49 protein-coding genes, 5 tRNA genes and 5 pseudogenes (2 of these 59 only partly in view) are annotated in these 56,008 nt (G+C 70.5%); 20 read left to right on the plus strand and 39 right to left on the minus strand.

Annotated features, from left to right (window positions below; translation table 11 throughout):
• Positions 1 to 349: the 5' portion of a thiamine-phosphate kinase gene (locus IG90_RS0126230; protein WP_030589423.1), read on the minus strand. Its footprint begins 632 nt before the window's first position; 349 of the gene's 981 nt are visible here — the first part of the coding sequence; it begins with the start codon at positions 347 to 349; its stop codon lies beyond the left edge, outside the window.
• A 217-nt stretch (positions 350 to 566) separates the two neighbouring features.
• Here IG90_RS0126230 and IG90_RS0126235 point away from each other — a divergent pair, with 217 nt between their 5' ends.
• On the plus strand, positions 567 to 800 hold the full coding sequence (locus tag IG90_RS0126235; protein WP_030589426.1) for an Lrp/AsnC family transcriptional regulator: 234 nt from the start codon (positions 567 to 569) through the stop codon (positions 798 to 800).
• A gap of 20 nt (positions 801 to 820) precedes the next feature.
• Positions 821 to 1,309 (plus strand): DUF3515 domain-containing protein, encoded by a 489-nt coding sequence (locus tag IG90_RS0126240; protein WP_030589429.1) that lies wholly within the window; start codon positions 821 to 823, stop codon positions 1,307 to 1,309.
• Between the two features lie 31 nt (positions 1,310 to 1,340).
• Here the strand turns inward: IG90_RS0126240 and IG90_RS0126245 are convergent, their stop codons facing one another.
• From IG90_RS0126245 to IG90_RS0126255, 3 genes are read right to left on the minus strand one after another with little or no spacing between them, the layout of a single operon-like run.
• Positions 1,341 to 2,516: a D-alanine--D-alanine ligase family protein gene (locus tag IG90_RS0126245; RefSeq protein ID WP_030589431.1), complete on the minus strand. Its 1,176-nt coding sequence runs from the start codon at positions 2,514 to 2,516 to the stop codon at positions 1,341 to 1,343.
• 34 nt (positions 2,517 to 2,550) lie between these two features.
• Positions 2,551 to 3,561, minus strand: a complete 1,011-nt coding sequence (locus IG90_RS0126250) for an NAD(P)H-dependent glycerol-3-phosphate dehydrogenase (protein WP_030589433.1) — start codon at positions 3,559 to 3,561, stop codon at positions 2,551 to 2,553.
• Complete coding sequence (locus IG90_RS0126255) at positions 3,558 to 4,310, minus strand: lysophospholipid acyltransferase family protein (protein ID WP_030589435.1); 753 nt, start codon at positions 4,308 to 4,310, stop codon at positions 3,558 to 3,560. Before IG90_RS0126255 ends, IG90_RS0126250 begins: the two co-directional genes overlap by 4 nt.
• A 150-nt stretch (positions 4,311 to 4,460) precedes the next feature.
• On the opposite strand from IG90_RS0126255, the gene cofC reads away from it, so the two are divergent.
• A complete protein-coding gene (gene cofC / locus IG90_RS0126260) occupies positions 4,461 to 5,144 on the plus strand; it encodes a 2-phospho-L-lactate guanylyltransferase (RefSeq protein ID WP_030589437.1) in 684 nt (227 codons plus the stop codon).
• Between the two features lie 10 nt (positions 5,145 to 5,154).
• Positions 5,155 to 5,358 (plus strand): hypothetical protein, encoded by a 204-nt coding sequence (locus IG90_RS0126265; protein WP_030589440.1) that lies wholly within the window; start codon positions 5,155 to 5,157, stop codon positions 5,356 to 5,358.
• Between the two features lie 99 nt (positions 5,359 to 5,457).
• On the opposite strand, the gene IG90_RS0126270 is transcribed toward IG90_RS0126265, so the two are convergent.
• The 4 genes from IG90_RS0126270 to leuC form a co-directional block, all read right to left on the minus strand.
• Positions 5,458 to 6,132, minus strand: a complete 675-nt coding sequence (locus IG90_RS0126270; protein ID WP_030589442.1) for an HU family DNA-binding protein — start codon at positions 6,130 to 6,132, stop codon at positions 5,458 to 5,460.
• A gap of 142 nt (positions 6,133 to 6,274) precedes the next feature.
• The gene (locus IG90_RS0126275) at positions 6,275 to 6,502 is read right to left on the minus strand and encodes an SCO5555 family protein (protein ID WP_030589444.1); all 228 of its coding nucleotides are present in this window, start codon (positions 6,500 to 6,502) and stop codon (positions 6,275 to 6,277) included.
• Positions 6,503 to 6,606: 104 nt separating this feature from the next.
• On the minus strand, positions 6,607 to 7,200 hold the full coding sequence (leuD, locus tag IG90_RS0126280; protein ID WP_030589446.1) for a 3-isopropylmalate dehydratase small subunit: 594 nt from the start codon (positions 7,198 to 7,200) through the stop codon (positions 6,607 to 6,609).
• Positions 7,201 to 7,202: 2 nt separating this feature from the next.
• Entirely contained in the window at positions 7,203 to 8,630 is a 1,428-nt protein-coding gene (gene leuC / locus IG90_RS0126285) for a 3-isopropylmalate dehydratase large subunit (protein WP_030589449.1), read from the minus strand.
• Between the two features lie 173 nt (positions 8,631 to 8,803).
• On the opposite strand from leuC, the gene ndgR reads away from it, so the two are divergent.
• Both ndgR and IG90_RS39775 read left to right on the plus strand, forming a co-directional pair.
• Positions 8,804 to 9,520, plus strand: coding sequence for an IclR family transcriptional regulator NdgR (gene ndgR / locus IG90_RS0126290; protein ID WP_003966003.1), 717 nt, complete (start codon positions 8,804 to 8,806; stop codon positions 9,518 to 9,520).
• A 93-nt stretch (positions 9,521 to 9,613) separates the two neighbouring features.
• A pseudogene (locus tag IG90_RS39775) lies at positions 9,614 to 10,045 on the plus strand (MerR family transcriptional regulator); the annotation flags it as partial.
• A 25-nt stretch (positions 10,046 to 10,070) separates the two neighbouring features.
• Here IG90_RS39775 and IG90_RS0126300 read toward each other — a convergent pair.
• The 9 genes from IG90_RS0126300 to IG90_RS0126340 all read right to left on the minus strand — a co-directional run bounded on the left by IG90_RS0126300 (position 10,071) and on the right by IG90_RS0126340 (position 14,044).
• A tRNA-Glu gene (locus IG90_RS0126300) sits at positions 10,071 to 10,143 on the minus strand.
• A 19-nt stretch (positions 10,144 to 10,162) separates the two neighbouring features.
• Positions 10,163 to 10,234: transfer RNA gene (locus tag IG90_RS0126305), tRNA-Gln, on the minus strand.
• A gap of 12 nt (positions 10,235 to 10,246) precedes the next feature.
• Positions 10,247 to 10,319 (minus strand) — tRNA-Glu (locus IG90_RS0126310).
• Between the two features lie 86 nt (positions 10,320 to 10,405).
• A tRNA-Glu gene (locus IG90_RS0126315) sits at positions 10,406 to 10,478 on the minus strand.
• Positions 10,479 to 10,516: 38 nt separating this feature from the next.
• Positions 10,517 to 10,588, minus strand: a tRNA-Gln gene (locus IG90_RS0126320).
• Between the two features lie 88 nt (positions 10,589 to 10,676).
• Positions 10,677 to 11,396 carry an HAD family hydrolase gene (locus IG90_RS0126325; protein WP_030589452.1) on the minus strand — a complete coding sequence of 240 codons (720 nt, stop codon included), beginning with the start codon at positions 11,394 to 11,396 and terminating at the stop codon, positions 10,677 to 10,679.
• A gap of 97 nt (positions 11,397 to 11,493) precedes the next feature.
• Positions 11,494 to 12,963: a glutamate--tRNA ligase gene (gene gltX, locus IG90_RS0126330; protein ID WP_051860257.1), complete on the minus strand. Its 1,470-nt coding sequence runs from the start codon at positions 12,961 to 12,963 to the stop codon at positions 11,494 to 11,496.
• Positions 12,964 to 12,970: 7 nt separating this feature from the next.
• Positions 12,971 to 13,756 (minus strand): fumarylacetoacetate hydrolase family protein, encoded by a 786-nt coding sequence (locus IG90_RS0126335; RefSeq protein WP_030589458.1) that lies wholly within the window; start codon positions 13,754 to 13,756, stop codon positions 12,971 to 12,973.
• 105 nt (positions 13,757 to 13,861) lie between these two features.
• Positions 13,862 to 14,044, minus strand: coding sequence for a hypothetical protein (locus IG90_RS0126340; protein WP_030589460.1), 183 nt, complete (start codon positions 14,042 to 14,044; stop codon positions 13,862 to 13,864).
• Positions 14,045 to 14,629: 585 nt separating this feature from the next.
• On the opposite strand from IG90_RS0126340, the gene IG90_RS0126345 reads away from it, so the two are divergent.
• The 8 genes and pseudogenes from IG90_RS0126345 to IG90_RS42460 form a co-directional block, all read left to right on the plus strand.
• Positions 14,630 to 18,364 (plus strand): sensor histidine kinase, encoded by a 3,735-nt coding sequence (locus IG90_RS0126345; RefSeq protein ID WP_030589462.1) that lies wholly within the window; start codon positions 14,630 to 14,632, stop codon positions 18,362 to 18,364.
• Between the two features lie 9 nt (positions 18,365 to 18,373).
• Positions 18,374 to 18,787 carry a roadblock/LC7 domain-containing protein gene (locus IG90_RS0126350; RefSeq protein ID WP_006127850.1) on the plus strand — a complete coding sequence of 138 codons (414 nt, stop codon included), beginning with the start codon at positions 18,374 to 18,376 and terminating at the stop codon, positions 18,785 to 18,787.
• Positions 18,788 to 18,922: 135 nt separating this feature from the next.
• The gene (locus IG90_RS0126355; protein WP_003966010.1) at positions 18,923 to 19,330 is read left to right on the plus strand and encodes a DUF742 domain-containing protein; all 408 of its coding nucleotides are present in this window, start codon (positions 18,923 to 18,925) and stop codon (positions 19,328 to 19,330) included.
• Positions 19,311 to 19,697: pseudogene (locus IG90_RS0126360) on the plus strand (GTP-binding protein); the annotation flags it as partial. The gene IG90_RS0126355 and the pseudogene IG90_RS0126360, both read left to right, overlap by 20 nt.
• 349 nt (positions 19,698 to 20,046) lie before the next feature.
• Positions 20,047 to 23,292, plus strand: coding sequence for a sensor histidine kinase (locus IG90_RS0126365; RefSeq protein ID WP_030589468.1), 3,246 nt, complete (start codon positions 20,047 to 20,049; stop codon positions 23,290 to 23,292).
• Between the two features lie 10 nt (positions 23,293 to 23,302).
• On the plus strand, positions 23,303 to 23,716 hold the full coding sequence (locus IG90_RS0126370; RefSeq protein WP_006127847.1) for a roadblock/LC7 domain-containing protein: 414 nt from the start codon (positions 23,303 to 23,305) through the stop codon (positions 23,714 to 23,716).
• Between the two features lie 90 nt (positions 23,717 to 23,806).
• Entirely contained in the window at positions 23,807 to 24,445 is a 639-nt protein-coding gene (locus tag IG90_RS42455) for a DUF742 domain-containing protein (protein ID WP_078585410.1), read from the plus strand.
• Positions 24,426 to 24,810 (plus strand): annotated as a pseudogene (locus tag IG90_RS42460) (GTP-binding protein); the annotation flags it as partial. The gene IG90_RS42455 and the pseudogene IG90_RS42460, both read left to right, overlap by 20 nt.
• Positions 24,811 to 24,875: 65 nt before the next feature.
• On the opposite strand, the gene IG90_RS0126380 reads toward IG90_RS42460, so the two are convergent.
• The 3 genes from IG90_RS0126380 to IG90_RS0126390 all read right to left on the minus strand — a co-directional run bounded on the left by IG90_RS0126380 (position 24,876) and on the right by IG90_RS0126390 (position 30,867).
• Positions 24,876 to 25,079, minus strand: a complete 204-nt coding sequence (locus tag IG90_RS0126380) for an acyl-CoA carboxylase subunit epsilon (RefSeq protein ID WP_030589474.1) — start codon at positions 25,077 to 25,079, stop codon at positions 24,876 to 24,878.
• 71 nt (positions 25,080 to 25,150) lie between these two features.
• On the minus strand, positions 25,151 to 26,734 hold the full coding sequence (locus IG90_RS0126385; protein ID WP_030589479.1) for an acyl-CoA carboxylase subunit beta: 1,584 nt from the start codon (positions 26,732 to 26,734) through the stop codon (positions 25,151 to 25,153).
• Positions 26,735 to 26,997: 263 nt separating this feature from the next.
• On the minus strand, positions 26,998 to 30,867 hold the full coding sequence (locus tag IG90_RS0126390) for an endo-alpha-N-acetylgalactosaminidase family protein (RefSeq protein WP_030589482.1): 3,870 nt from the start codon (positions 30,865 to 30,867) through the stop codon (positions 26,998 to 27,000).
• Positions 30,868 to 31,254: 387 nt separating this feature from the next.
• Here IG90_RS0126390 and IG90_RS0126395 point away from each other — a divergent pair, with 387 nt between their 5' ends.
• The 3 genes from IG90_RS0126395 (at position 31,255) to IG90_RS0126405 (ending at position 33,815) form a co-directional block, all read left to right on the plus strand.
• Entirely contained in the window at positions 31,255 to 32,466 is a 1,212-nt protein-coding gene (locus IG90_RS0126395; RefSeq protein ID WP_030589484.1) for a glycoside hydrolase family 64 protein, read from the plus strand.
• A 156-nt stretch (positions 32,467 to 32,622) separates the two neighbouring features.
• Positions 32,623 to 33,294: a peptidoglycan-binding protein gene (locus IG90_RS0126400; protein WP_425338031.1), complete on the plus strand. Its 672-nt coding sequence runs from the start codon at positions 32,623 to 32,625 to the stop codon at positions 33,292 to 33,294.
• A 161-nt stretch (positions 33,295 to 33,455) separates the two neighbouring features.
• Entirely contained in the window at positions 33,456 to 33,815 is a 360-nt protein-coding gene (locus IG90_RS0126405) for a hypothetical protein (RefSeq protein WP_030589490.1), read from the plus strand.
• 104 nt (positions 33,816 to 33,919) lie between these two features.
• On the opposite strand, the gene IG90_RS0126410 is transcribed toward IG90_RS0126405, so the two are convergent.
• Positions 33,920 to 34,444: a hypothetical protein gene (locus IG90_RS0126410; RefSeq protein WP_030589493.1), complete on the minus strand. Its 525-nt coding sequence runs from the start codon at positions 34,442 to 34,444 to the stop codon at positions 33,920 to 33,922.
• A 281-nt stretch (positions 34,445 to 34,725) separates the two neighbouring features.
• On the opposite strand from IG90_RS0126410, the gene IG90_RS0126415 reads away from it, so the two are divergent.
• The gene (locus IG90_RS0126415) at positions 34,726 to 35,346 is read left to right on the plus strand and encodes a YceI family protein (RefSeq protein ID WP_030589496.1); all 621 of its coding nucleotides are present in this window, start codon (positions 34,726 to 34,728) and stop codon (positions 35,344 to 35,346) included.
• An 87-nt stretch (positions 35,347 to 35,433) separates the two neighbouring features.
• On the opposite strand, the pseudogene IG90_RS0126420 reads toward IG90_RS0126415, so the two are convergent.
• The 3 genes and pseudogenes from IG90_RS0126420 to IG90_RS0126435 all read right to left on the minus strand — a co-directional run.
• A pseudogene (locus IG90_RS0126420) lies at positions 35,434 to 35,883 on the minus strand (TroA family protein); the annotation flags it as partial.
• A gap of 65 nt (positions 35,884 to 35,948) precedes the next feature.
• Positions 35,949 to 36,353, minus strand: coding sequence for a VOC family protein (locus IG90_RS0126430; protein WP_030589501.1), 405 nt, complete (start codon positions 36,351 to 36,353; stop codon positions 35,949 to 35,951).
• Between the two features lie 641 nt (positions 36,354 to 36,994).
• Entirely contained in the window at positions 36,995 to 37,612 is a 618-nt protein-coding gene (locus tag IG90_RS0126435) for a GNAT family N-acetyltransferase (protein WP_030589504.1), read from the minus strand.
• Positions 37,613 to 37,694: 82 nt separating this feature from the next.
• Here IG90_RS0126435 and IG90_RS0126440 point away from each other — a divergent pair, with 82 nt between their 5' ends.
• On the plus strand, positions 37,695 to 38,168 hold the full coding sequence (locus IG90_RS0126440) for an NUDIX hydrolase (protein WP_030589507.1): 474 nt from the start codon (positions 37,695 to 37,697) through the stop codon (positions 38,166 to 38,168).
• A 51-nt stretch (positions 38,169 to 38,219) separates the two neighbouring features.
• On the opposite strand, the gene IG90_RS0126445 is transcribed toward IG90_RS0126440, so the two are convergent.
• The 7 genes and pseudogenes from IG90_RS0126445 to IG90_RS0126475 form a co-directional block, all read right to left on the minus strand.
• Positions 38,220 to 38,459, minus strand: coding sequence for a hypothetical protein (locus IG90_RS0126445; RefSeq protein ID WP_030589510.1), 240 nt, complete (start codon positions 38,457 to 38,459; stop codon positions 38,220 to 38,222).
• 125 nt (positions 38,460 to 38,584) lie between these two features.
• A complete protein-coding gene (locus tag IG90_RS0126450) occupies positions 38,585 to 40,108 on the minus strand; it encodes a catalase (RefSeq protein ID WP_030589513.1) in 1,524 nt (507 codons plus the stop codon).
• A 168-nt stretch (positions 40,109 to 40,276) separates the two neighbouring features.
• Positions 40,277 to 40,543 carry a GlsB/YeaQ/YmgE family stress response membrane protein gene (locus IG90_RS0126455; RefSeq protein ID WP_030589516.1) on the minus strand — a complete coding sequence of 89 codons (267 nt, stop codon included), beginning with the start codon at positions 40,541 to 40,543 and terminating at the stop codon, positions 40,277 to 40,279.
• 411 nt (positions 40,544 to 40,954) lie between these two features.
• On the minus strand, positions 40,955 to 41,560 hold the full coding sequence (locus IG90_RS0126460; RefSeq protein ID WP_030589519.1) for a dihydrofolate reductase family protein: 606 nt from the start codon (positions 41,558 to 41,560) through the stop codon (positions 40,955 to 40,957).
• A 22-nt stretch (positions 41,561 to 41,582) separates the two neighbouring features.
• Positions 41,583 to 42,656, minus strand: a complete 1,074-nt coding sequence (locus tag IG90_RS0126465; protein ID WP_233436081.1) for an NAD(P)/FAD-dependent oxidoreductase — start codon at positions 42,654 to 42,656, stop codon at positions 41,583 to 41,585.
• 97 nt (positions 42,657 to 42,753) lie between these two features.
• A pseudogene (locus IG90_RS39780) lies at positions 42,754 to 43,102 on the minus strand (ATP-binding protein).
• A 246-nt stretch (positions 43,103 to 43,348) separates the two neighbouring features.
• Positions 43,349 to 43,582, minus strand: coding sequence for a hypothetical protein (locus tag IG90_RS0126475; RefSeq protein ID WP_030589525.1), 234 nt, complete (start codon positions 43,580 to 43,582; stop codon positions 43,349 to 43,351).
• 79 nt (positions 43,583 to 43,661) lie between these two features.
• Here IG90_RS0126475 and IG90_RS0126480 point away from each other — a divergent pair, with 79 nt between their 5' ends.
• Positions 43,662 to 44,672 carry a YdcF family protein gene (locus IG90_RS0126480; protein ID WP_030589528.1) on the plus strand — a complete coding sequence of 337 codons (1,011 nt, stop codon included), beginning with the start codon at positions 43,662 to 43,664 and terminating at the stop codon, positions 44,670 to 44,672.
• Positions 44,673 to 44,724: 52 nt separating this feature from the next.
• On the opposite strand, the gene IG90_RS0126485 is transcribed toward IG90_RS0126480, so the two are convergent.
• From IG90_RS0126485 to IG90_RS0126520, 8 genes are all read right to left on the minus strand, one after another.
• On the minus strand, positions 44,725 to 46,023 hold the full coding sequence (locus tag IG90_RS0126485; protein ID WP_030589530.1) for a hypothetical protein: 1,299 nt from the start codon (positions 46,021 to 46,023) through the stop codon (positions 44,725 to 44,727).
• Positions 46,024 to 46,226: 203 nt separating this feature from the next.
• The gene (locus IG90_RS0126490) at positions 46,227 to 47,609 is read right to left on the minus strand and encodes a hypothetical protein (RefSeq protein ID WP_030589533.1); all 1,383 of its coding nucleotides are present in this window, start codon (positions 47,607 to 47,609) and stop codon (positions 46,227 to 46,229) included.
• Positions 47,610 to 47,668: 59 nt separating this feature from the next.
• Complete coding sequence (locus IG90_RS0126495; RefSeq protein WP_030589536.1) at positions 47,669 to 50,794, minus strand: glycoside hydrolase family 3 protein; 3,126 nt, start codon at positions 50,792 to 50,794, stop codon at positions 47,669 to 47,671.
• Positions 50,795 to 50,888: 94 nt separating this feature from the next.
• A complete protein-coding gene (locus tag IG90_RS0126500) occupies positions 50,889 to 52,301 on the minus strand; it encodes a GH1 family beta-glucosidase (RefSeq protein WP_030589540.1) in 1,413 nt (470 codons plus the stop codon).
• 49 nt (positions 52,302 to 52,350) lie between these two features.
• Positions 52,351 to 53,406 (minus strand): ABC transporter ATP-binding protein, encoded by a 1,056-nt coding sequence (locus tag IG90_RS0126505; RefSeq protein ID WP_233436082.1) that lies wholly within the window; start codon positions 53,404 to 53,406, stop codon positions 52,351 to 52,353.
• Positions 53,403 to 54,407, minus strand: coding sequence for an ABC transporter permease (locus IG90_RS0126510; protein WP_030589546.1), 1,005 nt, complete (start codon positions 54,405 to 54,407; stop codon positions 53,403 to 53,405). Before IG90_RS0126510 ends, IG90_RS0126505 begins: the two co-directional genes overlap by 4 nt.
• Positions 54,408 to 54,465: 58 nt before the next feature.
• Positions 54,466 to 55,446 carry an ABC transporter permease gene (locus IG90_RS0126515; RefSeq protein WP_030589549.1) on the minus strand — a complete coding sequence of 327 codons (981 nt, stop codon included), beginning with the start codon at positions 55,444 to 55,446 and terminating at the stop codon, positions 54,466 to 54,468.
• Positions 55,443 to 56,008 carry the end of an ABC transporter ATP-binding protein gene (locus IG90_RS0126520; protein WP_030589551.1) on the minus strand. Its footprint extends 619 nt past the window's final position, so only the last 566 of its 1,185 coding nucleotides appear in the window; the start codon falls outside the window, past its right edge — the gene reads right to left on this strand; the stop codon is at positions 55,443 to 55,445. Before IG90_RS0126520 ends, IG90_RS0126515 begins: the two co-directional genes overlap by 4 nt.

Below are 56,008 nucleotides of genomic sequence, written 5' to 3' on the forward strand. Positions count from 1 at the left end.
GGCACTCGTCGCGCAGCCCGTCCATCAGCTCGGCGGCCCAGGTGACGGGGAGGTCGGCGGGGACGACGAGGCCGAGGAGCAGCGCGGTGGGCACGGCACCCATCGCCGCGATGTCGGCGAGGTTCTGGGCGGCGGCCTTGCGGCCGACGTCGTACGCAGTCGACCAGTCACGGCGGAAGTGCCGCCCTTCCAGCAGGATGTCCGTACTGGCCACGACCCTGCGGTCGGGGGCGGCCACGACCGCGGCGTCGTCGCCGGGCCCCAGCCGTACCGCCGGAGTGGTGGTGAGCCGGGACGTGAGCTCTCTGATGAGCCCGAACTCCCCCAACTCGCCCACGGTTCCCTTCACCGAGTCTCCTCTCCTTCATCGCCCCGGACACCCGTCCGGGCCCCCGGTCGCGAGCCGTCTGTGCTGTCGGTACCGTCAAGAGATACGTCAACTTCTGCGCTCTGTACGCCACGCTGTGGACGCCATCCGGCCCGTAGGTCTCCCCGTGGCCCGCGGCAACGCGATAACGTGGCGTCCCTTTCCCCCACATGATCCTCGTGGCCGCCCTGGAGGTTCCGTGGTACAGGCGTACATCCTCATCCAGACCGAGGTGGGCAAGGCGTCGATCGTCGCCGAGACCATTTCCGAGATTCCGGGAGTCATCCAGGCAGAGGACGTCACCGGTCCGTACGACGTGATCGTGCGGGCCCAGGCAGACACGGTCGATGAACTCGGCCGCATGGTGGTCGCCAAAGTGCAGCAGGTGGACGGCATCACACGAACTCTGACCTGCCCGGTCGTCCACCTCTGACCCCCGTCTAGGCTGGGCCGGTGACGTCATCCGCCCGCCGTTCCCCCCGCTCCGTATTCCTCGGTCCGTCCGCTGCCGTGCTCGTGCTGGCCGCGGCGGGCTGTTCTCTCAGCGCCGCGCAGCCCTCGATCACGGTTCCCACACCGTCCTCGGAGGCCGCCGCGTACTGCAAGGCCCTGTACGAGGAACTGCCGAAAACCGTCCTCGAACTGGAACGCAGCGACCCCTCCCCGGATTCGGAGCTGACCGCCGGCTGGGGGGACGGGGCGATAGTACTGCGCTGCGGGGTCCCCCGGCCCGCGAAGATGGACGACCCCCAGTCACAGGGCGTCGAGGCGGACGGGGTGACGTGGATGCTGGAGGAGCCCGAGGGCTCCGGTCCGCGGTTCACCACCACGTACCGCAAGGCGTACGTCGAGGTCACGCTCTCCTCGGCGTACGCCCACGACATCACGCCGCTGGCCTCGTTCGCGGGCCCGGTCTCGAAGACGGTCCCGAGCCGGTTCTGATGCGGTCGCGGGACCTGCCGGCGCCTGTCCGTCAGCGCAGTCCGGTGGAGCGGTTCAACGCGGCCTGGATCAGCCGGTCGACCAGCTCCGGGTAGTCGACGCCGCTCTCCTGCCACATGCGCGGGTACATCGAGATCGGGGTGAAGCCCGGCAGGGTGTTGATCTCGTTGATGACGAAGCCGCCGTCCTCGGTGAGGAAGAAGTCGGCGCGCACCAGGCCCTCGCAGGAGACGGCGTCGAAGGCGGCGACGGCGAGCCGCTGCACCTCGGCGGTCTGCTCCTCGGTGAGCGGTGCGGGCACGAGACCGGCGGCCGAGTCGATGTACTTGGCCTCGAAGTCGTAGAAGTCGTGCGCGGTGACCGGCGGGATCTCGGCGGGCACGCTGGCGCGCGGGCCGTCCTCGAACTCCAGCACCCCGCACTCGATCTCACGGCCGCGCAGCAGCGACTCGACGAGGAACTTCGGGTCGTGGCGGCGGGCTTCCTCGATCGCCGCGTCGAGGCCTTCGATGCCGTCGACCTTGGTGATGCCCATCGAGGAGCCGCCGCGGGCGGGCTTGATGAACAGCGGCCAGCCGTGCTCGCCGGCGAAGTCCACGATCCGCTTGCGGGCGGCGGCGGGGTCGTTGTCCCACTCCCGGGGGCGGACGACCTCGTACGGTCCGACGGGCAGGCCGAAGGAGATGAAGACGCGCTTCATGTACTCCTTGTCCTGGCCGACGGCGGAGGCGAGAACACCCGCGCCGACGTAGGGCACCCCGGAGAGTTCGAGGAGTCCCTGGAGGGTGCCGTCCTCCCCGTACGGGCCGTGCAGCACGGGGAAGACGACGTCGACCTCGCCCAGCGCCTTGGGCACCGAGCCGGGTTCGCTGTAGAGGACCTCGCGACTGCCGGGGTCGACGGAGAGCACGACGCTGCCCTCGGCGGACTCGGCGAGGGCGTCCACCTCGGGGACCTTGCGGTCGGTGATGGCCATGCGTTCGGGCTCGTCCGCGGTGAGCGCCCAGCGGCCGTCCGTCGTGATGCCGATCGGCAGGACGTCGTACTTGGTCCGGTCGATGGCCCTCATGACGGCGCCGGCCGTGACGACCGAGATGCCGTGTTCGGAGCTGCGGCCGCCGAACACGACCGCCACGCGGGGCTTGCGGCGCTGCTGCTCAGGGCTCTCGCGGCGCTCGGGGCTCTGGGTGAGGTTCTCGCTGCTCATATCGCGATGAGCGTACCTGCTGGTAAGGGAGACGTCAGCGCCGCTCGGCCTTGGCGCTCCGCGACATCAGCTCCTTGACCGCGACGACCGGCGACTTGCCCTCGTGGACGATGGAGACGACGGTCTCGGTGATGGGCATGTCGACGCCGTGCCTGCGGGCCAGGTCGAGGACCGATTCGCAGGACTTGACGCCCTCGGCGGTCTGCTTGGTGACGGCGATCGTCTCCTGGAGCGTCATGCCGCGGCCGAGGTTGGTGCCGAAGGTGTGGTTGCGCGAGAGCGGCGAGGAGCAGGTCGCCACCAGGTCGCCCAGGCCCGCGAGTCCGGAGAACGTCAACGGGTCCGCGCCCATGGCCAGGCCCAGACGGGTGGTCTCGGCGAGACCCCGGGTGATGAGGGAGCCCTTGGTGTTGTCGCCGAGGCCCATGCCGTCCGCGATGCCGACGGCGAGGCCGATGACGTTCTTCACGGCGCCGCCGAGCTCGCAGCCGACCACGTCGGTGTTGGTGTACGGCCGGAAGTACGAGGTGTGGCAGGCGGCCTGGAGGCGCTGGGCGACGGACTCGTCGGCGCAGGCGACGACGGCAGCGGCGGGGCGGCGCTCGGCGATCTCCTTGGCCAGGTTGGGTCCGGAGACGACGGCGATGCGGTCGGCGGAGACCTTGGTGACGTCCGCGATCACCTCGCTCATCAGGTCGGCGGTGCCCAGCTCGACGCCCTTCATCAGGGAGACCAGGACGGTGTCCGGCTCCAGGTGCGGGGCCCAGTCGGCGAGGTTGGCCCGCAGCGTCTGGGAGGGCACGACGAGGAAGGCGAACTCCGCGCCGCGCAGGGCCTCGGCGGCGTCGGTGGTGGCGCGGATGGAGTCGGGGAGCGCGATGCCCGGGAGGTAGTCCGGGTTGGTGCGGGTGGTGTTGATGGCCTCGGCGACCTCGGCGCGGCGGCCCCAGAGGGTGACCTCGCAGCCCGCGTCGGCGAGGATCACGGCGAAGGCCGTACCCCATGAGCCGGTTCCGAAGACGGCTGCTTTTACGGGGTGCGTCACGTGGGTCCCTTTCCCTGGGCCCTGCGCCGTTGTTCAGCACGGGCTTCACGGTGATCGTAGAGCTCGGCGGGCGCCTTCTCGCCGCGCAGGTCCTCCAGCTCGCGGGTGACCGCCGCCATGATGGCCTCGGTCGCCTCGCGCAGCACCTCGGGGGTCGGCTCCAGACCGTAGAAGCGGCTGAGGTCGACGGGCGGTCCGGCCTGCGCCTGAAGCGTCTTGCGGGGGAACAGCCGGAACCTGTTCTCCTTGGCGTAGGGCGGCATCGCGAGGTTGGCACCCCACTGGGCGACGGGGATGACGGGCGCCTTGGTCATCAGGGCGACCCGGGCGGCCCCGGTCTTGCCGGCCATCGGCCACATGTCGGGGTCCCGCGTGAGGGTGCCCTCGGGGTAGAAGGCGACGCACTCGCCGCGCTCGATGGCGGCCACGGCGGCCCGGAAGGCGTCCATGGCGTTGGTGGTCTCACGGTAGACGGGGATCTGACCGGTGCCGCGCAGCATCATCCCGATGAACGGGGTGCGGAAGAGACCGGCCTTCGCCAGGAACCGCGGCACCCGCCCGGTGTTGTACTGGAAGTGGCCGTAGGAGAGCGGGTCCAGATAGGAGTTGTGATTGACGGCGGTGATGAACCCGCCGACAGCCGGAATGTGTTCCATCCCCCGCCAGTCGCGCTTGAACAGAACCACCAGTGGCGGTTTGGCGATGACCGCCGCCAGGCGGTACCAAAAGCCGATTCTGCGGCGGGACACTCGGACACCTTCCTCAAGGATTTCAACCTGCGGCCTGGCCACCGACGGTCAAGTCTCGCCCCAGGCCCCTGCTCTGTCGAGAACACCGTACGCCTCACGTTGCGTAGCGGGCCTCCGGGTTGTCGTACCGGCAGGCGAGAATAAGTGCTGATGCGTACGGAGGGGGAGATCGCCACGAACACCGATCCGGCCGGGCCCTGGTCCCTGGTCGTTCCGCTGAAGCCGCTCGCACGGGCCAAGAGCCGCCTGGTGCGGGCGGCGGGTGAGGCCGCGCGGCCCCGGCTGGCCCTGGCGTTCGCCCAGGACACGGTGGCCGTGGCGCTGGCCTGTGCCCGGGTGCGGGATGTGGTGGTCGTCACGGACGACGCCGTGGCCGCGGCGGCCCTTTCCGCGCTCGGGGCGCGGATCGTGCCGGACGCTCCGGGGGCCGGGCTCAACGCGGCGCTCGCGCACGGCGCCCGCTCCGTGCGGGCCGTGCGGCCCGCCGCCGCGGTGGCCGCGCTCAACGCGGATCTGCCCGCGCTGCGCACCGGCGAATTGGCCCGGGTGCTCGATTTTGCTTCCGCTTTTCCCAGCGCATTTCTGCGGGACGCGGCGGGAATCGGGACGACATTTCTGGCCGCCGCGAGCGGTGCGGAATTCCGTCCGGCTTTCGGTGGACCGTCCGGGGCCCGGCATCTGGCATCGGGGGCCGTGGAAATAGCGCTGTCCGGTGTCGACTCGGTGCGCCGGGACGTGGATACGGGCGAGGATCTGCGGGTCGCGCTTGCCCTGGGGGTGGGGCCGCACACGGCGCGGATCGCGGCCGTGCCCGCCCCGGTGCCCGACCGATAGGCTGCCGCCCATGCAGGCGACCTCGTACACGTACGACCCCGAGACCCGGTGCGGCAGCGTGCTGCTGGACGACGGCACCCCGGTGGAGTTCGACGCCCCGGCCTTCGACGCGGGCGGTCTGCTGCTGCTGCGTCCGGGGCAGCGGGTGCGGATCGAGGGCGAGGGCGAGGGGGCGGCCCTGCGGATCACGCTGGTGACGCTGCAGACGTTCTAGTGCCGCTGGGCCGGACAGGGCCCGGACAGCCCGCGGGCCGGGCTCCCCCGGAGGGGAGCCCGGCCCGGCGCGTTGTGAGGAGCGAGTGGGTGCCCGGTCTCACTTCTTGCGTGCGGTGGCCTTCTTGGCCGTGGTGGTGCGCGCCGTGGTCTTCTTCGCGGGCGCCTTCTTCGCCGTGGTCTTCTTGGCGGGCGCGGTCTTGCTGGGAGAGGCCTTCTTGGCCGTCGTCGCGGCCTTCTTCGCCGGGGTCGCCTTCTTCGCGGCCGCGGAGGCCTTCTTGGCCGTCGCGGTGGTCTTCTTCGCGGTGACCTTCGTGGCTGCGGCGGTGGTCTTCTTCGCCGGAGTCGCCTTCTTGGCGGTGGCCTTCTTCGCGGCGGCCTTCTTGGCGGCCGACTTCTTGGCAGCGGCGGCCTTCACCGTCGTACGGGCGGCGGAAGATCCGCCCGAGAGGCTGCCCTTGGGGGCCTTCTTGACGGCCACGTCGTTCTTGGGGAGCTTCTTCGAGCCGCTCACCAGGTCCTTGAAGCCCTGACCCGCGCGGAAGCGGGGCACCGAGGTCTTCTTGACCCGGACGCGCTCACCCGTCTGCGGGTTGCGGGCGTACCGGGCGGGGCGGTCGACCTTCTCGAACGAGCCGAAGCCGGTGACCGAGACACGGTCCCCGGCGACAACGGCACGGACGATCGCGTCGAGTACCGCGTCGACGGCGTCTGCGGCCTGCTGACGGCCGCCGACCTTGTCGGCAATCGCTTCTACGAGCTGCGCCTTGTTCACGTCTTCCCCTTCGGAGACATTGCCAGAACGAAAGTGTTCAAGCCTTTTCGCACGTTAGGCAGATATATACCGCAAATCAAACACGAAACGGGCTAATCACCCTAGTGCCGCAACGAAGTCGACCGATGCGCAGTTCCACGTGTCAGTCACCTTCGGGGAATCGGCCCTCATCGAGGTCCTTCATCATCCGGTCCAGACGCCTTGCCGCGTCCGGGAGATCGTGCTTCGCCGCGGCCGTGACGACCAGCAGCTTCCGGGTCAGCGCCATCCGTACGCCCTCCGGGACTTGCAGTGCACGCACCTTCGCGTGCGCTTCCTTCAATCGGTCGGCGACTTGGCCATAGAGCTTGAGTTGGCTGTCGCGTTCCATGCACCGATTGTGCCATCTGGGGCGAGTTGTCGCCCGACGGGGTCTCAACAAGCGACTGCGCCCCCTGCCTGGAGGCAGGGGGCGCAGTCCTGGAAAAGCGCTGCTCAGGCGGCAATGGTACGCGGCTTGAAGACGGGCCTTGCCGCCTCGTACGCGGCGATGTCCGCTTCGTTCTGAAGGGTGAGGCTGATGTCGTCAAGGCCGTTGAGCAGTCGCCAGCGGGCGTTCTCGTCGAGCTCGAAGTCGGCGGTGATGCCCCCGGCGCGGACCTGGCGTGCCTCCAGGTCGACGGTCACCTCGACGGTCGGGTCGGCCTCCGTCAGCGCCCACAGCGCGTCGACGACCTGCTGCTCCAGGACCACGGTGAGCAGCCCGTTCTTCAGCGAGTTGCCGCGGAAGATGTCGGCGAAGCGGGAGGAGACGACGGCCTTGAAGCCGTAGTTCTGCAGGGCCCAGACCGCGTGTTCACGGGAGGAGCCCGTACCGAAGTCGGGACCGGCGACCAGGACCGAGGCGCCCTGGCGTTCGGGGCGGTTGAGGACGAAGTTCCCGTCCTTGCGCCAGGCTTCGAAGAGGCCGTCCTCGAACCCGTCGCGGGTGACCTTCTTCAGCCAGTGCGCGGGGATGATCTGGTCGGTGTCGACGTTGCTGCGGCGCAGCGGAACGGCCCGGCCGGTGTGGGTGGTGAATGCTTCCATGGCTATCGGACTCCGGTGGGGGTACGGGCGTCGGACAGGTCGGCGGGCGAGGCGAGATGACCCAGCACCGCGGTGGCGGCGGCGACCTGGGGCGAGACCAGGTGGGTGCGGCCGCCCTTGCCCTGCCGGCCCTCGAAGTTGCGGTTCGAGGTGGAGGCGGAGCGCTCGCCGGGGGCCAGCTGGTCGGGGTTCATGCCGAGGCACATCGAACAACCCGCGTGCCGCCATTCGGCGCCGGCCTCGGTGAAGACCTTGTCCAGGCCCTCGGAGACGGCCTGGAGCGCGACCCGGACCGAGCCGGGGACGACCAGCATCCGTACGCCTCTCGCGACTTTGCGGCCGTCCAGGATCGAGGCCGCGTTGCGCAGGTCCTCGATGCGGCCGTTGGTGCACGAACCTACGAAGACGGTGTCGACGTTGATGTCGCGCAGCGGCTGCCCGGCGGTCAACCCCATGTACTCCAGGGCCTTTTCCGCGGCGTGGCGCTCCGAGGCGTCCTCGTACGAAGCCGGGTCGGGGACGCTGGCCGACAGGGGCGCGCCCTGACCGGGGTTGGTGCCCCAGGTGACGAACGGGGCGAGTTCGGTGGCGTCGATGACGACCTCGGCGTCGAACACCGCGTCGTCGTCGGAGCGCAGCGTCTTCCAGTACGCGACGGCGGCGTCCCAGTCCTCGCCCTCGGGGGCGTGGTCGCGGCCCTTGAGGTAGTCGAAGGTGGTGGCGTCCGGGGCGATCATGCCCGCGCGGGCGCCGGCCTCGATCGACATGTTGCAGATGGTCATCCGGGCCTCCATCGAGAGCTTCTCGATGGCGGAACCGCGGTATTCGAGGATGTAGCCCTGGCCTCCGCCGGTGCCGATCCGGGCGATGATCGCCAGGATCAGGTCCTTCGCGGTGACCTCGTCGGGCAGTTCGCCCTCGACCGTGATGGCCATGGTCTTCGGGCGGGCCAGCGGCAGCGTCTGGGTGGCCAGGACGTGCTCCACCTGACTGGTGCCGATGCCGAACGCCAGCGCGCCGAACGCGCCGTGCGTGGAGGTGTGGGAGTCACCGCAGACCACGGTGGTGCCCGGCTGGGTCAGCCCCAGCTGCGGGCCCACCACGTGGACGACGCCCTGCTCGACGTCGCCCAGCGGGTGCAGCCGCACGCCGAAGTCCGCGCAGTTCTTGCGCAGGGTCTCCAGCTGGGCGCGCGAGACGGGGTCCGCGATCGGCTTGTCGATGTCGAGGGTCGGGGTGTTGTGGTCCTCGGTGGCGATGGTGAGGTCGAGGCGCCGTACCGGACGTCCGGCCTGGCGCAGACCGTCGAAGGCCTGCGGGCTGGTCACCTCGTGCAGCAGGTGCAGATCGATGAAGAGAAGGTCGGGCTCGCCCTCCGCGCGCCGGACAACATGGTCGTCCCAGACCTTCTCCGCGAGTGTCCTACCCATCGCTTTCCCTCCGGCCGGCGTCTTCGCCGGCCCAACTAGAGATCGGTGTGCCTCCGTCCGGACCCCCGTGCGGGGCGGTGGCTACGAGCCGTTGTGCGGCCGCCCGTACAGGTTCGCAACTTCCGCCGGAAATTGAACTTGCGTTTCACAGAGTGAGACGGGAGTATCGTCGTATGGACAACTCTAGCGGCGTCGGCGTTCTCGACAAGGCAGCTCTGGTATTGAGCGCCCTGGAGTCCGGTCCGGCCACCCTCGCCGGGCTGGTCGCGGCGACCGGGCTCGCACGGCCCACGGCCCATCGACTGGCCGTGGCACTGGAACACCACCGGATGGTGGCGAGGGATATGCAGGGCCGGTTCATTCTCGGCCCCCGGCTGTCGGAACTGGCAGCCGCGGCGGGCGAGGACCGCCTGCTGGCCACGGCCGGACCGGTGCTCACCCACCTGCGCGACATCACCGGCGAGAGCGCGCAGCTCTACCGCCGGCAGGGCGACATGCGCATCTGCGTGGCGGCGGCGGAACGGCTGTCCGGACTCCGGGACACGGTGCCGGTCGGCTCCACGCTCACGATGAAGGCGGGCTCCTCCGCCCAGATCCTGATGGCCTGGGAGGAGCCGGAGCGTCTGCACCGGGGCCTCCAGGGCGCCAGGTTCACGGCGACGGCGCTCTCCGGCGTACGGCGGCGGGGCTGGGCCCAGTCGATCGGCGAGCGGGAGCCGGGCGTCGCCTCGGTCTCCGCCCCGGTGCGCGGCCCCTCGAACCGGGTGGTCGCCGCGGTCTCGGTCTCCGGGCCGATCGAGCGGCTGACCCGTCACCCGGGCCGGATGCACGCCCAGGCCGTCATCGACTCGGCAGCGCGGCTGAGCGAGGCCCTGCGCCGTACGGGCTGACCTCACGCCCGTACGACTCCCCTCCCCCTCCCGGAAGGCCGCCCCAGCGCCGTGGCGGCCCTTCTTCATTTCCCGGGCGCGGCGGCTGCGACTGTGCGCGCCCTGATCCGGGTCGGACGACCGCCGGTGGCGACGGCCCGTGAGGGCCTGGCGCATGTGGACGACGAGTCGCTCGGCAGCACGATCCTTCTGGGAGCGGCCCTTTGGGCGCTGCCGCACGGGCACGCCCCGGACGAGGAGGCGCCGGAGACTGCGACGGCACGGGCCCAGGTGCCCACGCCGCTCACGGAGTTGGGGTGGTCGACCACGCTGGAGCTCGGCGAGCTCTCCCCCGTGTACCGGTCCCTGGTCGCTTCGGCGGCCACGCTGGTCCGGCTCGGACATCCGTGTGACATCGGCTACTTGACCCGGCAGGCCCGGAGCACGGAGCGGGCGACGGTGCGCCGGCTCGCACAGAGCGAGGAGTCGGCCCGCCGGTACGGCTTGCGACCGGGGCGGCAGCAGGAAGGCCCTCCACCGAGGTGAAGGGCCTTCCCGTACTGCTCTGTTGTACCCCCGACCGGATTCGAACCGGCGCTACTGCCGTGAGAGGGCAGCGTGCTAGGCCGCTACACAACGGGGGCGTGTTACTGCTGACTTGCGCTGGGCTACCAGGACTCGAACCTAGAATGACGGTACCAGAAACCGTAGTGTTGCCAATTACACCATAGCCCATGGTGTGACAAGTACCCCCGACCGGATTCGAACCGGCGCTACTGCCGTGAGAGGGCAGCGTGCTAGGCCGCTACACAACGGGGGCCCTAGCGATCCTCCACCCGGCGGTAGCCGGATATTCTCACCGCGAAAACGTGGGTGCGACCCAGGTGCTCTCGCGGGAAGGATCTGTACCCCCGACCGGATTCGAACCGGCGCTACTGCCGTGAGAGGGCAGCGTGCTAGGCCGCTACACAACGGGGGCTTGTCCTGCTGATCTTGCTTGTACTGCTTGGTCTTGCGCTGGGCTACCAGGACTCGAACCTAGAATGACGGTACCAGAAACCGTAGTGTTGCCAATTACACCATAGCCCACTGAAATGCAACCCCTGGTGGGGGCTTCACTTCTGTCTGCGCTTCCCGGCCGGATCTTTCGGTCCGCTCGGGCGGCGCAGAAAGAACATTACCTGAAGGTGTCCGGCGCTCCAAAACGGGTATTGCCCGCCAGCAGACCGGGCAGCTGGTCGAGCCCATTGATCGTCACCAGATCCGGCCTCCCGCCCCTGCCCCGACGGTCGAGCCAGATCCCCGTGAGCCCGGCGGCCACGGCTGCGCTCGCGTCGATGTCGGGTTCGTTGCCCACGTACGCCACCTCGTGCGGCTCCAGCGCGAGCGCCTCGCAGGCCGCGTGGAAGGCGCCGGCCTCCGGTTTGGCGATCCCGAGCTCCACGGCGCAGACCATAGCCTCGAACCGGTCCCGGACGCCGAGCGTAGTGAGCTTGTGGTGCTGGTGGTGGGTGTTGGCGTTGGACAGGATCCCGTGCCGATAGCCGGGGACCAGCAGGTCGAGTACGGGCAGCACGTCCGGGAAGAGGGCCCAGGCGGCCTGGTAGTGGGCGGCGTGGCGCTCGAACCACGCCTCGGCCTCGGCGTCCTCCAGCTCCTGCGCGAGGAACTCCCGCACCCGGTCCCGACGCTGCCCGCGGAAGTCCGTCTCACCGGCGGTCATCCGCGCCCAGTGCCGGACGCTCAGCGCCCGCCAGGCGTCGAGGGCCACGTCCACCGTGGCGTACGCCTCGGGCAGACCCTCCTGCTCCAGGTGCCGGCGCATACCGGTGCGGTCGGCGCCCGCGTAGTCGAAGATCGTGTCGTCGATGTCCCAGAGCACGGCGCGGATCGGCATGGTTCTCACGGTAACCGTCGGAGGGCGGCCGCGGAGGGGAAAAGCCGAGGAGGGCCGCAGCCGGTCGGCCGCGGCCCTCCTGGGGGTGTGCTGTCGCTTACGCGGTCAGCTTCGCCAGCGCCGCGTCCACGCGGGCCAGGCTCTTCTCCCGGCCCAGGATCTGCAGGGACTCGAAGAGCGGCAGACCGATGGTGCGGCCGGTGACGGCGACGCGGACCGGGGCCTGCGCCTTGCCGAGCTTGAGGCCATGGGCCTCGCCGGCGGTGAGGACGGCGTTCTTCAGGGACTCCGGGTCGCTCCAGTCGGCCGCTTCCAGATGGGCGCGGGCCGTGGTCAGGAGGGCGGCCGGGTCGCCCTTCATCGCCTTGGCCCAGGAGGCCTCGTCCTCGACCGGCTCGTCGAGGAATAGGAAGTCGACGTTGTCGGTGATGTCGGAGAGCACCGTGACCCGGGTCTGTGCGTGCGGGGCGATCTCCGCCCACTTCTCCGCGTCGAAGGCCTCCGGGGCCCAGGGCGCGAAGGGGGCCCGCAGCCAGGGGCCGCAGGCCTCGGTGAAGGCCTTCACATCCAGCATGCGGATGTGCTCGGCGTTGATGTGCTCGCACTTCTTGAGGTCGAAGCGGGCCGGGTTGGCGTTGACGTCGTTGATGTCGAACGCCGCGATCAGCTCGTCCACCGAGAAGATGTCGCGGTCCTCGGCGATCGACCAGCCGAGCAGCGAGAGGTAGTTCAGCAGGCCCTCGGGGAGGAAGCCACGCTCCCGGTAGAGGTTGAGGGAGGCCTGCGGGTCGCGCTTGGAGAGCTTCTTGTTGCCCTCGCCCATGACGTACGGCAGGTGGCCGAAGGCGGGGGTGTCCTTGGCGATGCCCAGCTCGATGAGCGCCCGGTACAGGGCGATCTGGCGCGGGGTGGAGGAGAGCAGGTCCTCGCCGCGCAGGACGTGGGTGATCTCCATCAGGGCGTCGTCGACCGGGTTGACCAGCGTGTAGAGCGGGGCCCCGTTGGCGCGGACGATGCCGTAGTCCGGGACGTTCTCCGGCTGGACGGTGATGTCGCCGCGGACCAGGTCGGTGAAGGTGATGGCCTCGTCGGGCATCCGGAAGCGGACGATCGAGGAGCGGCCCTCGGCCTCGTACGCGGCCTTCTGCTCGGCGGTGAGGTCGCGGCAGTGGCCGTCGTAGCCGGACGGCTTGCCTGCGGCGCGGGCGGCGTCGCGGCGGGTGTCCAGCTCCTCGGTGGTGCAGTAGCAGGGGTAGGCGTACCCGGCGGCGAGCAGCTTCTCGGCGACGTCCCTGTACAGGTCCATCCGCTGCGACTGGCGGTACGGCGCGTGCGGGCCGCCGACCTCGGGGCCCTCGTCCCAGTCCAGGCCCAGCCAGCGCATCGAGTCGAGCAGCTGCTGGTAGGACTCCTCCGAGTCGCGCGCGGCGTCGGTGTCCTCGATCCGGAAGACCAGGGTGCCCTGGTGGTGCCGGGCGAAGGCCCAGTTGAAGAGCGCCGTCCGGACCAGGCCCACGTGCGGGTTGCCGGTCGGGGAGGGACAGAAACGGACGCGGACAGGTGCCACTGGTGCGTTAACCACGCTTGATCACCTTGTTGGTGAGAGTGCCGATGCCTTCGATGGTGACGGCGACCTCGTCGCCGACGTGCAGGGGACCGACCCCTGCGGGGGTGCCCGTGAGGATGACGTCGCCCGGGAGGAGGGTCATGGCCTCCGTGATGTGGACGATCAGGTCCTCGATGGAGCGGACCATGTCGCTCGTGCGGCCGAGCTGTCGCTGCTCGCCGTTGACCGTCGCCTGGATGGTGAGGTCGTGGGGGTCCACGTCGGTCTCCACCCAGGGGCCCAGCGGGCAGGAGGTGTCGAAGCCCTTGGCGCGGGCCCACTGCTTCTCGCGCTGCTGCACGTCGCGGGCGGTGACGTCGTTGGCGCAGGTGTAGCCGAGGATGACGTCCTTGACCCGCTCGCGGGGGACCTCGCGGCACATGCGGCCGATGACCACGGCCAGCTCGGCCTCGTGGTGCAGCTCGCTGGAGAAGGAGGGGTACTCGATCGCGTCGCCGGAGCCGATCACCGAGGTGGTGGGCTTGAAGAAGGTGATGGGCGCGTCGGGGACCTCGTGGCCGAGCTCGGCGGCGTGCTCCGCGTAGTTGCGGCCGATGGCCACGACCTTGTTGGGGAGCACGGGGGGCAGCAGCCGGACCTTGTTCAGCGGGACCTTGGTGCCCGAGAGCTCGAAGTCGGCGTACGGGATGCCCTTGATGATGTCGAGGACGAGGTCACCGGATTCCACGGTGCCCTGTCCCTCGACGGCGCCGAAGGCGACATTGCCGTCGATGGAGAACCTGGCGATGCGCACGGGATGCTGTCGCCCCTCACTTGCTGGCTGGCTGAAGACTGACGCTCCAGGCTAACGCGGTGAGAGGGGACAGCCTCGCGTATCGAAGGGGTGGCCGTGCGGGTACTACCGGGCGGCCGCGACCGGGGCTTCCATCAGGATGGTGCGGCGCGGGTTGGCCGTCACGGTCGGCAGGTCGGCGGCGTGCTCCGGCTGGAGGGGCGTCTGCAGCGCTTCGGCGTCCTTGAGGTGCGCCAGCGTGATGCGCCGGGGGTTGGCAATGTTGCGGAACATCGTCGTCGTCTTCATCTGCCGTCAGGACCCTTGTCGGTGTGGGCGTCGCTCGTCGCGGCGCCGGCTTGTCGGATTCGCCATCCCTGTAAAGCGTCAGGCTAAACATCCGATTCCCCGGTGGAGCCGGGATGAGGCGACGATCATCATGTGAGTTTGCTCACGAACTAATGGACAATTTACCGATTGCGGACAGTTGAACCCGAGTCAGAAAACGGACATTGCATCACTGAATCCATCATTCCGCTCCTGATCATCGCGACTGGGACACCCCCCACCCCTAGGTGACTCCTCCTCAATAGTCCGCTTTACCCACGATCACTCCCCACCGCTTGTTACCCGTTCATCACAGCGTGTCACTCAGGTCACAGCCCGGTACATGGGCCTTGTTGGAGATCCTGCACTGTGCTGGAATTCCACGCACCGCCGCGGGTTTCAAGGCCGGCGCGCAGGGGCGCAACGCAGCGCCGGGTGGCGGCGGGAGGGGGAAGTTCGCCGGTCACTCATACGACCACCATGGGGCGCGTCCAGCGCCCCACGAAGCCGACACCGTTCTTGTCCGCACACGCGGGCGGGACGCCTGGTCCAGAGGTTGCGACGCTAGTGCAGGGACGTTTCAAGAGGGATGGCAGCGCTCCGGCGGAACAGGAGCCGCGCGGCGGGACCGACCGCGGTTCCTCGCCCCAGCACGCCCAGAACCCCGGGCCGGCCGGTGCCGGCGACAACAGCGACCGTGCGCAGCGCCCGGGCTCCACGACGAGCGGCGGCGCGGAGCCGAACACGCCCGCGGAGTCGCGCGGCCCTGTCGACACGGGTTCGCGAATAGCGCTCCGTAACTGGCGCATCAGTACGCGACTGGTCTCACTCCTCGCCCTCCCCGTGGTCGCCGCGACCAGCCTGGGCGGTCTCAGGATCAACGAGTCCATGACCGACATGCAGCAGCTGGAGCACATGCAGCTGCTGACGAAGATGACCAAGCAGGCGACCACGCTCGCCCAGGCGCTCCAGGTGGAGCGCGACCAGTCGGCCGGTCCGCTGTCGAACAAGTCCAAGCCCACCGACTACAAGGTCACCGGACCCCGGGACAAGACCGACCGGGCCAAGGACGCCTTCCTCGACGAGACCGACTCGATCGGCGACTCCGAGGGCGACGAGGCGCTCGACAGCATCCACGCGAGCATCTCGCAGATCGCCTCCCAGCTCGGCACCATCCGTACGATCCGCAAGACGGCGTACGAAGAGGGCGCACCGAGTCTCAACACGATCGACCAGTACAACCAGCTGATCACCTCGCTGCTGAGCCTCTCGCAGGACATGGCGCAGGCGACCAGCAACCCGGAAATGATCAAGCGGACCCGGGCCCTGGCGGCGTTCTCCTCCGCCAAGGAGTACGCCTCGGTCCAGCGCGCGATCATCGCCGCGGCGCTGCCCGGCGGTTCGGTCAAGGAGCCGCACCTCAACCCGAACGACCGGCAGTTCGGCTCCAACGCGCTCGCCAAGGAGTCCCGGGCCCTCACCTCGTTCAAGACGATCTACGGGACGACCGGGGAGAGCGCCGAGGAGCTCATGGCTCCCCTGGACAACGGCAACCCGGAGATCAACGCCGGGAACATGTACGCCAAGCGGATCCTGGACACCACGAACGGGATCGAGGGCAAGCAGGTCCGGTCGTACCTGGACTGGTACGACCAGAGCACCATCAAGATCAAGGCCATGGAGACGATCGAGGCCACCCTCCTCAGCGACATGGAGGCCAAGGCCCGCGAGCTGCGCCAGGCCTCCCAGCGCGACGCGATCATCAACGGTGCGGTCATCTTCATCGTGCTCGGCGTCTCGCTCGTCGGCGCCTTCGTGGTGGCCCGCTCCATGATCCGTTCGCTGCGGCGCCTCCAGGACACCGCCACCCGGGTCGCCCAGGACCGGCTGCCGGAGCTCGTCAAGCAGCTCTCCGAGACCGACCCGCAGGACGTCGACACCTCCGTCGAGTCCGTCGGCGTGCACTCCCGGGACGAGATCGGCCAGGTGGCCGCGGCCTTCGACGACGTGCACCGCGAGGCCGTCCGCCTCGCCGCCGAGCAGGCCCTGCTCCGGGGCAACGTCAACGCGATGTTCACCAACCTCTCGCGCCGCTCCCAGGGCCTCATCCAGCGCCAGCTCTCGCTCATCTCCGAACTGGAGTCCCGCGAGGCCGACCCGGACCAGCTGTCCTCGCTCTTCAAGCTCGACCACCTCGCGACCCGCATGCGCCGTAACGGCGAGAACCTCCTCGTCCTCGCGGGCGAGGAGCCGGGCCGCCGGTGGACCCGCCCCGTCCCGCTGGTCGACGTGCTCCGTGCCGCCGCCTCCGAGGTGGAGCAGTACGAGCGCATCGAGCTGTCCGCGGTGCCCGCCACCGAGGTCGCCGGCCGCGTCGTCAACGACCTCGTGCACCTGCTCGCCGAGCTGCTGGAGAACGCCACGTCGTTCTCCTCGCCGCAGACGAAGGTCCGGGTCACCGGTCACGCGCTGCCCGACGGGCGCGTGCTCGTCGAGATCCACGACACCGGCATCGGCCTCTCCCCCGAGGACCTCGCCGCGATCAACGAGCGGCTCGCACAGCCGCCGACGGTGGACGTCTCCGTCTCCCGCCGCATGGGTCTGTTCGTGGTCGGCCGGCTGTCGCTGCGTCACGGCATCCGGATCCAGCTGCGCCCCTCCGACTCCGGCGGTACGACCGCGCTGGTCATGCTGCCCGTCGACGTCGCGCACGGCGGCAAGCAGCCGCCGTCCAAGCAGGGACCCGGTCAGCAGCCCGGCGCCCCGGGCGGTCTGCTCGCGGGCAGCGGGAACGGCGCGGGCAACGGCCAGCGCGCGGGTCTCGGCAGCGGTCCCGGCGGACCGGGTGCCAAGAGCCTCGACGGTGGACCCGCACAGCGCGGCCAGGTCGGCGCCGGCGCGGGTCCCCGGGCGGCACTGCCGGCCCGGGACGGCGCAGCGGGCCGTCCGCAGGGCCCGCAGGGCGGCCAGCCGAACAACGGCGGCGCGGGCCAGGACTTCCCTCAGGGCCAGGCTCAGGCCCCCCAGCGTCAGGGCAGCGGCGGCCTCGCGGGCGCCTTCGGCAACAGCGCCCGGCTCGGTGCCCGCGGCGCCCAGGGCGACGCGCCCGGCCGCGGTGACGCTGGGCAGCCCAACCTGTTCGGGCACGGCGCTCCGCCCTCCCCCGGGCAGAACGGCCGTCCGGGCCCGTTCGCACCGCCGAACCAGCAGAACCAGCAGGGCCCGTCCGGCTGGCAGAACCAGCAGGGGCCCGGGGCGCAGCAGCCCCAGGGGCGCCAGGAGCAGGGCGGCCCGGTCCAGGGCGGTTTCCAGCAGTCCGGCGGCCCGGGCCGTCAGCTGCCGCCGCCCGGTGGCCCGCGTGCCGAGCTGCCCGGGGGCAACCCGCAGCGGCCGGCGGCCACCAGCTGGGGCGCCGACACACCGCGTGGTCACGAGGAGCACGACGCGACCGGGCAGTTCGCCCGGCCGGCGGGCCCCGGCCAGGACCCGTCGTTCACCACTCCGCCGAACCAGCGGCCGTCGGACGACCGCCAGGGCCCCGGCGCGACCTCCGAGTTCGCCCGGCCCGACTTCTCGGCGCCGGGGACTCCCCAGGACCGTTCGTACCCGCAGCAGGATCCGCAGGGCCAGGACCCGGCGAGCACCGCGCAGTTCGCCCGGCCCGACTTCGGTGTCCCGCAGCAGTCGAACCAGAACCAGCAGGGCCAGGGCCAGTACGACCAGGGCCAGCAGCTGCCCGCGCCGCGCCAGCGCGGCCTGGACGGCAGCGACTTCGGTGCGCCGCGTCCGGCGCTGCCGCAGCAGCCGGAGGCCCTGCCGCCGGCCGGCCCCGGGGACGGCCGTACGCCGCTGTACGACACCCTGGAGACGAACTGGTTCCACGGTCCGGGCCAGGGCGGCCAGCAGCCGCCCGCCGAACCGCAGGCGCCGGCGGCTCCCGAGGCCACCGGTGTGCCGGTCCCGCCCATGCCTCAGCGTGGTGCGGCCGACACCTCGGTCACCAGTTCCTGGCGGGCCTCGCCCAATGACGAACTCGTACGCCAGGCCGAGCGGGTCAAGAAGCCCGCGGCCGGCGGTGTCACCACTTCCGGGCTGCCCCGCCGTGTTCCCCGCGCCAATTTGGTTCCGGGGACCGCACAGCAGCAGAATCACCAGTCCGGACCTCAGGTTTCGCGCGCGCCCGATGACGTGCGCGGTCGTCTGACCAATCTCCGCCGGGGCATCCAGCAGGGTCGGCAGGCCAACAACGGCCCGCAGACCGGCAGTATCCATCTCGGCCCCACTCACCAGCAGGAGCGTTAGTTGAGCCCCATGAGTCAGGCCGCGCAGAATCTGAACTGGCTGATCACCAACTTCGTGGACAACACCCCAGGGGTTTCCCACACGGTGGTGGTCTCCGCGGATGGCCTGCTGCTGGCGATGTCCGAAGGATTCCCGCGCGACCGCGCCGATCAGCTCGCGGCCGTCGCGTCCGGGCTGACCTCGCTGACCGCGGGCGCGTCCCGGATCTTCGAGGGCGGCGCCGTCAGTCAGACCGTTGTGGAGATGGAGCGGGGATTCCTCTTCCTCATGTCCATCTCCGACGGCTCGTCACTGGCCGTTCTGGCCCACCCGGACGCCGACATCGGTCTGGTCGGGTACGAAATGGCCCTCCTGGTCGACCGTGCGGGCACCGTCCTCACGCCCGACCTCCGCGCCGAGCTCCAAGGCAGTCTGCTCCACTAGACGGCCATCCAGCGGATTCACGACACGATCCCCCCAGGTAATGCCCACAACCCTCACCCGACAGGCCGCTTTAGTCCCCTCACCGGCCCCTTGCAGACGGCAAGCCGAGAACCTGCTGTCACGCCCGGAGGATTCATGACCCCGCCACCCGCCTCACCTGATCCGTACGGCGCACTGCACCACGCGTCGTACGACGGGGAAGGCGACCAGCCGCTGGTTCGTCCTTATGCCATGACCGGCGGCCGGACCCGGCCGCGCTACCAGCTCGCGATAGAGGCTCTGGTCAGCACGACGGCAGACCCGGCGCATCTGGGGACACTGCTCCCCGAGCACCAGCGGATCTGTCACCTCTGCCGTGAGGTCAAGTCGGTGGCGGAGGTGTCGGCACTTCTGTCGATGCCGCTCGGCGTCGCCCGGATCCTGGTGGCGGACCTGGCGGAAGCCGGCATGGTGGCCATCCACCAGCCGGGCAACGGAGAGGCCGGCGGCGCGCCGGATGTGACACTGCTCGAAAGGGTGCTCAGTGGACTTCGCAAGCTCTAGCGGCGGTACGGGCCGTGCCACCACCTCGGCGAAGATCGTGGTGGCGGGCGGCTTCGGCGTGGGCAAGACCACGTTCGTCGGTGCCGTTTCGGAGATCAACCCGCTGCGCACCGAGGCCGTCATGACGTCCGCGTCCGCGGGCATCGACGATCTGACCCACACCGGGGACAAGACGACGACCACCGTCGCCATGGACTTCGGCCGCATCACGCTCGACCAGGACCTGATCCTGTACCTCTTCGGTACGCCCGGTCAGGACCGTTTCTGGTTCATGTGGGACGACCTGGTCCGCGGCGCCATCGGCGCCGTCGTCCTCGTCGACACCCGCCGTCTCGCCGACTGCTTCCCCGCCGTCGACTACCACCAGGCGTAAGTCGATATCGGCATACGGAAGTTGCAGTAGTCACGCGGGGGCGGCCTGTGTCGTTTGACACGATCCGCCCCCGTGTTCATAACGTTTCGACAGAGAATTGACTCCACACCGCCACCCGATGCATCCATTCGGTGCCACTGCGCTCACATGAGCCCCGCCTTTTGGCGGGGCTCGCTCTTTATGCCCGTTTTATCTGAGGTCTGCGCCACTCGGAATCGAAGATTCCGAGTGTTTGGAACGGGGCCGGTCCCCGTGCTGCAATTCGACGAACTCCCCAGTAGTACGGCCCTGAACGAATAATCCGGCACAGCGTAGGTGCCGACGCCGAGAGGTTGTTGGTCGAGTGAGGCGAAGCAACGAGGGCTCCGCGGCGCAGCCCGAGCGGGGCAACTTCACCCCGCCGTCGCGCGCTGCGGCGTCCCCTGCGGCTGTGCCCGGCACGGAGCCCGCGGAGGGGGGCAGCACCAGCCGGATGTCCCCGCGCAACTGGCGTGTGGCCACCCGGCTGAACGCGATCCTCCTGATCCCGGTGCTGGTCGGCCTGGTCATGGGCGGCTTCCAGGTGAAGGGCTCCATCGACACCTGGAGCGAGGCGCAGGACGCCGAGAAGATCGCGGTCGTCGTGCGCGCCGCGTCCGAGTACGGACAGGCGCTCCTGAACGAGCGGGACCTCACCGCCGAGCCGCTGCTCTCGGGTGACCGTGACGCCGATGTGGTCGAGCAGACCCGGGCCGTCACCGACGAGGCGGCCCGGAAGTTCGACGCCGCGGTCAAGGACATGCCGTCGAAGCCGGGCCTGGAGCGCCGGCTGCAGCTCTTCAAGGGCGAGGAGCCCAAGCTCCCCGAACTGCGCAAGGCCGCCTACTCGCAGGCCCTGGACCCGGTGAAGACCGAAGAGGGCTACGTCCAGGTCCAGCACTCGCTGATGGAGTTCTCCAACGAGCTCGGCCTCGGCACCGGCAACATCACCAGTTACGGCCGTACCGTCTACGCGATCGAGCTGTCCAAAGCTGCAGAATCGCTTCAGCGCTCGATCGGCATGCACCTGCTGGTGCGCCCGAGCCAGAAGCCGGGCACGTACAACGACCAGGTCAAGGCCTTCGGCTCGTACAACTACCTGGAGCAGATCGCGCTCGGCGAGTTCAACTCCGGCGGCACCCAGGCCGACGTCGACCGCCTCAAGCAGGTCATGGCGGGCAAGGCCGCCGAGGGCGCCAGGCAGCTCAAGGCCGCCAAGGAGCAGGCCGAGGCCGCGGGCAAGCCCTTCGTGTCCCCGCCGAGCATCGACGGTTCGGTCTTCGACGGCATGGCCCAGGAGATCGGCAAGGGCCAGGACCCGAAGGACCTGGCGGCCAAGGGCATCACGCCCGAGACCTGGATGGCCGCGGCGACCGCGAAGTTCGAGGGGTACGCCACGGTCGAGGACGAGCTGGTCACCAAGGCGGTGGACGAGGCCGCGAACATCTCCTCCGACGCCAAGACCGACGCCATCGTCAACGGCCTCATCGTCGTCATCGCGCTGCTGGCCGCGTTCATCCTGGCCGGGCTCATGGCCCGCCAGATGAGCCGCTCGATGCGCCAGCTGCGCACCGCCGCCTTCTCGATCGCGGAGCAGCGGCTGCCCTCCCTCGTCGACCAGCTCTCGCGCACCGACCCGGGCCGGGTCGACACCCGGGTGCAGCCGATCCCGATCACCACGCAGGACGAGATCGGCGAGGTCGCCCGCGCCTTCGACCAGGTGCACCGCGAGGCCGTCCGGCTCGCCGCCGAGCAGGCCATGCTGCGGGGCAACGTCAACGCGATCTTCACGAACCTCTCGCGCCGCAACCAGTCGCTCATCGAGGGCCAGCTGACCCTCATCACCGACCTGGAGAACAACGAGGCCGACCCGGACCAGCTGGAGAGCCTCTTCAAGCTGGACCACCTGGCGACCCGTATGCGCCGCAACGGCGAGAACCTGCTCGTCCTCGCGGGCGAGGAGCCCGGCCGCCGCTGGAACCAGCCGGTTCCGCTGGTCGACGTCCTGCGGGCCGCCTCCTCCGAGGTGGAGTCCTACGAGCGCATCCAGCTCACCGGCGTACCGGAGAGCGAGATCCACGGCCAGGCCGTCACCGACCTCGTGCACCTGCTGGCCGAGCTGCTGGAGAACGCGACCACGTTCTCCTCGCCGCAGACCAAGGTCAGGGTCACCGCTACCCGGCTGCCCGACGGCCGCGTCATGGTCGAGATCCACGACAAGGGCATCGGCCTCACCGCGGAGGACTTCGCCGACATCAACCACAAGCTGGCCAACCCGCCGACCGTGGACGCCGCGGTGTCCCAGCGCATGGGCCTGTTCGTGGTCGGCCGGCTGGCCGACCGGCACGGGATCCGGGTCCAGCTGCGCCCCTCGGGCGAGCAGGCCGGGACCACCTCGCTGGTCATGCTGCCGGACGTCATCACCCACGGTGGCGGTGGCGAACCGGGCGGCGGCCAGGACGACTTCACCGTCTCCTCGATCATCCCCGAGCAGCAGCAGGCCTTCGAGCCGGCGCCGCAGCAGGCCCCGATGCGCACGGCGGCGGAGCTCGGCTTCGACGACTCGCGCTACGAGGTCCCGGCGGACCCGGGTCAGCTGGACCCGGTCAACCGCTCGCTGATGCGCGAGGAGCGCAGGGCGGCCCTGGAGGCCCAGACGGGCGGCCCCTTCGGGGACGACTCCCAGGAGCGGCAGGGCTACGCACCGGAGTCGTACGCGGGCGACCCGTACGGCGGGCAGCAGCAGCCGCAGCAGGGTTACGCCGACGAGCGCTACGGCCAGGACCGGTACGGGCAGCAGCCGCAGCAGCAGGATCCGTACCAGGGGTCGTACGAGCAGCAGCAGTACGGCGCCGAGGACGGCTATCCGCAGCAGCGGGATCAGCAGCAGGGGCAGCAGCACCCGGGAGACGGTTACGCGGAATCGGCATATGCCGTTCCGGACGACCGGCAGGGCCAGTTCGCCGACCCGTACGCGGCTCCGGCGGACCAGGCGCACCAGGATGACTGGCCTGTTCAGAGCGGTTTCCGACACGCTTATGAGCCGATTGCTCCCGCCGAATCGGAATCTGATCCGAGCACGCCCGCGGAGCCTTCGGAGCGCGTAGGCTTCGAGCGTCCGGGACCCACCCCGAACGTCGGCCACGAGCTGACCGAAGCCGGTCTGCCGCGCCGCGGCGGTCAGCAGCACTGGCAGCCCGGCCCCGGCGGCCACGGCGACGACCAGCCCGCTCCGACTCCTCAGCGGCAGCCGCAGCAGGAACAGCGGCAGGACCCGCAGACGGACGGGGACGGCACCGACGACTGGCGCTCGACGAACGACGAGCGCTGGGAGCGGGCCGAGAAGCTCCGTGAGCCGAAGGCGGGCGGAATAACCCCCTCCGGTCTCCCCCGGCGCGTGCCCAAGGCCAACCTGGTCGAGGGCACGGCGGAGCAGACCCAGCAGGGCGGCCCACAGGTCTCCCGCGCGCCCGAGGACGTCCGCGGCAGGTTGAGCAACCTGCGGCGGGGGATCCAGCGGGGCCGCAGCGCGGGGTCGGACACCAGTACCACCTACAACCAGGAGCGTTAGTGTGAGCCCGATGAGCCAGGCGGCGCAGAATCTCAACTGGTTGATCACCAATTTCGTGGACAACACCCCCGGGGTGTCGCACACGGTGGTGGTCTCCGCCGACGGACTCCTGCTGGCGATGTCCGAAGGTTTCCCGCGCGACCGCGCCGACCAGCTGGCGGCCGTCGCCTCCGGTCTGACGTCGCTGACCGCGGGCGCCTCGCGGATCTTCGAGGGCGGCGCCGTGAACCAGACCGTTGTGGAGATGGAGCGAGGATTCCTCTTCATCATGTCCATTTCCGATGGATCTTCGCTCGCCGTTCTGGCCCACCCGGACGCCGATATCGGTCTGGTTGGGTATGAAATGGCCCTTCTGGTGGACCGCGCGGGCAGTGTCCTGACTCCGGACCTCCGCGCCGAGCTTCAGGGAAGTCTTCTTAACTAGTAGACAGACAGTGCGTTTCTCGCCACCGCGCCATAAGGTGCGGTGGCGCGGCCCCACTGGGATCGGCGACCGGCAGTCGGAGGAGGAAACGTGGCAGCACCCACAGACGGGCACCCATACAACGGTGACCAGAGGGTTCCGGGTGAGCACGGTGACAACCGTTTCGGCTTCCCTGCCGCACCCGGTGGGCAGGGACCCGGGCAGTATCAGCCATACCAGCAGCAGCCGCAGGGCGCTCACGGCTCCCAGGGGTCCGAGTGGCCTCCGCAGCAGCCGGGGGCGGGGTGGCCGCAGCAACCGCAGCAGCCCCAGCGGTACGACGCGCCCCAGCAGCCGCGCAGTCAGCCGGTGCAGCATCGGCGGGCTCCCGAGCCCGCCCCCGCCGCGCACAACCCGCTGGTCCGTCCGTACGCCATGACCGGCGGCCGGACCCGACCGCGTTACCAGCTCGCCATCGAGGCGCTGGTCAGCACCACGGCCGATCCGTCCCGGCTGCAAGGGCAGTTGCCCGAGCACCAGCGGATCTGCCGGCTCTGCATCGAGATCAAGTCGGTGGCCGAGATCTCGGCCCTTCTCTCGATCCCCCTCGGCGTTGCCCGGATCCTCGTCGCCGACCTGGCCGAGGCCGGACTCGTCGCTATCCATCAGCCCGGCGGCGACGAGGCCGCCGGCGGCCAGCCAGATGTGACACTGCTCGAAAGGGTGCTCAGTGGACTTCGCAAGCTCTAGCGGCGGAGCGGCCCGCTCCACTACCTCGGCGAAGATCGTGGTGGCAGGGGGCTTCGGCGTGGGTAAGACCACGTTTGTCGGTGCCGTTTCGGAGATCAACCCGCTGCGCACCGAAGCCGTGATGACGTCCGCCTCGGCGGGCATCGACGATCTGACCCATACCGGGGACAAGACCACCACGACGGTGGCCATGGACTTCGGACGCATCACCCTGGACCAGGACCTGATCCTGTACCTCTTCGGTACGCCCGGTCAGGACCGCTTCTGGTTCATGTGGGACGACCTGGTCCGCGGCGCCATCGGCGCCGTCGTCCTCGTCGACACCCGCCGTCTCGCCGACTGCTTCCCCGCCGTCGACTACCGTACGTACGAGAAGGGCCCCGCACTCCTGAAGGAGTGCGGGGCCCTTCTCCGTGAGCCGTACGGGCGGTCAGCCCTGCCAGCTGTGCGGGGCGCGGAAGCCCGGCGTGCGCTCCAGGCGGCGCCAGCCGGCGGTGTCCCGGCCCCGGTGGGCGGGGGCGGCGGGCTGGGTGGCGGCGCGGGCCATCAGGACGGCGGTGATGGCCGCCAGCTCCTCGGGGTCGGCGTGACCCCTCTCGACGCGCAGGACGGACTCGGCGGACGTCAGGCTCATGGTGGGGTGTCTCCGTCTTCTCGGCAGGATGTCGTGGACCGTGCGGCGGATCGCGCCGCTGCGGAGGATGACTACTGCGGGGGGTTGCCGTGCTTGCGGGACGGCAGGTCGGCGTGCTTGTTGCGGAGCATGGCGAGCGAGGCGATGAGCACCTCGCGGGTCTCGGCGGGGTCGATGACGTCGTCGACGAGGCCGCGCTCGGCCGCGTAGTAAGGGTGCATCAGCTCGGCCTTGTACTCCTTGACCATGCGGGTGCGCATGGCCTCGGGGTCCTCGGCGTCGGCGATCTGGCGGCGGAAGATGACGTTGGCGGCGCCCTCGGCGCCCATCACCGCGATCTCGTTGGTGGGCCAGGCGTAGGTGAGGTCGGCCCCGATGGACTGGCTGTCCATGACGATGTACGCGCCTCCGTAGGCCTTCCGCAGGATCAGCGAGATCCGCGGCACGGTGGCGTTGCAGTAGGCGTACAGCAGCTTCGCGCCGTGGCGGATGATCCCACCGTGCTCCTGGTCCACGCCCGGCAGGAAGCCGGGGACGTCCAGAAGGGTGATGATCGGAATGTTGAAAGCGTCGCACATCTGGACGAAACGTGCGGCCTTCTCGGAGGCCTCGATGTCCAGGACCCCCGCCAGCGCCTGCGGCTGGTTGGCGACGATGCCGACGACCTGGCCGTCGAGGCGGGCCATCGCGCAGATGATGTTGCGGGCCCAGCGCTCGTGGATCTCCAGGTAGTCGCCGTCGTCGACGAGCTCCTCGATCACCTTGTGCATGTCGTACGGGCGGTTGCCGTCGGCCGGGACCAGGTCAAGGAGGACGTCGCCGCGCCGGTCGGCGGGGTCGTCGCTCTCGACCGTGGGCGGGTTCTCGCGGTTGTTGGAGGGCAGCATCCCGATGAGGTAGCGGACCTCGGCGATGCAGGTCTCCTCGTCGTCGTACGCGAAGTGCGCGACACCGGAGGTCTCGGCGTGCACGTCCGCGCCGCCGAGGCCGTTCTGGGTGATCTCCTCACCGGTGACCGCCTTCACGACGTCCGGTCCGGTGATGAACATCTGCGAGGTCTCACGGACCATGAACACGAAGTCGGTGAGCGCCGGGCTGTAGGCGGCGCCGCCCGCGCACGGGCCGAGCATCACGCTGATCTGCGGGATGACGCCCGAGGCGCGCGTGTTGCGCTGGAAGATGCCGCCGTAGCCGGCGAGCGCCGAGACGCCCTCCTGGATACGGGCGCCGGCGCCGTCGTTCAGCGACACCAGCGGGGCGCCCGCCGAGATGGCCATGTCCATGATCTTGTGGATCTTCGTGGCGTGCGCCTCGCCCAGCGCCCCGCCGAAGATCCGGAAGTCGTGCGCGTAGACGAAGACCGTGCGGCCCTCGACGGTGCCCCAGCCGGTGATGACACCGTCGGTGTAGGGCTTCTTGGCCTCCAGGCCGAAGCCGGTGGCGCGGTGCCGGCGGAGCTGCTCGACCTCCTTGAACGAACCCGCGTCCAGCAGCAGCTCGATGCGCTCGCGCGCGGTCAGCTTCCCCTTGGCGTGCTGCGCCTCGGTCGCCCGCTCGCTCGGTCCACGCCGCGCCTGCTCACGCAGGGCCAGCAGTTCGGCCACCCGGCCTCGGGCGTCGTTCGGCTCACCCTGGGTTTCGTCCACAACGGTCATGTACTGACCCTACGAACCCCGGCCCAGAATTCGTGCCGTCGACTCCGAACAGTCTCCTGCTCGGTTTCGTGGTGGAAGTGAACAGAACCACGGCAGCATGCAGGCGATCCACCAGCGAATCGCCGCCTCCGGTTGTGCAGACTCCACAAAAGTGCGATGTGCCGTGGGCCACACGCCCCTGAGGGGGCCCGAAGGCCCCCTCAGTATGGCCCAGCACTGTTCAGCCGGGCTCCACCGCACCTCGACCGCCGTTCGACGGAGATTCAACTTCCGCAGTGGAAAACGGCGTTGCCCCAATCGGCGTGGTCGTTGCCGTTGCCGTCGCCGCTGTCCTGGACGGTCAGCTCGACATACTTCGCGCCGGTGACGTCGGCGGTGAGCTGCCAGGCGGGGTCGGCCGCCGCCAGCACCGGTGAGGTGACCTTCTCCGTGCCGTCGGCGGTGACCGAGAACCGCACACTGCCCCGGGTGGCCTGGACGTCGTCCACGCCCACCTCGGCGGTGAGGGAGGTGCACTTCCCGCCCAGGTAGTAACGGATCTTCGCCGGGGCGTGCGTGCCCAGGCCCTTGGCGTAGTGGACGCCGCCGATCTTCAGGGGACCGCCGTCGCCGGCCCCGGCCTCCCCGTTGGACCGGTCGCGCTCGACCGGGCCCCAGCCGTTGTCCGAGGCGGTCCAGTCGAGATCACTGGCCCAGCTGTCCTCGGTGGGCGGCGGCGGCAGCGTACGGACCGAGGTCCCGGCGCCGAGGGTGCGAGCGGCTCCCCCGACGGTGTACGTGGCCTCCGCGTCCAGCGCGTACGTGTCGTAGGGGGCGTCGACCGGCGGGGTGACCCGCCAGCTGCCGGTGACCTTCGCGCCCGGGGCCACCGATGCGAAGTCGACCGCGCCCACGGGCTCGGCCTTCCAGCCCTCGGGCACGGTCAGCGTGAGCTTCACGCCGGTGGCGGCACTCGCCTCGTCGTTGCCGAAGGTCGCCTTCACCGTGTTCGGGGCGCCCGGCTCCAGGGTCTCGGCGTCGGCGGCCACGCCGAGCGTGCCGCAGACGGCCTCCTGCCCGGCGGGGGCCGGTCCGAGGTCGGTCACGGTGAAGCCGTCGAGCACGAAGTCCGCGCCCTCGGGTGCTCCGGACAGCTTGCGCAGCCCGGTCCAGGTGTCTCCGCAGCCCGCCGTGAGCGTCCGGCTGAACTGCCCGGTGGTGCGCTGCTGCCCGATCGGGGTGGCCCGGGTCTCGGTCGAGGAGGCCTTGCCGCCGGCGACGCGGTCGTAGCCCTCGACCCAGCTGTAGGCGCCCGCGTGGCTGGACTGGTAGGCGAACTCGACCTGGTACCGGTGGCCGTCCTTCATCGGGACGGTCCAGGGGGCGGTGCGGTAGACGAGACCGGTGTTCTCCTCGTGGGACTTCAGGGACTCCTTTCCGCCGAGCACGTCGTCGACCCGCTTCCCGTTCCAGCCGGACTGGGTGTACGGGGCGTGGAGCTGCGAAATGCTGGTGCGGGGGTCGGTGGAACCGCCCGCGTCGCCCTTGAGGAAGGGGCCCCACCCCTGGTCGACGGCCTCGAAGTCCTCGTACGCCACCGTGCCGGTGCGGGTCGCGGGGGCGTTCTCGACGATCCGTACGTCATCGGCGCGGACCTTCGCCGTGCTGCCGGCCGCCGCCTCGATGCGGAGGGTGGTGCGGCCGTTCGCGGGAGCGGTGAAGTTGACCTTGGCGCGCTGGAAGGACGTGCCGTGCCAGTCGGACGCGGCGACGAAGTCCTCGGCCGTGGAGCGCTCGACGGCCACGGACTTCCCGCCGGCGCTCAGGGTGGTGCGGCGGCTCTCGCCGGGCTCGACCTCGACGAGGGCGGATGCGGTGTAGCGCTCGCCCGGTTCGAGGCCGGTGACGGTCTGGGAGAGCGAGGCCTTGACGGAGCCGGAGAGTTCGGCGCTGTTGCGGCCCTGTTCGTCGGTGTCGCGGACGGCGGTGCCGGACTTCGTCCAGCCCTTCAGGTCACGGTCGTTGAAGCCGGGGTCCTTGAGCCTGGTCCCCTTCCCCCAGTCGGGGGAGGTCTCCTTCGGCGCCCGGTCGGGGTACAGGACGTAGGCCTGTCCCGCGGTGGCGGTCAGTGTGATCTTCCCGTGCGCGGGGCGGACGGTGGTGACCTTCTCTCGGCCGTTGTCGGTCAGCTCGTAGAGGGTGTACGCGCCTTTGCCGGGCACCTCCCAGCTGCTGGTGCCGCCGGTCTCGCTGTAGTGGTACAGCTTCTTGCCGCCGTCCCACGGCAGCAGGTAGTCGGTGCCGCTGAGCACCTTGCGGCCCTGGTCGTAGAAGGTTCGCTCGCCGTCCTCGACCGTGCCGCGCACCCCGCCGGTGAAGGTGATGTCGTTGCCGTCCCAGCGGGTGATCCTCTGCTGCTGGAGGTACTTCGCGGGCAGGTTCTTCTGCCAGATGTTGGCGGTGAAGGCGTTCCAGTCGGTCTCGCCGGTCCAGCCCTCGAAGTCCTCCAGGGCGCTCTGGCCGAGGACCGGGTCGTTGTTCCAGATGTCCTTCTCGCCGTTGCGGACGAACCGGATGATCTGCGAGTTCAGGCCCTTGTTGGTGGCTCCGCCGTAGTTGAGGTCGTTGGCCCAGTGCGACCAGAGCGAGGCGCGCTCGAACTTGTCGGCCCACTCGGTGCCGACGGTCCAGCCCTGCTTCTGCACGGCCTGGATCGTCTTGTCGGCGATCCAGCCGTGGCTGTAGTAGACGTCGATGTAGAGGAAGTCGAGGTTCTCGTCGGTCTCGTCGCGCAGTTGCTGGAAGCGCTTCGCCAGGTCGCCGCTGTTGATGTCGCGGCGCTGGTCGATGTAGTAGCTCTGGTTGAGCCAGTTCCAGCCGGGCTTGGTCTTGTCGACGAGCTGCTCGGAGAAGGCGTTCGCCTCCGGGTAGGACTCGGTGGCGTTCACATGGACGCCGAAGTCGGCGCCCCACTTCTTGCCGTCCTTGAGGAGGGTGTTGAGGTCCTTCAGCCCGCCGGCCCGCTTGTTGTAGTTGCCGCCGTAGTCCGGGGGGGCGGAGTCGTGGCCCTCGGAGCCGTACCCCTTGAGGACGGCGAGCTGCCCGAGGCCGTCGGTGGCCTTCGAGATCCGCTTGACGTCGTCCAGGGTGCGCAGGAACGGGTGGGTGGCCTGGCTGGCGAAGTTGAACGGGATGTGGGTGACGACCCGCTTCGCGGTCTCCTCGCTGCCGGGCGCGGTGACGGCGATCGAGCGGAAGGCCACGGCCCCGTCCTGCCAGTCGACGGCCTTGTCTCCGTTGGCGTCCGGGGTGACGACGACCTTGGCCCACGGCAGGTTCTCGCCGCTCTCGGGCTTCGGGGCGCCCTCGCCCCGGTAGGTCCACTGGCCGGACCAGACGCCGACGCGGACGCCGCCGTCCCCCTCGGTGCGCGCCTGGTGCCAGAAGCGGGCGTCGTCGCCGCCGGTGGCCCCGGCGGGCTTGTCGTACGAGGAGTTGGACTCGACGGCCGCGGCGAGCGAGCCGTTGTTGAGGATCGCGTAACTGGCCCCGACGGGTGCGGCGTCGGGCTCGGTCCCCCCGGTGATCTTCGCGAACACGTCGGCGGTGCGGGTGGAGTCCGGGTCGAGCTTCGTGAACGCGGTGGCGGCCCCGGCCTCGGTGGACCCGACGGAGATCAGGTCGTGCCCCGGAATGTCGATCGTGCCGACCCGGAAGGCTTCGGTGTCGCGGACGGCGGTGACCTTGAAGGTGGTGGCCCGCCCGGAGACGGTGAGCGAGGCGTCGATCTCGACGCCCGGCAGGGAGTCGAAAGCGAGGGTGTAGCGGGCGGCGGAGCGGGTGACCGTCGGCGCGCCCTTGCGCTTCACCGGGTGGGCGGTCCCGTTGAGCGTGACGGCGGTGACCGGCCGGGTACTGCCGAGCAACTGCTCGCCGCTCGCCCGGTCGGTGTACGACAGGACGCGCGGGAAGTCGTCGGCGACGGTGACGGCGAGCCGGTCGGACCGGATGACGGCGGAGCCGTCGGCCGCCGCCGCCCCGGCCGGGGAGGGGGACGGATCGGCGGCTGCGGCGGGGAGGGCGGCCCCCACGAGCGCCAGGACGGCTGCGGAGGCCGCGGCGACGAGGCCGGGGCGAGGGAATCTTGGCGACATGGCCCCTGAGTAGTCGCCGTGTCCGGACACCGTCAACGAACTTCGGCCCCGGGGGCCGACTCCGTCCAACAACCCCGGTGCGTTAGTCCAAGTCAGGAGGGTGCGGGGCATCCCTGGCTTTTGTTCACCTCTTGGCCGGGAACGTCCCGGGGCGGTCACGGTTCGCGCCCACAGGGTTCCGGCAAGTACCGCTTCGGGGCGTCGAGTTGTGAAGACTCCGCATTATTGAGAGCGCTCTCAGTCACAAGTCTTGACGCTCGCGCCGGGCCTCGCGAGAGTGGTCCGCACCGCAGGCACCCCCACGGTCCTGACCCTCCCCGCGCCACCCCCCACCACCCGTCTGCGGCCCCCACAAACCTCGGGAGTCTCCTCGTGATTTCGCGCAGAATGTTCCTGACCGGCGCCGCCGCATCGGCCGCGGCGCTGACGTACCCCGCCTGGGGCACCGCGCTGAGCCCCCGCGCCTCCGCGGCCCCCGCGACCTGCGAACTGGCCCTGGAGAACAAGTCGTTGCCGGGCGCGGTGCACGCCTATGTGACCGGCCGCGAACTGGGCACCGACCGCTGGGTGCTGCTCAAGCCGGACGGCGGCGTCTACCGCCCCGACTCCCCCGGCGCCCCGCAGACCCCGCTGCCCGTCGACTGCGCGATCCCGCTCAAGGGCGCGGGCGCGGGTCCGGTCGCGCTGACCCTGCCGCAGATGTACGGGGCGCGGATCTACTTCGTCCGCGACGACAAGCTGGACTTCTACCTCAACCCGGGCCCCTCACTGGTGGAGCCCGCCTTCGCGACGCCCACGGACCCGAACTACGGGCGCACCTGGTCCTTCTGCGAGTTCACCTTCAACACGGAGCAGCTGTACTCCAACATCAGCTACGTCGACCTGATCACCGCTCTCCCGATCGGGATCACGCTGGAGGGCGACGGGACACACGTCGTCGCGCCGCACCCGGAGGGCGCGGTGCAGCGGATCGCGGACGACCTCACCGCCCAGGCCGCCGCCGACGGGCAACCGTGGGACAAGCTGATCACCCGGAGCGACGACGGCAACGTCCTGCGCGTCGTCTCGCCGCAGAACATCATGGCCCCGTACTTCGACCGGCCCGCCGAGATGCCGTTCCGGGACCTGTTCACCGCCCAGATCGACGAGGTGTGGGAGAAGTACCGCTCCGAGGACCTGCGCATCGACCTCCAGGGCGGCCGGGGCACGCTGGCCGGCCGGGTCAGCGGGGACACGCTGACGTTCGAGGGCGGCCACACCTTCGTCAAGCCGGAGACGAAGGACATCTTCACCTGCAACCACGGACCGTTCACCAACAACCCGGGCGACTCCGACGACAAGAAGGCGATCCTGGCCAGGCTGGCGGCGGGCTTCAACCGCTCGATCATGCTGAGCCACCCCAGCCAGCCGAACGGCACGTCGGCGGCGGACTACTACAAGGGAGCGGTCACCAACCACTGGTCCCGGGTGGTCCACGCGAACAGCCCGATCGGTTACGCGTTCCCGTACGACGACGTCCGCCCGGACGGTGAGCCGGACGTCTCGGGTGCGGCGCACGACGGGAACCCGCGCCGCTTCACGGTGAGCGTCGGCTCCTGACGCGCGTTCGGTAGGCACGTGTGCCCCCGCCGGCGGCCCGGCGGGGGCACACGCCTGTGAGCGCCCGGCACCCTGGCCATCCGATACATCATCAATTGACACGATATGTTGCGTTCTTGACTTCGCCCCGGCGCCCCGGGACGGTTCCGTATGCGAATGAACCGACTCCCCCGACGCATGCTCGCGGCGGTCGCCGCCGGATTCCTGCTGACCGCAGCGGCTCCGGCGCACGCGGACCCCGCCCCACCGCCGTCGCCCGCCCCGCAGGCCCCCGGCGCGCACGGCCTGCGCGCCTTCCAGGAGAGCTACGGCCTGCCCCCGACCGGCCGAACGGACACGGTCACCGCCCATCTGCTCAAGACGGCCCCGGACAGCGAGCTGCGGACGTTCTTCGCCGCCCCGTCCGACCTCGGCCCGGAGCAGCTCGCCCACGCCCGGACGGTCATCGGCGTCGGAAAGGGGGCGGAGCTCCCCGAGGAGGCCCAGATCATCGCGCTGATGACGGCCATGCAGGAGTCGAAGTTCGTCAACTTCACGTCCGCGGTCGACCACGACTCGCTCGGTGTCTTCCAGCAGCGCCCCAGCATGGGCTGGGGCACGCCGTCGCAGATCACCCATGTGCCGACCGCGTCCAAGTCCTTCTACGGGCTGCCCTCGCCGAGCGCCAACCCGGGGCTGCTCCAGATCGACGGCTGGGAGTCGATGGAGCCGGGCCACGTGTGCCAGGCGGTCCAGCGGTCCGCGCACCCGGACCGGTACGCGCAGTGGGGGGACTTCGCCCGGGAGCTGCTGGAGCAGGAGGGGCCGGACGCCGACCCGATCAACTGAAGCGGTGGGGGCCGCCTCGCGGTGCTCGTGGGTGTCCAGGAGCTCGGTCAGCCGTGACACTGCACGGCCGGGCATCGCCGTGGGTGGAGTGAGTACGGGTGGCGCTTGGTTGAGTCATCCACCTCATGGCCGGGCGGCATGGGCCTGGCAAGGATCAGGGCATGGACACCCGCGCGTACAACGCTCTCTACCGACCGGCCCGGCTCACTCCTCCGCCGCGGCGGACCGCTGTGGAGCTCCTTGCCACGGGGCTGTGGGTGCTCACGATGACGTCGCTCGCCTGGCTGGGCTTCCTGGTCGGTATGACGGCGTTGTGGTGCGTGGCAGAGGGCGCACCTGTGGGCGGCTTCCTGTTGCGCTGCTCCGCCGGCCTCTGCGGTGGTGCGGCCGTGCTCGTCGCGGTCCGCCTGGCACCGGGGGTGAGGCGCATGTCCGCTGACATGCGCAGCCTCCTGCTGGCAGCCCTGGCCTGCCCGCTCCCCCTGGTCCTGGCGATCGCCACGTGGTTCGCCGCCCAGTGACCGACTTCGCGACGTGCCCCGGCCGGGGCCCTGCGGTCCCGTACGGCTGCGGGGCCGTCCCGGCACTCGATGTGCGGGACGGCCCCCGGGTCGCCGGCTGCTGCTCAGCAGCCGCCGCAGTTGTAGTACGTGACGTCCCAGTGGTTGCCCTCGTCCGCGTAGATGTTGCCGGAGCCGGACCGGTACTGGCGCGCGCCGTCGCCCCGGGTGCCGATGTAGGTGAAGACGCCGGTGACGTAGTTGTTGAGGCAGGTGCTCTTGGCGAAGTCGAGCTTGTAGCCGTTCCAGTGGGAGTACGTACCGCCGGCGTGCCCGGTCTCGGTGCCGCCGGTGATCCTGAGCGCGCAGCCGGTGGCGCTCTTGAGGGTCTGCGCGCCCTGGGCGCTCGACAGGTTGAGCTGATCGAAGGACGTGCAGGTGGGGACGTTCCGGTCGGAGCAGCCGCCCGAGGACGACCAGGTGATCCCGGACGAGCTGAACCGGGAGGTCGCCTGCGCGTGGGTCAGCTTGGTCACGGCGTGCGCCTCGGTGGCGCCACTGCCGAGGGCCCCGATCCCGGGCACGAAGAGCGCGCCGAGGACGAGGGCCAGGGCGGTGAGGGCGGAGCGGAGTCGTGGACGGTTCACCATGGGGGAATTCCTCCTGCTCATGACAAATCAGAGGGCGTACGGGTCCGGGACCGCGCACGCCGGGCAGGGAGATAGTGCCCGAGTTCTACGCGCGTCCGCCAGAGGGCGACGCACCCCGGCAGGGGCGCCCCCGCGCAGCACCGAGCGGCAGGACGGAGGAACTCGACCCTGGATGTTGAACTTTGAACTAGATAGCGCTACAGTTGAACTCGTTGAAGGTTAAACAAACCCTTCGGCCCCGCCAGACCCCCGTTCCCGCAGCGCATCCCCGAGGAGGAGCCATGGCTCTGTTCACCCGCAAGTCGACCGCCGCCGCCACCGTCACCGAGGCCCCCGCGGTGGACCCGGCACTGGCAGCCCTGACCGGCACGTACACCCTGGACCCGGCGCACAGCAGCATCGGCTTCACGGTGCGCCACGCGATGGTCACGAACGTGCGCGGCTCCTTCGGTGAGCACGAGGGCACCCTGGTGCTGGACGGTACGGACCCGGCGAACTCCACCGCCTCCATCGACGTGAAGATCGCCAGCGTCGACACCGGCATCGCCGACCGCGACGGCCACCTGGTCAGCGGCGACTTCTTCGACGCCGAGAAGTTCCCCCTCATGACGTTCCGCTCGACGAAGGCCGAGCAGCTGGGTGGCGACGCGTACCGGATCACCGGCGACCTGACCATCAAGGACGTCACGCGCCCGCTCTCCATCGACCTGGAGTTCAACGGCTCCGCCACCGACGTCTACGGCAACGAGCGCGTCGGCTTCGAGGGCAGCGCCGACATCCTGCGCTCCGACTGGGGCCTGACCTGGAACGCGGCGCTGGAGACCGGCGGCGTGATGGTCAGCGACAAGGTGAAGCTGACCTTCGACATCTCCGCGATCAAGGCCGCGACCCCGGCCGCCTGACACCCCCACCGCCGAGCACGTCCACCCGGTACACAGCAGCGCCCCGCACCCGGATTCCGGGGACGGGGCGCGCTGTCATTTCGGGGACTACTTCGCGACCTTCTCCGCGAAGAGCGGGACGACCTTCTCCAGTGCGTACGGGACGGACAGGACCGAGTCCGTGGCGAACGCCTGGGAGATGTCCTGGTCGTCGAAGACCAGGTCGTTGCCCGCCTTGACCGACGGAACGGCCTTGTACAGCGGGTCGTTGCTGATGTCGGTGGCCGGGATGCCGATCGGCGCCATGACCGTCAGGTCGGCGTCGAGCAGGTCCAGGTTCTCCTTGGAGACCGGGACGGAGAAGCTCTCGCCGGCCTTGGCCTCGGCCTTCGGGTTGTTCGTGAAGCCGAGCCGCTCGACGAAGTCGACGCGTCCGGTGCCACCGACGTAGATGCCGAAGCCCTCCGAGGTGCGCGAGCCGACGGTGATGGTCCTGTCCTTGAACTCCGGGTGGGCCTTCGCGGCGGCCTCGAACTTCTTCCCGGTCTCCGCGATCAGCTACGAGTAGTACACCGCCAGGCGCGCCTGTTCGACGGGAGAGATTCCCCTTGCAGGCGGAGGGATCAGGCCCACGTCCGGGTGGACAGCACCAGCAGGTAGCCGTCCGGGTCCTGAAGCGTGACGCCCCAGGTGTCCCAGTACGGATTGTGCGCGGGCACCCGCGTGCCGCCGTGCTGTTCGAGCCGCTCCACAAGAGCGTCCGGCACCTCTTCGCCGAGGTAGACCACGAGCAGATCCTCGGGCGTCGGGCGCGGTTCCACGGGGTCCGCCGGGTCGTGGACGAGTTCCAGGTGCCAGGCGGCGCCGGGCCAGCCGACCATGAGCAGCGAGTGGTGGCCGGCGGTGCCGTCCGCCTCGTGGCGGTACTGGACATCGAGGCCGAGACCCGCGACCCAGAAGCGTTCCGCCGCCGCAAGGTCGCGGGACGGGCGGGCGATGCGCACGTGAGCCGTGGCGTCTGCCGGCATCGCGCTACCTCCTGATCAGCGTGGATCGGGCGGCCCTGGACGACCGCTCGTCCACGGAGCTTACGGAGTGAGCGATCATGCACGCATCGGCCGCTCGCCCTAGGACCGCGGCCGGGTAGGCAGCTCGCGCCGTGTGTCCACGCGCCCTGGCCCGCCTCTGTGCGCTCGCTCGAACGCCACGTTCCCTCGACCCGGCCATGTCATTGCCGGGATGTGACAGCAGAAGTCTCTCGGAGGAACGCAGCACCCCATGAATGAAGAACACATCCTGCTCAGGGACTTCCTCGCCACGATGAACCGTCTCCAGGCAGACTTCGAACGGCGACTCGACGGCATCGAGCACGACGCCCTGTCGGGGACCGGCCCGGGAACAACGGCGTACGGCCACCTCAGGAAACAGCCGACCTCTGGCAGCCCTGGCACGCTCAGGAAACTCGGCGCTCCCTCGGGCTGGAGGCCATCTGGACCGAGGCCCGCCGTTCACCGGACGGACGGACCGGCGGCCACGAAGCGCGGAGAAACCATTCTCCGCGCTCCCGGTCCTACGGCGCTCTCCCACCAGCAGATCCGGAAAGAAGCGTTTCCTTCTGATCCTCCCGAACCCTCTGGTCCTTCTGGTCCTTCTGGTCCTTCTGAGACCGCTACGCCGCGTCGAGCGGGCACGGCTCCCGCCGCATCACCCACAGTGCCGGACCGCCGCCGGGAAGTGCCGCCTCGCCGAGCACCGTGAAGCCGAAGTGCTCGTAGAACGACAGGTTGTCCGGCTTGGAGGACTCCAGGTAGACCGGCAGGCCCGCCGCGTCGGCCTTGGCCAGCCCGGAACGCAGCAGTGCCGCCCCGTGCCCCTGGCCGCGGGCGGCCGGGTCCGCGCCGACGACCGCGAGGTACCAGTGCGGCTCCTGCGGCCCGTGCTGGGCGGCCGCCTCGACGGCGGCCCGGAACAGGGGAGCCCGGTCGCCGAGGATCTCCTCCAGCTCCGCGATGGTCTCCGCGTCAGGAACGGCCTTTTCCTGGCCCTCCGGCGGTACCCAGAACGCGGCCGCCGACGCGGTGCGCTCGCACACCCCGTGGCGGCCGTACTGCCGGGTGAAGATCGTGGTGAAGTAGCGGACCAGGTCGGGCTCGCGCGAAGCCCCGCCGGGGAAGAACCACCCCATCATCGGGTCGTCCTCGAAAGCGCGGGCCAGCGTGCGGCTGATCGACGCGGCGTCGTCGAGCGTGGCCGCCTGCGGCGTGGTCGTTATCGACATACAGGTCATTCTGCACACTGATGATCTTGAACGGTCAGGGGGGTCCCGGTCCCCGGACGCCGCCCCGGACGCCGGGGGTAGCCTCCCTGGGATGGATCGGCGGCTGGCCGCGTACGCGGTGTGCATCGAGGACGGACGGGTGCTGCTCGCCCATACGGTGGAGCCGGGCGGCGAGCGGACGTGGACCCTCCCGGGCGGCGGGGTCGAGCACGCGGAGGACCCGTTCGACGCGGTGATTCGTGAAGTCGCCGAGGAAACCGGTCTGGAGGCCGTGGTGGAGCGCCTTCTCGGCGTGGACTCACGGGTGATTCCGGCGGGTGAGCGCCGCCGGCCCGGTGCGCCCGAGCTGCAGAACGTCGGCGTCTTCTACCGCGTCCGCGTCACCGGCGGCCGGCTCCGGCCCGAACCGAACGGCGACACCGCCGAGTCGGTGTGGACCCCGATGCCCGACGTCGCCCGCCTGCGCCGGTCCTCGCTGGTGGACATCGGGCTCGACCTGGCGCGGACCCTCCCGGCCTCCGGTCACGTCGCTCCCGTCCCGGTCGGCGGCCTGGTCCAGCACTGAGGAGGACCGGGCGGCGGTGGCGCGTGCCACGGAATCACCGCCCGGGCCGGATCAGTAGCGGCCTGACACCCAGGCCCAGACCGGCGCCACCACCACGACCAGCAGGGCCACGCCCGCGGCGACGGCCAGCAGCACCGTCAGCCCGCGGCCCCCCGCGACACCGGCGTGCACCTTCGCCTTGAGCGCCTCGGCCTCGGCGTCCGGATTCCTCTCGGACTCCTCGCCCCCGTACCACGTATCGCTGCATCGTCCCCCTGCGATCGCGGCCACAAGAGAACCGGTGATCAGCACGGCCTTCTCCAGCCCCGGGGGCACGGGCGACCGAGCGGGGAAACGCACAGGCCCTCGCCACGTCGGCCGACGTGGCGAGGGCCTGTCGTACGCCCGGAAGGGGGCCGGCGGTGTGCCTGCCCGCTTCAGGCCTTGTGCTGCATCGACGAGCGCGCCGGGTTGCCCTGCTCCGCCGCCTTCGGGTCCTTCTCGCCCGCCTTCGCGCGGACACCCTGCTCGACGCGCTTGCCGAGCGTGCTGTCGACGTTCGACCAGTACTGGAACGCCCGCTGAAGCACCGGCTCGGTGACCCCGTTCAGCAGGTGGCCGACGATGTTGTCCACCAGCCGGTCCCGCGCCGCATCGTCCATGACCTCGCGGACCATCGTGCCCGCCTGCCCCCAGTCGTCGTCCTCGGCGTGGTCGACGTAGGCCGCCCGGGTGATGTCGCCGTCGGCGTACCAGCTCGGCGGGGTTCCGTAGCGCTCCGTGTCCGCGGCCGGGCCGCCCTTGGAGTTCGGGGCGTAGACCGGGTCGGTGGTCTTCCGGTACGCCATCGCCCCGTCCTTGGAGTACGTGTTCACCGGGACGACGGGGGCGTTGACCGGCAGCTGCTGGTAGTTGCCACCGATGCGGTGGCGGTGCGCGTCCGCGTAGGAGAACAGCCGGGCCAGGAGCATCCGGTCCGGGCTCGGGCCGATGCCGGGGACGAAGTTGTTCGGCTGGAACGCCGCCTGCTCGATCTCGGCGTGGTTGTCCGTGGGGTTGCGGTCCAGTGTCATCCGGCCGACCTCGATCAGCGGGTAGTCGCCGTGCGGCCACACCTTGGTCAGGTCGAACGGGTTGAACCGATAGTCCTTCGCGTCCTCGTACGGCATGACCTGGACCTTCAGCGTCCAGCTCGGGAACTCTCCGTCGCGGATGTGCTCGAAGAGATCACGCGTGTGGTAATCGGTGTCCGCGGAGGCCATCTGGTCGGCCTCGTGCTGCGTGAACGTCTCGATGCCCTGGTCGGTCTTGAAGTGGTACTTCACCCAGAACCGCTGCCCCTGCGCGTTGATCCACATGTACGTGTGCGAGGTGTAGCCGTTCATGTGGCGCCAGGTCCGCGGGATGCCGCGGTCGCCCATCAGCCAGGTGACCTGGTGGGCCGACTCCGGCGACAGCGTCCAGAAGTCCCACTGCATGTCGTGGTCGCGGAGGTTGTTGTCCGCCCGGCGTTTCTGGGACCGGATGAAGTGCTGGAACTTCATCGGGTCCTTCACGAAGAACACGGGGGTGTTGTTGCCCACCATGTCGTAGTTGCCTTCGCTGGTGTAGAACTTCACCGCGAAGCCGCGCGGGTCCCGCCAGGTGTCCGGGCTGCCCCGCTCCCCGGCGACGGTGGAGAACCGGATGACCAGGTCCGTCGTGGTACCGGGCTGGAAGAGCGCGGCCTTCGTGTACGCGGAGACGTCCGCGGTCACCTCGAACTTCCCGAACGCGCCGCTGCCCTTGGCGTGCGGCTGCCGCTCGGGGATGCGTTCGCGGTTGAACTGGGCCATCTGCTCGATCAGGTAGGAGTCCTGGAGCAGGATCGGCCCGCCCGGGCCGACGGTGAGCGAATGCTCGTCGCTCTCCACCGGGGCGCCGGAGTCGGAGGTGGTCGGCTTGCGCGAGGTGTCGGTCATGTCGTCTTTTCCTCTTGTTTGTCGTCCGCAGACGCTTCGGCGATGTCTCCTACTACGGCTGCCCTACAGACCCTCTGCCAATGTAGGCAAACACGGACGAATCGACCCGTCGAGAAAGTCGAGAAATCGACCCTGCGGGCCGGCGGGCCGGCGGGTCGGCGGGCCGAGTCAGCGTGAGCGCTGTCCCGCGACCACGCGGTAGACCAGCAGGACGATCACCGAACCGACGACGGCGGCGATCCACGTCGACAGGCTGAAGAATCCGTCGATCGAGTCGACGCCGAAGATCACCTTGCCCAGCCAGCCACCGAGCAGCCCGCCCACGATGCCGATCACGATCGTGATGAGGCAGCCCCCGGGGTCCCTGCCAGGCGTCAGCGCCTTGGCGATGAGCCCCGCGAACAGTCCGATGAGGATCCAGGCGATGATGCCCACGGAAATCTCCCTTTACGTTGCCGACGCCCGGCGCCCTCGTGGCGCCGGAGACCTTCCGCGTATCCCCGTAAGCGAAGCTCACACATACGCCGGGCCTCGGCCGTCACCCCGGAGGCCCGTCATTCGCCTGCGTGCGTTAAGCCGGACGGGAACGGAGGGGGAGGGTGTGCGGCCGCCGGCAGCGGGGCCGGCACGGCCCATGAGGGCGCGTCGGAGGGGCAGTAGACCGGGGAGGCCCTTGGGCCGGCCCGCGACCTGATCACTCGCGGCCGGATGGGCGCACCATGCGGGCCGGCCGCGAGAAGGCGCCCCGGGCGGATATCCCGGGGCGCCTTCTCACCTGCGGACCGTTCCCTTCCCTGGCATCCGGGATGCCCTGTCCGAACCGGCCGGCCTGCCGACGGGGCGACGTCACGCAGGGGCACCGAGCGGCGGGTGCTCGAGCACGCGTGGCTTGTACTCGACCAGCTGGATGCGGCCGTCGAAGGTCCGGTGCTCGATCATCTCGAGGGCGATGTCCGGGTAGCCGTCGTAGATGCGTTCCGCGCCCGTGGCCCCGGTGATCACCGGGAAGATCCCGACCCGGAAGCGGTCGACGAGTCCGGCCCGCAGCAGGGACCGGCACAGGCTGAGGCTGCCGATCGTGCTGAGGAGCCCCGAGCCGTTCTCCTTCATGGCGCGGACCGTCTCGACGGCGTCGTCGCGGACGAGCGTGGAGTTGGCCCACGTCAGCGGCTCCTCGATCGTGGAGGAGAACACCACCTTGGGCGCTCGCGTGAGCTCGTCGACGGACGCCTCTTCTTCGGGCCTGAAGTCGTCCTGGCCGCTCGGGACCTCGCCGGCGGCGAAGCCGGACATCAGGCGGTAGGTGTTCGCCCCCATGAGGTGGGTGACCTCGGGCTGCTCACCGAGCCAGGCAAGGTACTCCGGGCCCTCGAGGCCCCAGAACCCCGGCCAGCCCGCTCCCGATGCGTAGCCGTCGAGGGAGGTGATGAAGTCGACGAGAAGCTCCGACATGGCGGTGTCCTTTCCTTGGGTGTCATGAACTTGGACCGGCCGCGGGCCACAAACTCATCGGATCCGTTCGGTCCTTCGATGACGGGTAGGGCCATGAATCCAAAACCCCGACCGCACCCTCGACGGTGAGAGGCCGCTGGTCTCGCCGGGCCGCCACCGCCAGCCGGGTGTCCTCCGCGATCAGGTCGCCGTTGACCGCGCCCGCCGCCATGAGGCCCGCCGCAGCGGCGCCGATCACCTGTTCGGTGAGGCGGGTGACGTTGCCCGCCGCCCAGACCCCGGGGACCTCCGTCGCGCCGGTCGGGTCGGTCGGGATGTACGTACCGATCACCGCCCCGCCCATCTCCTGCGCCACGGGCTGCAGCCCGAGCGACTCCAGGACCGCCGACCGGGCGGTGAACCGGGCCTGGACCACCAGCGCCTCGCGCGCGATGACCCGGCCGGACGCCAGCCGTACGCCGGTGAACCGGTCATCCGCGACCTCCAGCCCCGTCACCTCGCCGTCCACGACCGCGACGCCCCGGGCCGCCAACTGCTCGTACTCCTCCTCCGTGGGCTCCGGGCCCGTGTGGACGAAGAGGGTCACGTCGTCGCTCCACTGCCGCCACATCAGCGCCTGGTGCACGGCGAGCGGGCCGGTGGCGAGTACGCCGATCGGGCGGTCCGCGACCTCGTGCCCGTGGCAGTACGGGCAGTGCAGCACCTCGCGCCCCCACCGCTCCGCCAGGCCCGGCACCGGCGGCAGCTCGTCCACGAGCCCCGTCGTCACCATCAGCCGCCGTGCCTCGACGCTCCGGCCGTCCTCCGTCACCACCCGGAAGCCCTGCCCTCCGGTCAGCCGCTCGGCCGACGCCACCCGGCCCTCGACGACCTCCGCCCCGTACCCGGCCGCCTCACCCCGCCCGATCGCCAGCAGCTCGCCGGGCGGGGTCGACTCGCGGCCCAGGTAGTTGTGCACATGGGAAGCGGGAGCGTTACGGGGCTCGCCCGCATCGATCACCAGCACCGAGCGCCGGGCCCGCGCCAGGGTCAGTGCCCCGCTCAGGCCGGCCACCCCGCCGCCCACGATCACCACGTCGTACCGCTGCTGATTCATGTCGCTCCTCCTTCGTCACCCTGCGGATCGCCTCCGCTCGATGACGAGAGTGCGCACCTGCGGCCGAAACGACAAACATCTTTGCCGAAACGGCAAGTCACCCGAGCATGAACTCGCACCAGACGACCTTGCCGGGGTTCCGCTCGGCCACGCCCCACTTGTCCGCCAGCGCCGCGACGAGCAGCAGCCCGCGCCCGCCTTCGCCGTCGGCCCCCGGCAGCCCGTCCGCCGGGCACACCTTGCCGTCGCCAGTCGTGCAGCTCGACGCGGATCATGTTCTCGACCCGCTCCAGGTAGGTGTGGACCTTGAACCCGCGCCCCGGGGGCACGCCGTGCCGAAGCGCGTTGGTCGCCAGCTCGGTTACGCGGAGCAGCACGTCGCCCGCGCGCGCTTCGACGCCCGGCTTGGCCGCGTACGGGTTGCAGATGAAGACAGGGCTCCGGATGTGGGCGGCGGCGCCGGCCGTGCCGAGGGCCACCCGGTCGGACCCGACCGTCCGCGCCCGGATCGGTCGGGTCGGCGGAGCGCTACTCCCCGGGCTTCGCCATCAGCTCCACCAGGGCCGAGAAGCTCTCCTTGCCGTGCCACGCCTCCACGCCCCGACGAAACAGGTCGACGACGACGGCCGGAAGTTCGCACGCGGAACCGGCCCACCGGTTCTTCCCGGTGGGCCGGTCCTGTGCGCGTCGGCTCAGCTGAACCGGGCGTCCTCCACGGTGCTGGTGACGGTGCCGGCGGTGGAGGTGGTCGCCCCCGCCGCCCCGTCGACCAGCTTGCCGAGCTCGCCGACGTCGTCCAGGGCGCCCAGGCTGACGGGCGGTTCGGCGGCATGCGCCGTGTCCCCGCCTCCCGGGGGCGGGCTGATCGCGGCGATGACCGCTCCGGCGGCGAGAGTGACAACGGCAAGTACGCTTCGCTTCTTCATGCCCCGTTCAACGGCCGGGACCCCGCAAAGGGCACGCCCCGATTCCTGGCAGCCCCCACCCCCTGCCTACTGTGTGCCCATGGTGGTCTACGCCCCGGCGGCGCTCCTCTTCCTCGTCTTCTGTGTGAGCGTGCTGCGCGAGCGCCGCAAGTTCAGCAACGCCGTCGTCCTGGGGCTCGCCGTGCTCTGTGCGCTGGCCGGTCTGCTGTACCGGCTGATCGACTCCGGCTCCGCCTCCGCGCCCGTCGTGGTGTGGGCGCTGCTGGGCCTGGGGGCGGTGGCGGTGCTCGTCCTGACGTGCTTTCTGTTCCTCAACGGCGTACGCATGCTGCGCGAGGAGGGCAGGAGCCCGTCCAATCTGCTCTCCCTGCTGGCCGCCCTGGCCATCCTCGCGGTCGTCGCCCTGCTCGCCACCGCCGCCGCCCTGCGGACACCGATTCTGGTCGGCGCGGCGACGGCGGCCTGCGGTCTCGCGCTGTACTTCTCGTTCATGTTCCTGTGCTTCGTCTGCTACGCGTTCCTGTACGGGCGGCTGCGGGTGCGCCGCAAGGCCGACTTCGTGGTGGTGCTGGGCTCGGGGCTGGTCGGCGGCTCCACCGTGCCTCCGCTGCTGGCGAGCCGGCTGAAGCGGGGGCGCGAGGTCCACGCCCGGCTCTCCCGGCGCGGCGGGAGAGCCGTGCTCATCACCTCGGGCGGCCAGGGGCCCGACGAGGACCTGCCCGAGTCCCACGCCATGGCCGACCACCTGGTGGCCGAGGGCTTTCCGGCACACCTCATCGAGCGGGAGGACCGGTCGACGAACACCGAGGAGAACCTGCGGTTCAGCAAGGCGATCATGGAGAGGGCCAAGCCCGACTACCGGTGCGTCGTCGTCACGAACAACTACCACGCCTTCCGCGCCGCGCTCACCGCCCGGCGGGTCCGGATCCGGGGGCAGGTGGTGGGCTCGCCCACAGCCGCGTACTTCTGGCCCAACGCGACGCTCCGCGAGTTCGCCGCGATCCTCATGGACTACCGGCGGAGCAACGCGGTGATGTGCGTGCTCATCGTCCTCGGCGGGGTGGCGGTCTGGTGGTCGCGGATCGGTTAGGGCGTGTCCGGCGGCTGCCCTGCCCTGCCCTGACCGACAAGACACCCCCTGGCTAGGCGCTTCCCGCCGCCTGGGCGGCGGCTTCCCGGGCCTGGCTCCGGCGGTCGAACGCGGCCCGGGCCGCCGCGAGCAGCCGTACGTAGAAGGGGTGGTCCCGGCGGATCTCCCACTGGTGCAGATAGACCAGCATCTGGTTGATCACGGTGTCGTACTCGATCAGCGTGCCGGACGCCGTGCCCGCCGCCACGTCCCAGGCGATCAGACGCGCCTGCTGCTCGGGGGTGATCTTGCCCGCCGACGCGAAGGAGTCCGCGTAGTTCTTCAGCTTGCCGCTCTGGCCGCCGTACCCCAGCTTCTCCACCAGCATCCGCTGCTGGAACGGGCTGAACTCGGTGTCCCCGTCGAGGGCTTGCCGCAGGTCGGCGAGGGTGTTCTTGCGCTCCGTGGCCAGCGCTGTGACCTGGGCGTCGGTCGCCCCGGACTGGACCAGCTCCATCACCGGGCTGCTCCCGAACGCCTGATGGGCCGCGACATGGGTCAGCTCGTGGGCGACATGTCCGAGCATGAAGGAGGAACCGCCCCGGGCCTGGGTGTCGACGTTGAACGTGAACGCGGGGTCCTCGTCGGCCCTGGTGGTGAGCTTCATCCCGGGCATGCCGCCCTGCGGGTACTGCTTCACGGTCACCAGGTCCACCACGGCCATCAGCTCACCGATGACCGCACGGGTCTCCTCGGGCAGCGCAGCGTCCTCGCGGAGTGCGCCGAGCTGCTCGATGAAGCCGTCCATCACGGCGGTGAACGCGGGCCCCGGCATTCTCTGGGACGCCCTGCGGGCCTCGTCGGCCGGGAGGCGGAGGTCCATCTCCGGGTCCTCCTTCGCGGCCACCATCCGGTCGACCTCGGACAGCAGCCCCCGGAAGACCGCTTCGGCGTCGAGCCCCGACTGCGCCTCCTCCGCCTCGCTCCTGAGCCGCTCCACTCCGGCGACCCGCTCCCCTCCCCCGGGCTTGTGGGCCACGTAGGCCCGGCACGCCGTGACGATGTCCTTGAGGGCGAGCAGCCGCGCCCCCTGGCGGGCGTCGGGCAGGGCGTAGAACGCCCGCAGAGCCTGGTCCACCTTGCTGATCTCCGAGCGGCTCCGCATTCCGGAGCCCTTGGAGATCTGCCTGAACTCCTCCTCGGTCACCATCCGGGACACCGTGATCAGGCGTGTCACGGTCGCGTTGCCCAGCGTGCTCTGGAGGCCCCCGGGGGTACGCGGGTCCCGGCCGTCGTGCCGGTCGGCGGTCCGGGCCACGGGCGCGGGCCGCTGCCGGTCGTGGTCATGGGCCGGGGTCTCGTGGGTGAACATGGAGTCACGCTAGGCGGGCGGGCGGACGCCGCCCAGGGACCGAAGGGCAGAACCCGGACGGGCCGGGGCAGCGCCCGCTGCCTCTCCCGGACGGGCGGGCGGGCAGCCGTCCGTCTCTCCTGGGGGTCCCGGGCCCCGGGCCCCGGCTGAGGGGATCCACCGGAACCCGGGGCGCTGAGGGAGGACCGTGGCGCCTGGGTCGCTCAGAAGCCGCCGCCGTCGAACCCGCCGCCGCCGAAGCCTCCGCCGTCGCCGAAGCCGCCCCCGCCGAAGCCGGAGGAGTCGAAGTCGGAGCCGGAGAAGTCGCCGCCGCCCCAGTCGCCGCCACCGCCGAAGTCACCGCCGCCGTACTCGGAGGCGTATGCCGGGGTGGCGAGCATCGAGCCGAGCATGGTGCCGACCAGGAGGCCGGGGAGCAGGCCGCCGCCGAAGTAGCCGCCGGCCCAGGGGCCGTACGCCGGGCCCGCTTCCCAGTACGGGCGGCGGTTGCCGTCGCCCACGTCGACCGTACGGCTCATGGGGTCCTCGCCCCGGCTGAGCCGGACCTCGTCCGCGCCGCAGACCGGGACCTCGCGGGCCGCGCCGCCGGACGGGGTCCACAGGACCTCCGTGACCGCGGGGCCGTGGCGCGGGTCGAAGAAGCACGGCGGGCGGCGGGCCGGGATCTCCGCGCCGGTGCGGCGGGCTTCCAGGACCGCGAGGGAGTAGCGGCCGTCCTCCAGGGACTGGGTGACTCCGCGGACGTCCGAGGGGTGTCCGGCCTTGTCCATCTTCGACTTGGCGCTCTCGTAGGAGTCCAGGGCGCGTTCGTAGTCGGCGCGCATGGTGTCGTCCGCCCCCGGTTCGGCGGGGTGGAAGTCCAGGCGTTCCAGGGTTTCGCCGTACGCGGTGATGTCCTCGTCGACGACGACCCGGAGCTTGTCGAGCGCGATGCGCTCCTCTTCCTCCGTGCGGCGCTTGTTGCGGCGGGAGATCGCGTACGCGCCCGCGCCGCCCGCCGCGACCAGCACGCCGAGCGTGATCAGGCCGCCGACCGGGGCTCCGGGCTCGTCCGCGGCGCCTCCTCCGCCGGACCAGGAGGCGGGGGCGCTGCCCCTGGCCTGTTCGACGGCGCGGTCGACGAAGGCGTTGAGCTGGGAGGTCGCGTCGGTGGCGGTGGCCGGGTTCTCCACGGAGGCGGTGAGGTTCTCGACCGCTCGGGTGGGCATGACCTGCGGGTCGGCGCCCGCGTCGAAGCCGTCGCCGAGGCGTATCGCGTAGACGCCGGTGATGCCGGTGTCGCTGCGCAGGGTCTGGAGGAGACCTTCCTCGGGGAAGGCCGGGGTATCGGGGAGGACGGCCACGAACACCGGCTTGTCGGCGTCGGTGATCTTGTTCTCCAGGGCCTTCTCGTCAGCGACGGAGAGCTGATCGCGAGCGCCCGGATCCACATGGACCGGGTCGTCGCGCAGGGCCTGGGCGGCGTCCTGGATGGTCGCGGCGGGCGCGGCAGGCGCGGCCGACGCGGGGGAGGTCAGGGCGAGAGCCGCCGCTGCGATGATGAGCAGCAGGCCCGCCAGCAGCGCGGGAAAGAGCCTTTTCCTCATACTTCACGCTACTCCAGGCGGGCGACGAACGCCGTCGCCCGCCTGGAGTGACCGGATGGCTACGCGGCGCGGTACGCCGTGCGCAGCCTGTCCACCGCTCCGGTCAGGTCACCGGTGAGCAGCAGGTGGTCCGCCTCCGCGAACGGCTTGGAGACCGCTTGGGTGAACGTCCCGCCGATCTTCTGCTGGACCAGCAGGCGGGCCTGGTCCACGATCGCCTTGCCCGCCGGGGTCTTCCCCAGGTGCGCCTTCTCGGCGACCTGGGCGGCGACGGAGAGGGCGGCCAGGGTCAGCTCGCCGCCGGCCGGGGGCTTCTTCAGGGTGGTCAGGCCCCAGCCGTAGGGGAACTGCGGGTCGTAGGCCGTGTCCCCGACGTTGATCGGGAGCTGGGTCTCCGCCTTCGGCCAGGTCACCGGGAGCTGTCCGGTGAAGGCGCGCTTGCCGTAGAGGACGTCGGCCACGCCGTCGCCCTCGGAGCCCGGCAGCCAGGAGGCCACCAGCGCGTTGATCCTCCCGAGCTGGTCCCCGATGAGCTGGGGGCGGCCGGAGACGATCAGGACCGCGCACTTCATGGCGGCGCAGACCTTGTCGACCGCCGCCTGGTCGGCGGGGGTCAGTTCCAGGTCGTGGCCGTTGCCGACGTCTCCGATGCCCTCGGCGTACGGGGTCTCGCCGACGACCACCACACCGACGTCGTAACCGTCCGTGGCGGCCGAGGCGTCGCGCGAGTACACCACGGAGTCGGGGTTCCGCGCCGCCTTCTTCATGCCCTCCAGGATCGTCGTGCCCGTGGTGGTCCTTCCGGAGGAGCCCTGCCAGCTGATCGTCCAGCCGCCGGCCTGGTTGCCGATGTCGTCGGCGTTGGACCCGGCGACGTACACCTTCTGGGAAGGCTTGAGGGGCAGGACCGCCCCGTCCTTCTTGTCGCCGTTCTTCAGCAGGACCTGCGACTTGGCGGCCGCCTCGCGGGCCACCGCGCGGTGCTCGGCCGAGCCGACCTTGTCGAGGTGGGTGGTGTCCGCGTACGGCTTCTCGAAGAGGCCCAGGCGGAACTTCTGGGTGAGGACGCGGGCGACCGCGTCGTCGATCCGGGCCTCACTGATCCGGCCCGCCTCGACCTCGTCCTCGAGCGTCCTGGTGAAGTCCTTGTACGCGGTCGGGACCATGATCATGTCGAGGCCGGCGTTGATCGACGTACGCACGTCGCTCGGGTAGTCGCCGGGGATCTGGTCGATGGCCTGCCAGTCGCTGATGACGAAGCCCTCGAAGCCCATCCGGTCCTTGAGGACGCCGTTGATCATCTCGGCGTTGGCGTGCATCTTCACCGGGCCCTGGCCGTCACCCAGGATGTCGAGCGAGGAGTACGAGGGCATGACCGTGCCGACGCCCCGCTTCACCGACTCCTCGAACGGGGAGAGGTGTACCGCCTCCAGCTCCTCGCGGGTGACCTTGGTGATGCCCTGGTCGATCGTGTACGAGCCGGTGGTGGCGGAGCCGTACTCGGTGCCGCCGTCGCCGACGAAGTGCTTGGCGCTGCCGAGGACCTTGTCGTTGCGGTGCAGGTCCTTGCCCGACGGGCTGCCCTGCATGCCCTGGATGACCGTCTCCATGGCCTCGACCAGGGCCGGGTCCTCGCCGAAGGCCTCGTAGGAGCGGCCCCAGCGTTCGTCGCGGGTGACGCAGACGCAGGGGGCGAAGTCCCACGGGACGCCGGTGGCGCGCACTTCCTTGGCGGTGATCGCGCCGGTCTTCCCGGCGCTCTTCGGGTCGCGTCCCGCACCGATGCCGATGTTGTGCGGCATGATCGTCGCGCCGACGACGTTGTTGTGCCCGTGCACCGCGTCCACGCCGTAGATCAGCGGGATCTGGAAGCGGGTGGCCTGGGCGCGCAGTTGGTAGGCGTCGACCATCTTGGCCCAGGCTGCGGCGGTGTTGGGGGTGGGGACCGAGCCGCCGCCGGAGAGCAGCGAGCCGAGGCCGTAGGCGGCGATGTCGCCCGGGGCGCGGAGCGCGTTGCGCTCGGCCTGGGTCATCTGGCCGGCCTTCTCGGCGGGCGACATCCGGCCCAGCAGGTCCGCCACCCGCCGCTTCACCGGCAACTCGGCGTTCTGGTACGGGAGTCCGTGGGCGTCGATGACGACCTGCGGGTTCTCCCGGGGAGCCTTCGCGCCGGTGACGGTCAGCTCGACGGGGATGGTCCTCGCCTCGGCGGGCTTCGACGCCTTCGCCGTGCGGACGGTGACCTGGTGGGTGGTGCCGGAGGCGGTGCCCGCGGGGAAGGTGTGGCTGCCGGTGACCGGGGTGTAGTCCTCCCCGGGCTCTGCGGTGCCGCCCTTCGTGGCGTACGTGACCGTGACGGGCTCCTCGATGGGGACGGAGCCGGTGGTGGCGACGGAGAGCGCCACCCGGGCCGTTTCGCCGTTCTTCACCGGGTGGACCGCCGCGTCGGTGACCACGCTCGCGGTGAGGGCCGGGTCCGCCTTGCCGTACAGCTCGACGGCGTCCAGGGCGAATTCGCCGGGCCCGCCGCCGGGCAGGGTGAGGGCGTAGCCCCACATCTCGTTCAGGCCGAGGACCTGGTCGATGCCGCCGACGGGCTGGTAGTCGGCCCGGTAGACGAAGTCGGCGAACGGGATCTCGACCAGGTGCCAGCCCTCCCAGTCGTCGGTGAAGGAGGTGGTCCACAGCTCGGACGCGCCGCCGTTCGCGCCGCCGTCCTTGATCTCGAAGTTGATCTTCTTACCGGAACCGGGCGGCAGGGGCGCGGTGTTCTGGCCGTACCACCAGAAGCGGATGCCCTGGTGGGCGGTCCAGTTCTGCGGGGGCGTGTCCACGGCGAACTCGTGGCTGAACCCGCCGTACGCGCTGATGTCGTAGGCGCCTTCGAGGACCTTGTCGCCCTCGGGCGCGTCCGCGCGCTCGGCCAGTTTCAGTTGCGGGTGGTCGTCCGCGTCTCCGCCCCAGGTGAAGATCGCGTCGGCGGGCGGGTTGTTGCCGAGCGGCACCTCGCCCTCGAAGCGGTCGACGAGGACGGGGGCCGGTTCGTCGGCCGCCGCCGCGGGGCCGGTGGACGAGCCGGCGAGCAGGGTCGCCAGCACGGCCGCTGCGGCGAGGGCGGCGGTCGCGGGTCCGGCTCTGCCCTTCCGGGGCCGGGGCCGGGGGCGGGGGTGCGGTGTGCGGGGCATCTGGGAGCGCTCTCTTCTCGGGGGCGAGTGCGTGGTCGACTTTCTGAACGTGCCGGTGCGTGAAAGCTTCTGATGCGTGAGGGATTCCGGTGCCTTACGCGGTGTCGCCGCGGGTGAGGCGGATCGTGTCGCGGTACCACTTGGCGCTGTCCTTGAGCGTGCGGACCTGGGTGTCGTAGTCAACGCGGACGATGCCGAACCGCTTGTCGTAGCCGTACGCCCACTCGAAGTTGTCCATCAGCGACCAGGCGAAGTAGCCCCGGACATCGGCCCCTTGGGCGCGGGCGGCGACGACGGCGTCGATGTGGTCGGCGAGGTAGGCCGTACGGTCGGCGTCGGGGACGGATCCGTCGGCGGCGACGGTGTCGTCGAAGGCCGCTCCGTTCTCCGTGACGACGGTCGGGAGTGCGTAGTCGTGCTGCAACCGCAGCAGCAGGTGGGTGAGTTCGGCCGGGGTGATCTCCCAGTCCATCGCGGTACGGGGAAGGTCGCGCTCCACGACGCGGGTGACGGGCAGGCCGTCGTCGCCGGTCGTCGATCCGTCCTCGGTGACGCCGGAGAACTGCATACCCCGGTAGAAGTTGACGCCGAGCACGTCGAGCGGGGCGGCGATGGCGGCCAGATCGCCGTCCCTGACCGGGAGTTCGATGTGCTGGGCGGCGAGGTCGGCGAGGACGTCCTCGGGGTAGCGGCCGTGGACGAGCGGGTCGAGGTAGAGCCGGGTGCCCATGCCGTCGGCGCGGCGGCACGCCTCGCGGTCGTCCTCGCTGTCGGTCTCGGGGGTGGCGGTGCCCAGGTTGAGGGTGATGCCGAGCTCCAGGGGGTTGCCCCCGGCCGCGTCCCGCAGCGCGCCGGCGGCCAGGCCGTGACCCAGGAGCAGGTGGTGGACGGCGGCCGTGGCGTCGCCGAGGTTCCGGCGGCCGGGGGCGTGCAGCCCGTAGGCGTAACCGAGCATCGCCGAGCACCAGGGCTCGTTCAGGGTGGTCCAGTGCTCGACCCGGTCGCCGAGCGCCTCGTACGCGAGGGCGGCGTACTCCGCGAAGCGCAGGGCGGTGTCCCGCGCGGGCCAGCCGCCCGCGTCCTCCAGCTCCTGCGGCAGGTCCCAGTGGTAGAGCGTGATCCAGGGAGTGACGCCGCGGCCCTGGACCTCGTCGACCAGCCGCTTGTAGAAGTCGAGGCCCTTCGCGTTCGCCGGGCCCCGGCCGCCGGGCTGGACGCGGGGCCAGGCGAGCGAGAAGCGGTACGTGTCGACGCCGAGGCCCGCGATCAGCTCCACGTCCTGGGGCATCCGGTGGTAGTGGTCGCAGGCCACATCGCCGTGCTCGCCGCCCTCGACGGCCCCGGGCACCCGGCAGAAGGTGTCCCAGATGGACGGGGTGCGGCCGTCCTCGGCCGCGGCTCCCTCGATCTGGTACGAGGAGGTGGCGACGCCCCAGCGGAAGTCGGCCGGGAGTCCTCGTACCGGGGCGGGACGGAGGAGTCGCTGCGGGGTGGGGGCGAGGTTCATCGGTCTCCCTGGGCGTAGAGGCGTAGGCGTACGTGGGCGGGACGGATGGTCAGCGGGCGGGCCCCGGAGCCACCTGGCCCGGGACGCCCTGCTGTCCGGGCCGGGGAGCGCCGCGGCCGGGTGCGTGCAGATGGCAGGCGACCGCGCGGCCGGGTTCGGCGGGGGGCGGGGTCAGCACCGGGATCTCGGCTGCGCACGGTACGAAGGCCTTGCCGCAGCGCGGGTGGAAGGCACAGCCGGTGGGCATCGCGGACAGGTGGGGCGGGGATCCGGGGATGCCGGTCAGTTCGCGGCGGGGGCCGTGGAGCGCGGGGAAGGAGTGCAGGAGCCCGTCGCTGTACGGGTGACGGGGGTCGCGGTAGATCTCCGCCGCACCCGCCTCCTCCACGATGCGGCCCCCGTACATGATCGCGATCCGGTCCGAGAATTCGATCAGGAGGGAGATGTCGTGGGTGATGAACACGACTGAGAAGTTCAGCTGTTCCCTCAACTGGACGAGCCGTCGAAGGATCTGCCGCTGCATGACGACGTCGAGCGCGGTGGTCGGCTCGTCCATGATGACGATCTCGGGTTCCAGGGCGAGCGCCATGGCGATCATCACGCGCTGGCGCATGCCGCCGGAGAGCTGGTGCGGGTAGGCGGCGAGCCGGTCGGCGGAGATGCCGACGAGGCTGAGCAACTCCTTTGCCCGGTCGGTCCGTTGCCGCTTCCTCAGCTCGGGACGGTGGGCGGCGAGTACGTCGGTGAGCTGACTGTGGACGGTGTGGACCGGGTTGAGGGAGTTCATCGCCCCCTGGAAGACGATGGACAGCTCCTGCCAGCGGAAGGCGCGCAGCCGGTGCGGGGCGAGGGAGAGGATGTCGACCCGGTCGCCGCCGGGCCGGTGGTAGTGGACCTCTCCCCCGGTGATGACACCGGGCGGGGACAGCAGCCGGGTCACCGCGTAGGCGAGGGTGGACTTGCCGGAGCCCGACTCCCCCGCGAGGCCCAGGACTTCGCCGCGGTGGAGGGTGAGGTCGATGTCGCGCAGGGCGTGGACGGCGTCTTTGTCGGTGCCGTAGTCGACGTTGAGACCGCTGATGGTCAGGACCGGCTCGGCGCTCATGGGCGCGGCTCCTTGCTGCTGTGCTGACGAGGTCCCTCGCCGGTGGGCTTCCGGGCGACGGGGGTGAAGCCGACGCGCATCCTGACCTTCCGGGAGGATCCGGTGGCCGTGCGCAGGCGGGGGTTGACGAACTCGTCGATGCCGAAGTTGATGAGGGCGAGCGCGGTGCCCAGCAGGGCGATGCAGAGGCCGGCCGGGACGAACCACCACCAGGCTCCCTGGGCGAGGGCCTGGTTGGACTGGGCCCAGAAGAGCACGGTGCCCCAGTTCCAGTGGGAGATGTCGGCGACGCCGATGAAGGCGAGGGTGATCTCGGTGAGGACCGCGAAGATGACCGTGCCGACGAAGCCGGAGGCGATGACGGCGGTGAGGTTCGGCAGGATCTCGAAGAGGATGATCCGCGGCGTCGACTCACCGGTGGCGCGGGCGGCCTCCACGTAGTCGCGGCGGCGCAGCGACAGGGTCTGGGCGCGCAGGATCCGCGACCCCCAGGCCCAGGAGGTCAGGGCGATGGCGACGGCGATGACGATGTCGCCGGTGTCGGGGACGAAGCTCGCGACGATGATGATCAGCGGGAGTCCGGGCAGTACCAGGAAGATGTTGGAGAGCGCGGAGAGGATCTCGTCGACGGCCCCGCCGAGGAATCCGGCACTGACCCCGATGAGGACGGACAGGGCGGTCGCGATGACGGCGGCCAGGAGTCCGACGACGAGGACGCCCCGGGTGCCGACGAGGATCTGCGAGAAGACGTCCTGCCCGGTGTGCGTGGTGCCGAACCAGTGGTCGCCGGAGGGCGGCTGGAGCAGCTGGTCGCTCATCGCGTCGGGGTCGTACGGGGCGAGCCACGGTCCGGCGACGGCCAGCAGGACGAAGAACGCCAGCAGGATCAGGCCGGTACGGGTCTTCCCGCCGCGCAGGAACCGGAGCCGGGCCCGGCGGGTGGGCGCCGCGGGCGGGGGTGCGCCGTCGAGGACGGCGACGTCGGTGGCGGTGACGGACATGGGCCTCAGGCCTTCCGGATACGGGGCCGGGCGGCGTGAGCGGAGAGGTCGGGCACGGTCACGCCTCCTTCCGGGTGCGGGGGTCGAGGGCGGCGTAGACGAGGTCGGCCAGCAGGTTCGCGGCGAGGACGGAGAGCGTGATGATCAGGAAGACGCCCTGCATCAGGGGGTAGTCCTTGCCGCCGACCGCCTGGAGCAGCTGGAAGCCGATGCCCGGGTAGGTGAAGACCATCTCGACAAGCAGGGTGCCGCCGACGATGAAGCCGAGGGAGAGCGCGAAACCGGAGATGTTGGGGAGCACCGCGTTGCGGGCCGCGTAGCCGAACATCACACGCCGCTCGGACAGGCCCTTGGCCTGCGCCACCATCACGTAGTCCTCGGAGGAGACGGTGACCATCATGTTGCGCATGCCGAGGATCCAGCCGGCCACCGCGCTGAGGACGATCGTCACGCCGGGCAGGACCGCGTGGTAGAGGGCGCTGGAGATGAACGGCCAGTCGAGGGCCGGGACGAGCGCGTTGTCGTAGCCGCCGGAGTTCGGGAACAGCGGCCACTTCTCGGCGAACAGGGCGATGGCGACGAGGCCCAGCCAGAAGTACGGGATGGAGGAGATGAAGGTGGTGACCGGCAGCAGGCCGTCCAGCCAGGAGCCGCGCTTCCAGCCGCTGTAGACGCCGATGCCGGTGCCTAGCACGAAGCTGATCAGGGTGGTCATGCCGACCAGGGCCAGCGTCCAGGGCAGGGACTGGCCGATGACCTCGCTGACCGGGGTGGGGAAGAAGGTGAAGGAGAGGCCGAGGTCGCCGTCGAGGAGGTGGGCCCAGTAGTCGGTGTACTGCTGCCACATCGACTGCTGCTCGTCGAGACCGAACAGGGCCTTGAGGGAGTCGATGGCCTTGGTGTCGAGCTGCCCCTGGTAGCGGCTGAGCAGGGCCTGGACCGGGTCGCCGGGCATCAGCCGGGGGATGAGGAAGTTGATGGTGATCGCGGCCCACGCGGTGACGGCGTAGAAGGCGAGGCGCTGGAGGACGTACTTCACCGGGTGGCCTCCTTCGCGGCCGTGCCGTTGACGCCGCCGGGGTGCGCGACCGTGCCGTGCGCGGTGGCCTCACTCGCCGGCGCTCCGTCGTAGAGCCAGCAGGCCGCCCACTGGCCGTCGGGCAGGTCGAAGCGCGGCGGCAGTTCGGTGCGGCAGCGTTCCATCGCCTTGGGGCAGCGGGGGTGGAAGCGGCAGCCGGCGGGCGGGGTGATCAGCGAGGGCGGCTCGCCGGTGCCGGTCTCCTCCTGTTCCTCCTCGGCGACGATCCGGTCCGGGTCGGGCGCGGAGGCGATCAGGAGCTGGGTGTAGGGGTGGGCGGGGTGCTGGGTGACGCGCTCGCTGTCGCCGCCCTCGACGATCCGGCCCGCGTACATCACGAGGGTGGTGTCGGCGAAGTAGCGGGCGGAGGCGATGTCGTGGGTGATGTAGAGGATCGCCAGGTGGAGGCGTTCCTTGAGGTCGCGGAGCAGATTGAGGACGCCGAGCCGGATCGACACGTCGAGCATCGAGACGGGTTCGTCGGCGAGGAGGACCTGCGGGTCGGCCCCGAGCGCCCGCGCGA

The organism is Streptomyces anulatus (assembly GCF_000721175.1).
Lineage (GTDB): Bacteria > Actinomycetota > Actinomycetes > Streptomycetales > Streptomycetaceae > Streptomyces > Streptomyces anulatus_C.

Excerpts from the sequence above, each read along its gene's own strand:
- IG90_RS0126245 (WP_030589431.1), bottom strand. The coding sequence starts at position 2,516 with ATGAGCAGCGAGAACCTCACCCAGAGCCCCGAGCGCCGCGAGAGCCCT.
- cofC (WP_030589437.1), top strand. The coding sequence starts at position 4,461 with ATGCGTACGGAGGGGGAGATCGCCACGAACACCGATCCGGCCGGGCCC.
- IG90_RS0126265 (WP_030589440.1), top strand. The coding sequence starts at position 5,155 with ATGCAGGCGACCTCGTACACGTACGACCCCGAGACCCGGTGCGGCAGC.
- IG90_RS0126275 (WP_030589444.1), bottom strand. The coding sequence starts at position 6,502 with ATGGAACGCGACAGCCAACTCAAGCTCTATGGCCAAGTCGCCGACCGA.
- leuD (WP_030589446.1), bottom strand. The coding sequence starts at position 7,200 with ATGGAAGCATTCACCACCCACACCGGCCGGGCCGTTCCGCTGCGCCGC.
- leuC (WP_030589449.1), bottom strand. The coding sequence starts at position 8,630 with ATGGGTAGGACACTCGCGGAGAAGGTCTGGGACGACCATGTTGTCCGG.
- ndgR (WP_003966003.1), top strand. The coding sequence starts at position 8,804 with ATGGACAACTCTAGCGGCGTCGGCGTTCTCGACAAGGCAGCTCTGGTA.
- IG90_RS0126325 (WP_030589452.1), bottom strand. The coding sequence starts at position 11,396 with ATGCCGATCCGCGCCGTGCTCTGGGACATCGACGACACGATCTTCGAC.
- IG90_RS0126340 (WP_030589460.1), bottom strand. The coding sequence starts at position 14,044 with ATGAAGACGACGACGATGTTCCGCAACATTGCCAACCCCCGGCGCATC.
- IG90_RS0126350 (WP_006127850.1), top strand. The coding sequence starts at position 18,374 with ATGAGTCAGGCCGCGCAGAATCTGAACTGGCTGATCACCAACTTCGTG.
- IG90_RS0126355 (WP_003966010.1), top strand. The coding sequence starts at position 18,923 with ATGACCCCGCCACCCGCCTCACCTGATCCGTACGGCGCACTGCACCAC.
- IG90_RS0126370 (WP_006127847.1), top strand. The coding sequence starts at position 23,303 with ATGAGCCAGGCGGCGCAGAATCTCAACTGGTTGATCACCAATTTCGTG.
- IG90_RS0126380 (WP_030589474.1), bottom strand. The coding sequence starts at position 25,079 with ATGAGCCTGACGTCCGCCGAGTCCGTCCTGCGCGTCGAGAGGGGTCAC.
- IG90_RS0126385 (WP_030589479.1), bottom strand. The coding sequence starts at position 26,734 with ATGACCGTTGTGGACGAAACCCAGGGTGAGCCGAACGACGCCCGAGGC.
- IG90_RS0126390 (WP_030589482.1), bottom strand. The coding sequence starts at position 30,867 with ATGTCGCCAAGATTCCCTCGCCCCGGCCTCGTCGCCGCGGCCTCCGCA.
- IG90_RS0126395 (WP_030589484.1), top strand. The coding sequence starts at position 31,255 with ATGTTCCTGACCGGCGCCGCCGCATCGGCCGCGGCGCTGACGTACCCC.
- IG90_RS0126400 (WP_425338031.1), top strand. The coding sequence starts at position 32,623 with ATGAACCGACTCCCCCGACGCATGCTCGCGGCGGTCGCCGCCGGATTC.
- IG90_RS0126405 (WP_030589490.1), top strand. The coding sequence starts at position 33,456 with ATGGACACCCGCGCGTACAACGCTCTCTACCGACCGGCCCGGCTCACT.
- IG90_RS0126410 (WP_030589493.1), bottom strand. The coding sequence starts at position 34,444 with ATGGTGAACCGTCCACGACTCCGCTCCGCCCTCACCGCCCTGGCCCTC.
- IG90_RS0126415 (WP_030589496.1), top strand. The coding sequence starts at position 34,726 with ATGGCTCTGTTCACCCGCAAGTCGACCGCCGCCGCCACCGTCACCGAG.
- IG90_RS0126430 (WP_030589501.1), bottom strand. The coding sequence starts at position 36,353 with ATGCCGGCAGACGCCACGGCTCACGTGCGCATCGCCCGCCCGTCCCGC.
- IG90_RS0126435 (WP_030589504.1), bottom strand. The coding sequence starts at position 37,612 with ATGACCTGTATGTCGATAACGACCACGCCGCAGGCGGCCACGCTCGAC.
- IG90_RS0126440 (WP_030589507.1), top strand. The coding sequence starts at position 37,695 with ATGGATCGGCGGCTGGCCGCGTACGCGGTGTGCATCGAGGACGGACGG.
- IG90_RS0126450 (WP_030589513.1), bottom strand. The coding sequence starts at position 40,108 with ATGACCGACACCTCGCGCAAGCCGACCACCTCCGACTCCGGCGCCCCG.
- IG90_RS0126460 (WP_030589519.1), bottom strand. The coding sequence starts at position 41,560 with ATGTCGGAGCTTCTCGTCGACTTCATCACCTCCCTCGACGGCTACGCA.
- IG90_RS0126465 (WP_233436081.1), bottom strand. The coding sequence starts at position 42,656 with ATGAATCAGCAGCGGTACGACGTGGTGATCGTGGGCGGCGGGGTGGCC.
- IG90_RS0126475 (WP_030589525.1), bottom strand. The coding sequence starts at position 43,582 with ATGAAGAAGCGAAGCGTACTTGCCGTTGTCACTCTCGCCGCCGGAGCG.
- IG90_RS0126480 (WP_030589528.1), top strand. The coding sequence starts at position 43,662 with ATGGTGGTCTACGCCCCGGCGGCGCTCCTCTTCCTCGTCTTCTGTGTG.
- IG90_RS0126485 (WP_030589530.1), bottom strand. The coding sequence starts at position 46,023 with ATGTTCACCCACGAGACCCCGGCCCATGACCACGACCGGCAGCGGCCC.
- IG90_RS0126490 (WP_030589533.1), bottom strand. The coding sequence starts at position 47,609 with ATGAGGAAAAGGCTCTTTCCCGCGCTGCTGGCGGGCCTGCTGCTCATC.
- IG90_RS0126495 (WP_030589536.1), bottom strand. The coding sequence starts at position 50,794 with ATGCCCCGCACACCGCACCCCCGCCCCCGGCCCCGGCCCCGGAAGGGC.
- IG90_RS0126500 (WP_030589540.1), bottom strand. The coding sequence starts at position 52,301 with ATGAACCTCGCCCCCACCCCGCAGCGACTCCTCCGTCCCGCCCCGGTA.
- IG90_RS0126505 (WP_233436082.1), bottom strand. The coding sequence starts at position 53,406 with ATGAGCGCCGAGCCGGTCCTGACCATCAGCGGTCTCAACGTCGACTAC.
- IG90_RS0126510 (WP_030589546.1), bottom strand. The coding sequence starts at position 54,407 with ATGTCCGTCACCGCCACCGACGTCGCCGTCCTCGACGGCGCACCCCCG.